The 56,749-nt window shown below is 38.0% G+C and carries 66 protein-coding genes, 7 tRNA genes, 1 rRNA gene and 1 other annotated feature (1 of these 75 running past the window's edge); of the genes, 58 read left to right on the top strand and 16 right to left on the bottom strand.

All coding sequences use genetic code 11. The annotated features are described in order from the left end of the window. Both F981_RS18045 and F981_RS18040 read right to left on the bottom strand, forming a co-directional pair. Nucleotides 1-494: the 5' portion of an L-threonylcarbamoyladenylate synthase gene (locus F981_RS18045; RefSeq protein WP_004723971.1), read on the bottom strand. The gene continues 124 nt to the left of window position 1, outside the view; the window shows 494 of its 618 coding nt (coding positions 1-494); its start codon is at nt 492-494; its stop codon lies beyond the left edge, outside the window. An 84-nt stretch (nt 495-578) separates the two neighbouring features. Next, nucleotides 579-1,241 carry an elongation factor P hydroxylase gene (locus F981_RS18040; RefSeq protein WP_004723969.1) on the bottom strand — a complete coding sequence of 221 codons (663 nt, stop codon included), beginning with the start codon at nt 1,239-1,241 and terminating at the stop codon, nt 579-581. A 97-nt stretch (nt 1,242-1,338) separates the two neighbouring features. Between F981_RS18040 and F981_RS18035 the strand changes: the two genes are divergently transcribed. From F981_RS18035 to lysM, 6 genes are all read left to right on the top strand, one after another. Continuing rightward, nucleotides 1,339-1,902: a YceD family protein gene (locus F981_RS18035; protein ID WP_004723966.1), complete on the top strand. Its 564-nt coding sequence runs from the start codon at nt 1,339-1,341 to the stop codon at nt 1,900-1,902. Between the two features lie 74 nt (nt 1,903-1,976). Then, complete coding sequence (rpmF, locus tag F981_RS18030) at nt 1,977-2,162, top strand: 50S ribosomal protein L32 (protein WP_004723964.1); 186 nt, start codon at nt 1,977-1,979, stop codon at nt 2,160-2,162. Between the two features lie 166 nt (nt 2,163-2,328). Next, nucleotides 2,329-3,315: an ACP S-malonyltransferase gene (fabD, locus tag F981_RS18025; protein ID WP_004723962.1), complete on the top strand. Its 987-nt coding sequence runs from the start codon at nt 2,329-2,331 to the stop codon at nt 3,313-3,315. Then, a complete protein-coding gene (fabG, locus tag F981_RS18020) occupies nt 3,312-4,046 on the top strand; it encodes a 3-oxoacyl-ACP reductase FabG (protein WP_004723960.1) in 735 nt (244 codons plus the stop codon). The genes fabD and fabG overlap by 4 nt, the downstream gene beginning before the upstream one ends. A gap of 86 nt (nt 4,047-4,132) precedes the next feature. Further along, nucleotides 4,133-4,369: an acyl carrier protein gene (gene acpP, locus F981_RS18015; protein ID WP_004723957.1), complete on the top strand. Its 237-nt coding sequence runs from the start codon at nt 4,133-4,135 to the stop codon at nt 4,367-4,369. Nucleotides 4,370-4,655: 286 nt separating this feature from the next. Next, the gene (lysM, locus tag F981_RS18010; RefSeq protein ID WP_004723955.1) at nt 4,656-5,129 is read left to right on the top strand and encodes a peptidoglycan-binding protein LysM; all 474 of its coding nucleotides are present in this window, start codon (nt 4,656-4,658) and stop codon (nt 5,127-5,129) included. Nucleotides 5,130-5,332: 203 nt separating this feature from the next. Here lysM and F981_RS18005 read toward each other — a convergent pair whose 3' ends face one another. After that, on the bottom strand, nt 5,333-5,971 hold the full coding sequence (locus F981_RS18005) for a peroxiredoxin (RefSeq protein ID WP_004723953.1): 639 nt from the start codon (nt 5,969-5,971) through the stop codon (nt 5,333-5,335). Nucleotides 5,972-6,307: 336 nt separating this feature from the next. Between F981_RS18005 and secA the strand changes: the two genes are divergently transcribed. From secA to F981_RS17960, 9 genes are all read left to right on the top strand, one after another. Further along, nucleotides 6,308-9,025 carry a preprotein translocase subunit SecA gene (gene secA, locus F981_RS18000; RefSeq protein ID WP_004723952.1) on the top strand — a complete coding sequence of 906 codons (2,718 nt, stop codon included), beginning with the start codon at nt 6,308-6,310 and terminating at the stop codon, nt 9,023-9,025. Nucleotides 9,026-9,174: 149 nt separating this feature from the next. Further along, nucleotides 9,175-9,537, top strand: coding sequence for a hypothetical protein (locus F981_RS17995; protein ID WP_004723950.1), 363 nt, complete (start codon nt 9,175-9,177; stop codon nt 9,535-9,537). 169 nt (nt 9,538-9,706) lie between these two features. Continuing rightward, the gene (gene argJ, locus F981_RS17990; RefSeq protein WP_004723948.1) at nt 9,707-10,927 is read left to right on the top strand and encodes a bifunctional glutamate N-acetyltransferase/amino-acid acetyltransferase ArgJ; all 1,221 of its coding nucleotides are present in this window, start codon (nt 9,707-9,709) and stop codon (nt 10,925-10,927) included. Between the two features lie 149 nt (nt 10,928-11,076). Next, nucleotides 11,077-12,144: a quinolinate synthase NadA gene (gene nadA, locus F981_RS17985; protein ID WP_004723946.1), complete on the top strand. Its 1,068-nt coding sequence runs from the start codon at nt 11,077-11,079 to the stop codon at nt 12,142-12,144. Nucleotides 12,145-12,296: 152 nt separating this feature from the next. Further along, nucleotides 12,297-12,373, top strand: a tRNA-Pro gene (locus tag F981_RS17980). 45 nt (nt 12,374-12,418) lie between these two features. After that, nucleotides 12,419-12,495, top strand: a tRNA-Arg gene (locus tag F981_RS17975). 41 nt (nt 12,496-12,536) lie between these two features. Further along, a tRNA-His gene (locus F981_RS17970) sits at nt 12,537-12,612 on the top strand. 23 nt (nt 12,613-12,635) lie between these two features. Next, nucleotides 12,636-12,712: transfer RNA gene (locus F981_RS17965), tRNA-Pro, on the top strand. 881 nt (nt 12,713-13,593) lie between these two features. Continuing rightward, on the top strand, nt 13,594-13,776 hold the full coding sequence (locus F981_RS17960) for a hypothetical protein (protein ID WP_004723944.1): 183 nt from the start codon (nt 13,594-13,596) through the stop codon (nt 13,774-13,776). 22 nt (nt 13,777-13,798) lie between these two features. Here the strand turns inward: F981_RS17960 and F981_RS17955 are convergent, their stop codons facing one another. Both F981_RS17955 and F981_RS17950 read right to left on the bottom strand, forming a co-directional pair. Then, nucleotides 13,799-14,863, bottom strand: coding sequence for a phage portal protein (locus F981_RS17955; RefSeq protein ID WP_004723942.1), 1,065 nt, complete (start codon nt 14,861-14,863; stop codon nt 13,799-13,801). Beyond that, complete coding sequence (locus tag F981_RS17950; protein WP_004723940.1) at nt 14,860-16,629, bottom strand: terminase large subunit domain-containing protein; 1,770 nt, start codon at nt 16,627-16,629, stop codon at nt 14,860-14,862. The genes F981_RS17955 and F981_RS17950 overlap by 4 nt, the downstream gene beginning before the upstream one ends. Nucleotides 16,630-16,816: 187 nt before the next feature. On the opposite strand from F981_RS17950, the gene F981_RS17945 reads away from it, so the two are divergent. From F981_RS17945 to F981_RS17830, 25 genes are all read left to right on the top strand, one after another. After that, nucleotides 16,817-17,659 carry a GPO family capsid scaffolding protein gene (locus tag F981_RS17945; protein WP_004723938.1) on the top strand — a complete coding sequence of 281 codons (843 nt, stop codon included), beginning with the start codon at nt 16,817-16,819 and terminating at the stop codon, nt 17,657-17,659. Nucleotides 17,660-17,691: 32 nt separating this feature from the next. Continuing rightward, nucleotides 17,692-18,696: a phage major capsid protein, P2 family gene (locus tag F981_RS17940; RefSeq protein WP_004723936.1), complete on the top strand. Its 1,005-nt coding sequence runs from the start codon at nt 17,692-17,694 to the stop codon at nt 18,694-18,696. 2 nt (nt 18,697-18,698) lie between these two features. Continuing rightward, entirely contained in the window at nt 18,699-19,505 is an 807-nt protein-coding gene (gene gpM / locus F981_RS17935) for a phage terminase small subunit (protein ID WP_004723934.1), read from the top strand. Between the two features lie 115 nt (nt 19,506-19,620). After that, on the top strand, nt 19,621-20,070 hold the full coding sequence (locus tag F981_RS17930) for a head completion/stabilization protein (RefSeq protein ID WP_004723932.1): 450 nt from the start codon (nt 19,621-19,623) through the stop codon (nt 20,068-20,070). Continuing rightward, nucleotides 20,067-20,300, top strand: a complete 234-nt coding sequence (locus tag F981_RS17925) for a hypothetical protein (protein WP_004723929.1) — start codon at nt 20,067-20,069, stop codon at nt 20,298-20,300. The genes F981_RS17930 and F981_RS17925 overlap by 4 nt, the downstream gene beginning before the upstream one ends. 3 nt (nt 20,301-20,303) lie before the next feature. Continuing rightward, the gene (locus tag F981_RS17920) at nt 20,304-20,516 is read left to right on the top strand and encodes a tail protein X (protein WP_004723928.1); all 213 of its coding nucleotides are present in this window, start codon (nt 20,304-20,306) and stop codon (nt 20,514-20,516) included. A 7-nt stretch (nt 20,517-20,523) separates the two neighbouring features. Then, complete coding sequence (locus tag F981_RS17915) at nt 20,524-20,883, top strand: putative holin (RefSeq protein WP_004723926.1); 360 nt, start codon at nt 20,524-20,526, stop codon at nt 20,881-20,883. After that, complete coding sequence (locus F981_RS17910; RefSeq protein WP_004723925.1) at nt 20,880-21,152, top strand: phage holin family protein; 273 nt, start codon at nt 20,880-20,882, stop codon at nt 21,150-21,152. The genes F981_RS17915 and F981_RS17910 overlap by 4 nt, the downstream gene beginning before the upstream one ends. After that, complete coding sequence (locus tag F981_RS17905; RefSeq protein WP_004723922.1) at nt 21,149-21,982, top strand: N-acetylmuramidase domain-containing protein; 834 nt, start codon at nt 21,149-21,151, stop codon at nt 21,980-21,982. Before F981_RS17910 ends, F981_RS17905 begins: the two co-directional genes overlap by 4 nt. Continuing rightward, nucleotides 21,979-22,395, top strand: a complete 417-nt coding sequence (locus F981_RS24255) for a hypothetical protein (protein WP_004723919.1) — start codon at nt 21,979-21,981, stop codon at nt 22,393-22,395. Before F981_RS17905 ends, F981_RS24255 begins: the two co-directional genes overlap by 4 nt. Beyond that, nucleotides 22,343-22,516 carry an Rz1-like lysis system protein LysC gene (lysC, locus tag F981_RS24445; RefSeq protein ID WP_151027096.1) on the top strand — a complete coding sequence of 58 codons (174 nt, stop codon included), beginning with the start codon at nt 22,343-22,345 and terminating at the stop codon, nt 22,514-22,516. Before F981_RS24255 ends, lysC begins: the two co-directional genes overlap by 53 nt. Next, a complete protein-coding gene (locus F981_RS17895) occupies nt 22,513-23,016 on the top strand; it encodes a phage tail protein (RefSeq protein ID WP_004723916.1) in 504 nt (167 codons plus the stop codon). The genes lysC and F981_RS17895 overlap by 4 nt, the downstream gene beginning before the upstream one ends. Next, nucleotides 23,016-23,462 (top strand): phage virion morphogenesis protein, encoded by a 447-nt coding sequence (locus F981_RS17890; RefSeq protein ID WP_004723913.1) that lies wholly within the window; start codon nt 23,016-23,018, stop codon nt 23,460-23,462. The genes F981_RS17895 and F981_RS17890 overlap by 1 nt, the downstream gene beginning before the upstream one ends. 68 nt (nt 23,463-23,530) lie before the next feature. Continuing rightward, the gene (locus F981_RS17885) at nt 23,531-24,211 is read left to right on the top strand and encodes a phage baseplate assembly protein V (protein WP_004723912.1); all 681 of its coding nucleotides are present in this window, start codon (nt 23,531-23,533) and stop codon (nt 24,209-24,211) included. Next, entirely contained in the window at nt 24,208-24,555 is a 348-nt protein-coding gene (locus tag F981_RS17880; protein ID WP_004723909.1) for a GPW/gp25 family protein, read from the top strand. The genes F981_RS17885 and F981_RS17880 overlap by 4 nt, the downstream gene beginning before the upstream one ends. Continuing rightward, nucleotides 24,552-25,457, top strand: coding sequence for a baseplate assembly protein (locus F981_RS17875; protein ID WP_004723907.1), 906 nt, complete (start codon nt 24,552-24,554; stop codon nt 25,455-25,457). Before F981_RS17880 ends, F981_RS17875 begins: the two co-directional genes overlap by 4 nt. Continuing rightward, nucleotides 25,454-26,065 (top strand): phage tail protein I, encoded by a 612-nt coding sequence (locus F981_RS17870; RefSeq protein WP_004723906.1) that lies wholly within the window; start codon nt 25,454-25,456, stop codon nt 26,063-26,065. Before F981_RS17875 ends, F981_RS17870 begins: the two co-directional genes overlap by 4 nt. Nucleotides 26,066-26,068: 3 nt before the next feature. After that, nucleotides 26,069-28,360 carry a phage tail protein gene (locus F981_RS17865; RefSeq protein ID WP_004723904.1) on the top strand — a complete coding sequence of 764 codons (2,292 nt, stop codon included), beginning with the start codon at nt 26,069-26,071 and terminating at the stop codon, nt 28,358-28,360. Nucleotides 28,361-28,464: 104 nt separating this feature from the next. After that, the gene (locus F981_RS17860; protein ID WP_004723903.1) at nt 28,465-29,637 is read left to right on the top strand and encodes a phage tail sheath protein; all 1,173 of its coding nucleotides are present in this window, start codon (nt 28,465-28,467) and stop codon (nt 29,635-29,637) included. Between the two features lie 27 nt (nt 29,638-29,664). Beyond that, the gene (locus tag F981_RS17855) at nt 29,665-30,180 is read left to right on the top strand and encodes a phage major tail tube protein (RefSeq protein WP_004723900.1); all 516 of its coding nucleotides are present in this window, start codon (nt 29,665-29,667) and stop codon (nt 30,178-30,180) included. 73 nt (nt 30,181-30,253) lie between these two features. Beyond that, nucleotides 30,254-30,595, top strand: a complete 342-nt coding sequence (locus F981_RS17850) for a phage tail assembly protein (protein ID WP_004723898.1) — start codon at nt 30,254-30,256, stop codon at nt 30,593-30,595. 8 nt (nt 30,596-30,603) lie between these two features. Continuing rightward, a complete protein-coding gene (locus F981_RS23420) occupies nt 30,604-30,723 on the top strand; it encodes a GpE family phage tail protein (protein WP_004723897.1) in 120 nt (39 codons plus the stop codon). After that, a complete protein-coding gene (locus F981_RS17840) occupies nt 30,720-33,593 on the top strand; it encodes a phage tail tape measure protein (protein WP_004723896.1) in 2,874 nt (957 codons plus the stop codon). Before F981_RS23420 ends, F981_RS17840 begins: the two co-directional genes overlap by 4 nt. A 5-nt stretch (nt 33,594-33,598) precedes the next feature. After that, nucleotides 33,599-34,024, top strand: coding sequence for a phage tail protein (locus tag F981_RS17835; protein WP_004723895.1), 426 nt, complete (start codon nt 33,599-33,601; stop codon nt 34,022-34,024). Beyond that, a complete protein-coding gene (locus tag F981_RS17830; protein WP_004723894.1) occupies nt 34,025-35,290 on the top strand; it encodes a contractile injection system protein, VgrG/Pvc8 family in 1,266 nt (421 codons plus the stop codon). A gap of 3 nt (nt 35,291-35,293) precedes the next feature. Here the strand turns inward: F981_RS17830 and F981_RS17825 are convergent, their stop codons facing one another. From F981_RS17825 to F981_RS23415, 3 genes are read right to left on the bottom strand one after another with little or no spacing between them, the layout of a single operon-like run. Beyond that, the gene (locus F981_RS17825; RefSeq protein ID WP_004723892.1) at nt 35,294-35,482 is read right to left on the bottom strand and encodes a hypothetical protein; all 189 of its coding nucleotides are present in this window, start codon (nt 35,480-35,482) and stop codon (nt 35,294-35,296) included. A gap of 44 nt (nt 35,483-35,526) precedes the next feature. Beyond that, nucleotides 35,527-36,333 (bottom strand): DNA adenine methylase, encoded by an 807-nt coding sequence (locus tag F981_RS17820; RefSeq protein ID WP_004723889.1) that lies wholly within the window; start codon nt 36,331-36,333, stop codon nt 35,527-35,529. Beyond that, nucleotides 36,296-36,502: a Com family DNA-binding transcriptional regulator gene (locus F981_RS23415; RefSeq protein ID WP_016539462.1), complete on the bottom strand. Its 207-nt coding sequence runs from the start codon at nt 36,500-36,502 to the stop codon at nt 36,296-36,298. The genes F981_RS17820 and F981_RS23415 overlap by 38 nt, the downstream gene beginning before the upstream one ends. An 82-nt stretch (nt 36,503-36,584) precedes the next feature. Between F981_RS23415 and F981_RS17815 the strand changes: the two genes are divergently transcribed. Both F981_RS17815 and F981_RS17810 read left to right on the top strand, forming a co-directional pair. Then, entirely contained in the window at nt 36,585-36,887 is a 303-nt protein-coding gene (locus tag F981_RS17815) for an Ogr/Delta-like zinc finger protein (protein ID WP_081401078.1), read from the top strand. A 210-nt stretch (nt 36,888-37,097) separates the two neighbouring features. Then, nucleotides 37,098-37,322 carry a hypothetical protein gene (locus F981_RS17810; RefSeq protein ID WP_004723883.1) on the top strand — a complete coding sequence of 75 codons (225 nt, stop codon included), beginning with the start codon at nt 37,098-37,100 and terminating at the stop codon, nt 37,320-37,322. A 283-nt stretch (nt 37,323-37,605) separates the two neighbouring features. Here the strand turns inward: F981_RS17810 and F981_RS17800 are convergent, their stop codons facing one another. The 4 genes from F981_RS17800 to F981_RS17785 form a co-directional block, all read right to left on the bottom strand. Beyond that, nucleotides 37,606-38,514, bottom strand: a complete 909-nt coding sequence (locus F981_RS17800) for a hypothetical protein (protein WP_004723880.1) — start codon at nt 38,512-38,514, stop codon at nt 37,606-37,608. A 99-nt stretch (nt 38,515-38,613) separates the two neighbouring features. After that, nucleotides 38,614-39,648, bottom strand: coding sequence for an HNH endonuclease (locus tag F981_RS17795; protein ID WP_004723878.1), 1,035 nt, complete (start codon nt 39,646-39,648; stop codon nt 38,614-38,616). Between the two features lie 50 nt (nt 39,649-39,698). Next, entirely contained in the window at nt 39,699-40,460 is a 762-nt protein-coding gene (locus tag F981_RS17790; protein ID WP_004723877.1) for a hypothetical protein, read from the bottom strand. A gap of 79 nt (nt 40,461-40,539) precedes the next feature. After that, nucleotides 40,540-42,006 carry a hypothetical protein gene (locus tag F981_RS17785; RefSeq protein ID WP_004723875.1) on the bottom strand — a complete coding sequence of 489 codons (1,467 nt, stop codon included), beginning with the start codon at nt 42,004-42,006 and terminating at the stop codon, nt 40,540-40,542. 331 nt (nt 42,007-42,337) lie between these two features. Here F981_RS17785 and F981_RS17780 point away from each other — a divergent pair, with 331 nt between their 5' ends. After that, nucleotides 42,338-42,541 carry a hypothetical protein gene (locus F981_RS17780; RefSeq protein WP_004723873.1) on the top strand — a complete coding sequence of 68 codons (204 nt, stop codon included), beginning with the start codon at nt 42,338-42,340 and terminating at the stop codon, nt 42,539-42,541. Nucleotides 42,542-42,543: 2 nt separating this feature from the next. After that, nucleotides 42,544-43,104 carry a hypothetical protein gene (locus tag F981_RS17775; protein WP_004723871.1) on the top strand — a complete coding sequence of 187 codons (561 nt, stop codon included), beginning with the start codon at nt 42,544-42,546 and terminating at the stop codon, nt 43,102-43,104. Between the two features lie 45 nt (nt 43,105-43,149). Here F981_RS17775 and F981_RS17770 read toward each other — a convergent pair whose 3' ends face one another. Then, nucleotides 43,150-43,500: a hypothetical protein gene (locus F981_RS17770; RefSeq protein ID WP_004723870.1), complete on the bottom strand. Its 351-nt coding sequence runs from the start codon at nt 43,498-43,500 to the stop codon at nt 43,150-43,152. A gap of 83 nt (nt 43,501-43,583) precedes the next feature. Here F981_RS17770 and F981_RS17765 point away from each other — a divergent pair, with 83 nt between their 5' ends. From F981_RS17765 to F981_RS17715, 11 genes are all read left to right on the top strand, one after another. Continuing rightward, nucleotides 43,584-43,796, top strand: a complete 213-nt coding sequence (locus F981_RS17765; protein ID WP_004723867.1) for a ribbon-helix-helix domain-containing protein — start codon at nt 43,584-43,586, stop codon at nt 43,794-43,796. A 5-nt stretch (nt 43,797-43,801) separates the two neighbouring features. Further along, nucleotides 43,802-44,035, top strand: a complete 234-nt coding sequence (locus F981_RS17760) for a hypothetical protein (protein WP_004723864.1) — start codon at nt 43,802-43,804, stop codon at nt 44,033-44,035. 4 nt (nt 44,036-44,039) lie between these two features. Further along, on the top strand, nt 44,040-44,219 hold the full coding sequence (locus tag F981_RS17755) for a hypothetical protein (RefSeq protein ID WP_004723863.1): 180 nt from the start codon (nt 44,040-44,042) through the stop codon (nt 44,217-44,219). Nucleotides 44,220-44,233: 14 nt separating this feature from the next. Next, complete coding sequence (locus tag F981_RS17750; protein WP_004723860.1) at nt 44,234-46,957, top strand: toprim domain-containing protein; 2,724 nt, start codon at nt 44,234-44,236, stop codon at nt 46,955-46,957. A 23-nt stretch (nt 46,958-46,980) separates the two neighbouring features. Next, on the top strand, nt 46,981-47,595 hold the full coding sequence (locus F981_RS17745; RefSeq protein WP_004723859.1) for a hypothetical protein: 615 nt from the start codon (nt 46,981-46,983) through the stop codon (nt 47,593-47,595). A 62-nt stretch (nt 47,596-47,657) separates the two neighbouring features. Continuing rightward, complete coding sequence (locus F981_RS17740) at nt 47,658-48,011, top strand: hypothetical protein (RefSeq protein ID WP_004723857.1); 354 nt, start codon at nt 47,658-47,660, stop codon at nt 48,009-48,011. Between the two features lie 3 nt (nt 48,012-48,014). Continuing rightward, on the top strand, nt 48,015-48,254 hold the full coding sequence (locus tag F981_RS17735; RefSeq protein WP_004723855.1) for a hypothetical protein: 240 nt from the start codon (nt 48,015-48,017) through the stop codon (nt 48,252-48,254). 117 nt (nt 48,255-48,371) lie between these two features. Next, nucleotides 48,372-48,614: a hypothetical protein gene (locus tag F981_RS17730; RefSeq protein WP_004723854.1), complete on the top strand. Its 243-nt coding sequence runs from the start codon at nt 48,372-48,374 to the stop codon at nt 48,612-48,614. Between the two features lie 9 nt (nt 48,615-48,623). Then, nucleotides 48,624-49,397, top strand: a complete 774-nt coding sequence (locus tag F981_RS17725) for a DNA polymerase III subunit epsilon (RefSeq protein ID WP_004723851.1) — start codon at nt 48,624-48,626, stop codon at nt 49,395-49,397. An 87-nt stretch (nt 49,398-49,484) separates the two neighbouring features. After that, entirely contained in the window at nt 49,485-50,645 is a 1,161-nt protein-coding gene (locus tag F981_RS17720) for a tyrosine-type recombinase/integrase (RefSeq protein WP_004723849.1), read from the top strand. Nucleotides 50,646-50,980: 335 nt separating this feature from the next. Continuing rightward, nucleotides 50,981-51,057, top strand: a tRNA-Pro gene (locus F981_RS17715). A 143-nt stretch (nt 51,058-51,200) separates the two neighbouring features. Here F981_RS17715 and F981_RS17710 read toward each other — a convergent pair. From F981_RS17710 to F981_RS17700, 3 genes are read right to left on the bottom strand one after another with little or no spacing between them, the layout of a single operon-like run. After that, entirely contained in the window at nt 51,201-51,680 is a 480-nt protein-coding gene (locus F981_RS17710; RefSeq protein WP_004723848.1) for an outer membrane lipoprotein YfiB, read from the bottom strand. Between the two features lie 15 nt (nt 51,681-51,695). After that, entirely contained in the window at nt 51,696-52,913 is a 1,218-nt protein-coding gene (locus tag F981_RS17705) for a diguanylate cyclase DgcN/YfiN (protein ID WP_004723846.1), read from the bottom strand. A gap of 4 nt (nt 52,914-52,917) precedes the next feature. After that, nucleotides 52,918-53,421 carry a regulatory sequestration protein YfiR gene (locus F981_RS17700; protein ID WP_004723844.1) on the bottom strand — a complete coding sequence of 168 codons (504 nt, stop codon included), beginning with the start codon at nt 53,419-53,421 and terminating at the stop codon, nt 52,918-52,920. Nucleotides 53,422-54,015: 594 nt separating this feature from the next. On the opposite strand from F981_RS17700, the gene F981_RS17695 reads away from it, so the two are divergent. From F981_RS17695 to F981_RS17685, 3 genes are all read left to right on the top strand, one after another. Beyond that, a 16S ribosomal RNA gene (locus tag F981_RS17695) occupies nt 54,016-55,554 on the top strand. 59 nt (nt 55,555-55,613) lie between these two features. Beyond that, nucleotides 55,614-55,690, top strand: a tRNA-Ile gene (locus F981_RS17690). Between the two features lie 44 nt (nt 55,691-55,734). After that, a tRNA-Ala gene (locus F981_RS17685) sits at nt 55,735-55,810 on the top strand. A 420-nt stretch (nt 55,811-56,230) separates the two neighbouring features. Continuing rightward, nucleotides 56,231-56,733 (top strand) — a sequence feature (23S ribosomal RNA rRNA prediction is too short). Nucleotides 56,734-56,749: the final 16 nt, after the last annotated feature.

Here is a 56,749-nt window from a genome sequence, read left to right as displayed (position 1 = left end):
TTTTCCAATAATTGTTCAATATCGTAGGGATCATCCATTGGTGCATCTTGACCAGGTAAAATCAAAGTACTGGTCAGTAAGGGTTCTCCCAACTCTTTTAATAGCATCTGACAGACGGGATTACTTGGAACACGTAAGCCGATGGTTTTTTTCTTGGGATGCATCAAGCGTCGCGGAACTTCACTGGTTGCGGGTAAAATATATGTGGTTACGGCTGGGGTATTGGCTTTAAGTAGACGATACATTGCATTGTCTACTTTGGCATAGGTTGCAATATCAGATAAATCTGCACAGATAATCGCGTATTGATGCTTTGCCCCTAGACCGCGGATCTGAGCAATACGCTCCATTGCACTTTTATTTCCAATCTGACAGCCGATTGCATAAGCCGCATCAGTTGGGTAAACCACAACATCACCTGCTCGAATTCTTTCAACTGCTTGGCTGATTAAACGTGGTTGAGGATTGTCAGGATGTACTCTTAAATGCAGCATATTTATTCTCCTGATTTATTGTTAATTCAATTATTACTTGGGAAAGTAAATCGTTGCAATCAATGTTTTAAAAAAATTACGGGTTTAATCAAGATCGTTACGATTAAATTCAGTGCTTTGTAATGTTTTGCCACCTCGAGTACATAGACAAATACACTGAATGAAGTGCTTTGCATCGCGTGGAAGTTTGGTTTTACCCGAAAAAAAATCCTGAACTTGTGCATAAACATTGTCTTTAAATGTCGAGCCGTCACCACCTTCACCAGTCAGATTATCCAGCGAAACTCGAAATTTTCGTCCAAATGCTTTGGAAAATAACCATTCAATGGCTTGAGGCTTGATTTCAACCTGCTCAAATAAGGCTTGTTGTTCAGCTGTACGACCATCGGGTGCATACCAATAACCGAGATCAGGCAATAAACGGCGCTGTTCTCCGGCAATGCTCCAATGACTAATTTCGTGCAGAGCGCTGTTGAAAAAACCATGCGCAAACTGAATACGGGCAGGGCTGTGTTCGCTAGCAGGGAAATACTCTGGTTCAAAATCACCACGAACAAGCGTCACATTTAAGTGGGAAAACCAGTGATTAAAGTGTAAGATAAGCCAATCAACGTGTTGCACTTCTGTTTGTAAGCCAGCCCATGATAAGCGTTGCACATCGGTGGCTTGCAATGTGTTTTCAGAAGTTAAATGCGTATTGAATTGTAATGAAGTAGTGACTTCAGGTTGCGGCTGCAACTGATGCATGGCTTGTATTACTCAAGAGATCTGTCTAAATAAGTACAAAATTGTATCTTAATCTTTGACAGAGTACCTATGAATTTGTAGAATTGCCGCCTTAATTATGTCAGCAAATACCTTTCCGGCACAGATAGAGCCGTTTAAATGGGCTGAACAAGGCTTTACATGGTCAGGTACCCTGCCATTGTCTCGCTTTGTTCGTATTTCCCGTGAAGCTGTTGGATCAATTGATGATCAATTGATCAATATAGACTGTAAGCTATCAATGGATGCGTATCATCGTATTGTTTGGCTAGATGGTCATGTAGATACTAAAGTTCCAATGGAATGTCAGCGTTGTCTGGATTCTGTTGAAATTACGTTAGTTTCTGACTTCCATTTGGCTTTAATAGATGATGAGTCACTGATAGAGCGCTTGGATGAGGATGCTGATTTCATCGTACTAGGTGAAAGTGAAGCAACAATTAAAGGGGATTATTTAACCAATACTCCTTCGACTGTTGATTTACTTGCACTTTTAGAAGATGAATTGTTATTGTTGATGCCTCTGTCTCCTAAGCATGACGCTTGTGAACATAAGCATCAACCAGCCGTTCAGGACACTGTTGAAGAAAAACGGGATAATCCGTTTGAAGTTTTGGCAGGTTTGAAGGGTAAACTTAACTAAATTTTGTGTTATACTGTTAAGTTAAGACAACCGAATTTGTTCTGATCCATTTTTTCGATTTGTAAGGAGCCATCATGGCCGTTCAGCAAAACCGTAAAAGTCGCTCTCGCCGTGACATGCGCCGTTCACATGACGCTTTAACCGAGAATGCATTAACTGTAGACCAAACTACTGGTGAAACTCACCGTCGTCACCACGTGACTAAAGATGGTTTCTACCGTGGTCGTCAATTATTCGCTAAAGCAGCTGATGCTGAATAATTGGTGAACTATTAAGCGCAAGCTTAGTAAAAAAATGGGAGCGAAAGCTCCCTTTTTTTGTTTTCAATGACTGGGGTTTTTGTTGTATTTCGCAATTAAATAAATTTTTTTTTAATGTAAAATTGCGCCATCGGAAACGATCAAGATTAAATAAGGGACTTTTTATATGTCTGCCAAACGACTCGAACAAGCAGCTCAAGCAACAAAAACTGCATTTTTGTTTCCAGGTCAAGGTTCACAAAAAGTGGGTATGCTTGCTGAACTTGCAGAACAGTTTAGTGGTGTACAAGAAACCTTTACTGAAGCATCAGATGCCATCGGTTTTGATTTATGGCACATTGCACAAAGCGGTGAAGGTTTAGATCAAACTGAAAATACTCAACCTGTTTTATTGACAGCAAGTATTGCTTTATGGCGTGTATGGTTAGATCTTGGTGGTGTTGTACCAAAATACCTCGCAGGTCATTCCTTAGGCGAATACAGTGCTTTAGTTGCTGCAGAGTCGATGACTTTGGCAGATGCAGTCAAGTTGGTAAATTTACGCGGTAAATTGATGCAAAGTGCTGTGCCTCAGGGGCAAGGCGCGATGGCGGCTATTCTCGGTCTAGATGACGCGAAAGTACTTGAACTGTGCGAGCAAGCCAATGTGCAAGGCCGTGGTTCTGTTGAAGCTGCAAACTATAATGCACAAGGCCAAGTTGTTATCGCAGGAGACAAAACTCTAGTCGAAGCTGTCATGACTGTTGCCAAAGAAAACGGCGGTAAAGCAATTGCATTACCTGTATCTGTACCATCACATTGTTCTCTAATGAAACCTGCTGCCGAACAGTTTGCAGAAGCTTTGGAACAAACTGCCATTGAGCTACCAAGTATTCCTGTAATACAAAATGTCAATGCTGGAATCGCGACAGATACAAGCCAATTACGCTTAGCATTAACGGCGCAACTGTATCAGTCAGTACAGTGGACTAAAACCATGCAATTCATCCAAGACCAAGGTATTCAGTATGTTGCTGAATGTGGTCCAGGTAATGTATTGGCGAATTTAGCAAAACGTTTACCAAATATTGAAAAAGCATTTCCACTCGATACACAAAGTCGTATGGAAGATGCACTGAATGCTATCTTAGTGGCTGAAGGGAAAATTGCATGACACAAGAACGCAAAGTCGCATTAGTGACAGGCGCGAGCCGAGGGATTGGTGCTGCCATCGCTCAGCAATTGATTCAAGACGGTTATTTTGTTGTAGGTACGGCAACATCAGCAGCGGGCGCAGAAAAACTTTCAACAGTTTTTGCTGAAAACGGTGCTGGTGCATTACTTGATGTACGTGATGGTGCTGCAATTGATGCATTGGTATCTGACATTGAACAAAAATATGGTTCAGTGATGATACTTGTGAACAATGCAGGGATTACCAAAGACAATTTATTGTTACGTATGTCTGAAGATGATTGGGACGATATTCTCAATATTCATCTTAAAGCTGTATTCCGCTTATCTAAACGTGTATTGAAAGGTATGACCAAAGCTCGCTTTGGACGCATTATCAATATCAGTTCTGTTGTTGCGCATTTTGCTAACCCAGGACAAGCCAACTATTCTGCTGCAAAAGCAGGGATTGAGGCTTTCAGTCGCAGTCTTGCAAAAGAAATGGGAAGCCGTCAGATTACAGTTAACTGTATTGCGCCTGGTTTTATCGCAACAGAAATGACTGAGCAGTTAAGTGAAGATATTCGCAAAAAAATGAGTGATCAAGTTGCGTTAAACCGATTTGGTCAACCAGAAGATATTGCAAATGCAGTAAGTTTTTTGGCTTCTGACAAAGCCAGTTACATTACAGGCACAGTATTACACGTAAATGGTGGTTTATACATGGCGTAATGCGATGTATAAACTTTGAAAAAAGTAAATATTCAATTAAACTATCAGGCAATTAAAAGCCGCCACAAGCAATGAGGAGAATTCCTGTGAGCGATATCGAACAACGCATTAAACAAGCTGTTGCAGAACAATTAGGTATCAAAGCTGAAGAAATCAAAAACGAAGCATCTTTCATGGATGATTTGGGTGCTGATTCTCTAGACCTAGTAGAACTTGTTATGTCTTTCGAAAATGACTTCGACATCACTATTCCAGATGAAGATTCTAACGAAATCACAACTGTTCAATCAGCTATCGACTATGTAACTAAAAAACTTGGTTAATGTGTTGATTGTATAGCACGTTGTTGTTATACGTAAAAAGACCACCTTTAGGTGGTTTTTTTATGCCTGAATATAGCTGTATTGAGTGAATGTTTGCTTGGCAATGTCTTAACCTAAAAAGCAACTAAATAAGTTTAAAATCAAAAACATTGGTTACATACCGTTACCTTTTTATCACCAATGACAACGCACACTCCGACGCTTTTTCGCTATAAAAATAGAGTTCTTAAATTTGTATAACAGTTCACAGTAAAACAACTTTCAATAATGATATGGAGTACGACATATGGGTCTTTTTGATTTTATTAAAGGAATTGGCAAGAAAAATACCGCACCAGCTGAGCCACAAGCAGCACCAGCAACGCCAGCAGAACCGTCTGCACAAGAAATTGCCAATAAGTTATTGGGGCACATTAAAGCGTTAGGCTTGCCAGTAACAGGGCTTTCGGTAAGTTATAATGGTACTTCTGATTTGGCCACGATTCACGGTCAGGTACAAACTCAGGCAGATAAAGAGAAAATCATTCTTGCTGTGGGAAATATTGACCATGTGGCGCAAGTTGATGATCAAATGACAGTTGCAACACCTGAGCCTGAAAGTAAGTTCTATACGGTTAAATCAGGCGATAATTTGTCTAAAATTTCAAAAGAATTTTATGGTGATGCCAACCAATATAATAAAATTTTTGAAGCGAACCGCCCATTGTTAAAAAATGCGGATGATATTTTCCCAGGACAAGTTTTACGTATTCCTGCATAACATTTGTTCGGTGATCTTTGATCATAAAAGGCACTTCGGTGCCTTTTTTTTAAATGATTTTGCTTTTATTTTAGTATTTGGTGTGTTTTGCAGAGGGAAAAGAGTTTCGTTGCAATCAGTAGATATTAAAAAAAGACCACATCAAGTTTGGATGTGATCTTTTGAAGTTAGTTAGCTCTAATCTAAAAAATCAATATTGCATATTATTTATTGGGTTGTGGGGTAAGACGAAGATAAGGCTTAACCGCCGTATAACCTTTTGGGAAGCGTTCTTTAAGCTCCGCTTCATCTTTGATCGACGGGACGATGACAACATCTTCACCATCTTGCCAGTTTGCAGGTGTGGCAACTTTATAATTGTCAGTCAGTTGTAATGAATCAATCACACGTAGAATTTCTTTAAAATTACGTCCAGTTGATGCAGGGTAAGTAATGATTAAGCGAACTTTCTTATTGGGATCAATAATAATTAAAGAACGTACGGTGAGCGTTTCACTGGCATTTGGATGAATGAAATCATACAGCGTTGACACCTTACGATCTTTGTCTGCAATGATTGGGAAGTTTACAGTAGTATTTTGCGTTTCATTGATGTCGTTGATCCAACCTTTATGTGATTCAACATCATCGACTGAAAGGGCAATGGCTTTTACCCCACGCTGTTCAAACTCATCTTTTAGTTTTGCGGTATAGCCCAGCTCAGTGGTACATACTGGCGTATAATCAGCAGGGTGTGAGAATAAAACACCCCAACTGTCGCCCAAGTAATCATAAAACTTAATTGGACCTTCACTAGATTCCTGAGTGAAATCTGGTGCAATGTCACCTAATCGTAAAGTCATTTTGAAACCTCAATATTTAAAAATGTTGTTTGTTATTTGGCTCGTCCAAACTACTATTACCCAGTTTTTTTATAATTAAAAATAGTGTTTTTGTATTTCTTTATGAAGAAAATAGATATTAATAAAAGAAGCATATGAAAAAAAACATATAATTGATCTCTACCTCACTGCAAATATCGGTTAAATTTGCTACATTAATGCGCCTTAGCTGATACGTGCTAGAACTAATCGTCAGATTTTTTTGATTGGATTTGTGCAAAACCCTTGTACTTCAAATTTCTACCACCATAATATCGTCTGAGAAAAATTTATTTCACAAAGATTTAGAGAGTTTATATGTTGGCAAGTCTGATCGGAGGAATCTTCGGTACTAAAAACGAGCGCGAACTAAAACGTATGCGTAAAATTGTCGATAAGATCAATGCGCTCGAGCCGACGACATCTGCACTCAGCGATGCAGACTTATCTGCAAAAACTGAAGAATTCAAACAAAGATATAAGAAAGGTGAAAGCCTAGATAAATTAATGCCAGAAGCGTTTGCGGTGTGTCGTGAAGCAGCAAAACGTGTCATGGGTATGCGTCATTATGATGTGCAGCTCATTGGTGGTATTACTTTGCATGAAGGAAAAATTGCAGAAATGCGTACAGGTGAAGGTAAAACCCTGATGGGTACTTTGGCTGTATATTTAAATGCAATTAGTGAGCAAGGTGTTCATGTCATCACGGTCAACGATTACTTGGCACAACGTGATGCTGAATTAAACCGTCCGCTTTATGAGTTCTTGGGCTTAAGCGTTGGTGTAATCTATTCGATGCAATCACCAATAGAGAAAGCTGAGGCATATCGTTCAGATATTACTTACGGTACCAATAATGAATTTGGTTTCGATTATCTGCGCGATAACATGGTTTTCTCTATGGCAGAGAAAAAGCAACGTGGTTTGATTTATGCGATTATCGATGAGGTCGATTCGATCTTGATCGATGAAGCACGTACACCGTTGATCATTTCTGGTCAAAGTGATGACTCATCACAGCTTTATGTTGCAATCAATAGTATTCCACCAAAGTTGCATGCTCAAAAAGAAGAAAAAGTCGCAGATGGCGGTCATTTCTGGATTGATGAAAAGCAACGTCAAGTTGAAATGACTGAAGTCGGTTATGAAACTGTTGAAGATGAATTGATTAAAATGGGTTTATTGGCTGAAGGCGAAAGCTTATATTCACCATCAAATCTAAACCTCGTTCATCACGTGTCTGCTGCAATTCGTGCACATTTCCTGTATCAACGTAATGTTCACTACATTGTACATGATGGTGAAGTAATCATTGTCGATGAGAATACTGGTCGTACTATGCCAGGTCGTCGTTGGTCTGAAGGTTTGCACCAAGCTGTTGAAGCCAAAGAAGCACTCGAAGTTCAACCTGAAAACCAAACTTTAGCAACAACCACATTCCAGAACTATTTCCGTTTATACAAAAAGCTTTCAGGTATGACAGGTACTGCTGATACTGAAGCTGCGGAAATGAAAGAAATTTATGGTTTGGATGTTGTGCTTATTCCAACCCATCGTCCGATGATTCGTAATGACCAAAACGATTTAATTTATTTAAACCGTAATGGTAAATACAACGCAATTATTGAAGAAATTCAGAAAATTCATGAAGCAGGTGTTGCGCCTATCTTGATTGGTACTGCAACCATTGAGGCTTCAGAAATTTTATCTGATAAGTTACGAGATGCGGGAATTACCCATGAAGTCTTGAACGCTAAACAACATGAGCGTGAAGCAGACATTATTGCCCAAGCGGGTTCACCGCGTGCAGTGACCATTGCAACCAATATGGCAGGTCGTGGTACCGATATTTTGCTTGGTGGTAACTGGAAAGCAAAACTTGCCAAAATTGAAAACCATACTGCGGAAGATGAAGCTCGTCTTAAAGCAGAATGGGAACAAAACAATGAAATGGTGTTGAGTTCAGGTGGTTTACACATCATCGGTTCTGAACGTCATGAATCACGTCGTATTGATAACCAGTTGCGTGGTCGTTCTGGTCGTCAAGGTGACCCAGGTGTTTCACGTTTCTTCTTGTCATTAGAAGATGATTTGATGCGTATCTTCGCAGGTGATCGTGTTGTTGCAATGATGCGTGCGATGGGACTACAAGAGAATGAAGCCATTGAACATAAAATGGTGTCGCGTTCTATTGAAAATGCACAGCGTAAAGTTGAAGCACGTAACTTCGATATTCGTAAAAACTTATTGAAATACGATGATGTAAATAACGAACAACGTAAAATTATTTACTCTCAACGTGATGAAATTTTAGAGGAAAGCTCACTTCAAGATTATATTGAAGAAATGCATCGTGAAGTCGTAAAAGGCTTAATCGAAACCTATATTCCACCTGAATCAATCCATGATCAATGGGATATTCAAGGGCTTGAAAATGCATTGAATGAAGACTTAGGCATTAATCTTCCTGTAAATCAATGGTTGGAAGAAGATCGTCGTCTAGATGAAGAAGCCTTGGTTGAACGTATTTCTGATGAGATCGTTACACGTTACCGTAATCGTCGTGAACAGATGGGTGATGATACTGCTGCGACACTTGAACGTCACTTCATGCTGGGTTCTTTAGACCGTCATTGGAAAGACCATTTGGCTGCGATGGATTATTTGCGTCAAGGGATTCACTTACGTGGTTATGCACAAAAGAACCCTGAACAAGAATATAAGAAGGAAGCCTTCAATTTATTCGTCAATATGTTGGGTGTGATTAAGTCAGACGTGGTTACTGATATTTCTCGTGTGCATATCCCAACACCTGAAGAGCTTGCTGAAATGGAAGCTCAACAACAGGCTCAAGCTGAATCTATGCGTCTTAACTTCGCACATGATGAAGTGGATGGCTTAAGCGGTACGGTAAGTAACGAAATTGTTGATGCACAATTCACTCATAGTGATGAGGTTGTAGCTCCAGAAAGCCGTAATGCACCTTGTCCTTGTGGTTCAGGTTTGAAATACAAACAATGTCACGGCAAAATCTAATTGAGTGAATAGACTCTGAAAGTGTTACAAAAAAGCAGAACAATTGTTCTGCTTTTTTTACAAGTTATTACCATGCGTTAATTTTTATTGCAGGAAATGTGATTAAGTGGTATTAAGTTGCTCAATTGGAAAAGATCTTTGGGAAGATAATGAAAAAATTATTAAAACCTTTATTTGTTGTAACTTTAGCAGTTCCAGCATTGGCATTTGCTGATACGGCACCACAAACGACGACAGTGGAAAAAGTACAAGCTGCTACAGGCGCAGTAACAGCCCAAGCAGAAGTAAAAAATGAAACCACGACTGTAATCAGTCCACGTACTGGTATTCGTTATACTTTAGGGAATACAGGCGGACGCCCAATTATTTTAAAAACTGCGGCGATTGCAGCAGTAACACCTGCTACGGTTAATCGCGTTGTTGCTTCAAATCCAGCGTTGTCAGTATCTAGTCAAGAAAAAGTAAAGCAAGCATTATTGGCTGCGGATACCACGACTGCTGTTCAACAGTAAGGTATTGATGATGTGATGAAAGCCAGTATATTTACTGGCTTTTTTATTTTATATTCAAATGAATAAGCTTTTCTTATAGTAAAAATAAATAAGCATTTTAATAAGCTCGATTTTTATAGAGAATTCTAATAAGCTGTGTTTTCATTCTAATTCATATGGACATTTGAAAATGGCTGTTGGTGACGTGTCTATGCCGCATATGCATGTGGTACAAGGTGTAAAAATTGGCTCTGCTGAGGCGTATGTCCGTTATCCAAATCGACGAGATTTAGTTATTTTTGAATTTGCACAAGGTACCAATGTTGCGGGGGTATTTACCCAAAATGCATTTTGTGCAGCGCCCGTTCATGTGTCCAAAGCACATTTAGCACAAGCCAATCCACGCTATTTGGTCATCAATACCGGGAATGCCAATGCGGGTACAGGCAAATTGGGCATGCAAAATGCACAATTGACCTGTTTAAAGCTTGCTGAGTTAGCGCAGGTAGAAGAATTTGAGGTATTGCCATTCTCTACAGGGGTCATTGGCGAACAGCTGCCGATTGAGCGTTTAACGAAAGGTTTACAGCCTGCACTAAATAGTTTGAATGACGCTTCATGGCCGGACGCTGCGACTGGGATCATGACCACAGATACCACACCAAAAGGTGCCTCAGAACAGTTCGAGCTTGATGGTATAACGTATACAATGACTGGGATTTCTAAAGGTGCAGGCATGATTCGCCCAAATATGGCGACCATGCTGAGTTTTGTTGCAACCGATGCGCCAATTGCACGAAATCTTGTGCAAAAAATGTTAAAAATTAGCGCAGACCAATCATTTAACCGAATTACTGTGGATGGTGATACTTCTACCAATGATTCATGCATCTTTGCTGCAACAGGCATGGCTGGTGGTGTAGAAATTAGCAGTGAAGATGATGCACGCTATACGGTGGTCTTGGATGTTTTATCGCGTGTGATGAAGCGTTTGGCACAACTGATTATTCGTGATGGAGAAGGGGCAACCAAATTCATTACTATCATGGTTGACGGTGGAAACGACACACAAGAATGTTGTGATATTGCTTATAGCATTGCCCATTCACCATTGGTCAAAACGGCAATTTTTGCGTCTGATCCAAACTGGGGGCGTATCCTTGCTGCGATTGGTTATGCTGGCGTGAAAGATTTGGATGTTGAAAAAATTCAAGTCTGGTTAGACGACGTGCAAATTTGTAAAGATGGTGGTGCTGCTGAAGACTATACCGAAGAAGCTGGTGCGCGTGTAATGTCACAGACAGAAATGACCATTCATGTAAACCTTGGTCGAGGGCAGGCCAAAGATACGGTCTATACTTGTGACCTATCATATGATTATGTGAAAATTAATGCGGACTATCGTTCTTAATTGCTGATTTTTTAAGGAGCCTCATTCGTGAGGCTTTTTTATAACAAAACATTTTTCGTGGTGAATTTATGTGCGCTAAACCGTACAATCAATTCACAAGTGTATAAACGCTAGCATGATGCCAGCGACAAGGAAAGAGAAGACCTCTTATGAATGATGCGAATAATTTAATTGCCAACGAAGCAAAATCGGTTGTGCAAGCGCATTTAGATCGTTTAGGTGAACCTAAGGACAATAGTCTGAGTTCAGCGGTAAAACAGCAGAAGTTTGCGCAAATTAAAGCTGAGTTGCAAAAAAACAATGCTGTTTTGGTGGCACATTATTATTGTGATCCAGATGTACAAGAACTTGCGGAAGCGACAGGTGGTTGTGTTTCTGATTCTTTGGAAATGGCACGTTTTGGACGTGATCATGAGGCATCTACTCTGGTGGTCGCTGGGGTTAAATTTATGGGAGAAACCTCAAAAATTCTTTCTCCTGAAAAAACAGTACTTATGCCAACTTTGGAAGCAACCTGTTCGCTTGATCTCGGTTGTCCTGTAGATGAATTTACCGCATTTTGTGATGCGCATCCTGAGCATACTGTTGTGGTCTATGCCAATACTTCAGCAGCAGTTAAAGCACGTGCAGATTGGGTGGTGACTTCAAGTTGTGCTGTAGAGATCATTGAACACTTAGACAGTTTGGGCGAGAAAATTATTTGGGCACCAGATCAACATTTAGGCCGTTATATTCAAAAGAAAACCGGTGCTGATATGTTGCTTTGGGATGGTGCTTGTATCGTGCATGAAGAGTTTCGTGCCCGTGGTATTGAAAAGATGAAAGCGCTGTATCCGAATGCAGCTGTATTGGTACATCCTGAGTCACCAGAATCCGTGATTGATATTGCGGATGCGGTGGGAAGCACCTCACAACTGATCAAAGCAGCTCAAACATTGCCACAAGACACTCTAATTGTGGCTACAGACCGTGGTATTTTCTATAAAATGCAACAAGCTGTACCGCATAAGACCTTGATTGAAGCACCTACAGCAGGTGAGGGTGCAACGTGTCGTTCTTGTGCGCATTGCCCGTGGATGGCAATGAATGAATTAGATGGTATTTTGTCAGTTTTGCAAAAGGCCGATCAAGAAATATTCGTAGATGCTGCTTTGGCTGAACGTGCTAAATTACCTTTAGATCGTATGTTGAACTTTAGTGCTCAATTAAAACGATAGAAATTGTATAAAAAACATCTGAAATGTTTGATTAATATACATTTGACGTGTTTTTTTAACTTTTTTTCAAGATAGGTGTTGACGTCTTGTGGCGTCACGCCTAGAATGCACACCGTACCGCACGATGTGCGATACATAAAAGCTGAGATGAACGGAGCATAGCACAGCCTGGTAGTGCACCTGGTTTGGGACCAGGGGGTCGTAGGTTCGAATCCTACTGCTCCGACCAATTCTTCAAGGCAAGTTAATCTGTGATATTAGTATCATTGGTCATGCGCCTGTAGCTCAGTTGGATAGAGCATCCGCCTTCTAAGCGGATGGTCACAGGTTCGAATCCTGTCAGGCGCACCATATGTTGCTTGATACTATAGATCCTAAAACTTAATGTGACGGTGGATGTAGCTCAGTTGGTAGAGCCCCGGATTGTGATTCCGGTTGTCGTGGGTTCGAGCCCCATCATTCACCCCAATTCCTTAAGTTTGTTGTAAATTCGGAGCATAGCACAGCCTGGTAGTGCACCTGGTTTGGGACCAGGGGGTCGTAGGTTCGAATCCTACTGCTCCGACCATTTATTTGATTTTATTAGAAAAATATCTATATATACAGTTTTATTCATTCTTTGATATCTGTTTACTCTTTTTATTACTTAGTTTGTATCAGTCATTTTGACTTACATTACCATTCCCATATCACTCCCATACTTAAAATTAAATTCGAGTGAAATATCAGCAAAACTCTGTATTCTTGATTATTGAAAATAAGTTGAGGGTAGTTAATTTTTGAAGTAATAAAGTAATATTTTTAAATAATTAATATATAATCAGTAGCTTATAAAGATTTCTAAAAGTAATTTTTAAGTAATAATGAGGTAATTTAATACTGTACAAAATAGTATTTTTTTATCAATTGCTGTTTCAATAAAATCAATGGTTTATAAAAAATTACTTCTGAAATTACAAAATATTACCTCAAGGTGTAATATATTTTATTTATATTTTTCAATTGTTTATATCTGATTATTACTTTATTACTTCAAATGTTTGTCAAAGCCGAGAAAGACTTAAATTTTGTTCCTTGTTTTACCAATCGGTGTTGTTTATGTCCGATAAATCTTGTCGGTGAAATTTTTGTTTAGCTGTCATTTATGCAAATTAATATTTTTGTATTTTGCAGTGAAATGCAGTATTCAAAAATTAGCCTAAGCACTGAGAAAGCCTAATAACAACGCATCATTCAAGACCATTACATTTTCCTTGCCTCTGTAGTAAATCAGCCATATTTAGTGTGGGCAGGTGGGGTGGGGCAACTGCGCGGCTGCGCCTACCCAAATAGAATAAATGATAATAATTCTTATTAAAAAATAATCCGATAAAAATCAACAAATTGCTTGATGTGTGTCCTAGTTCGAGCGAAAATATAATCATAACTTAATGATTTAAAAGGTTTTATATGTTAAATGAACGTCAAAGCGTAGTTAAAGAGAACATAACGAGAGCGCAGTTAAAGATTGTAAAGATCAATGAAGAATTAATGAAATTGAAGGAAGAGGATTGTAATAATCAATTTGCTGAAATAGCTATAAATCATGTTAATCAAGAATTGAAATCGATATTGGAATTTTTAAATCCATAAAAAAAAGCCCTTAGGGCTTTTTTTATTTTGTCGTTATTAATTCGAAATCTTTAAATCTAATTACTTCATCGCCAATCATTTCATTGAGCTGTAACATCTTGGCTTTCAATGGCCCACCTTCATTAAAATTATATGCTTCCGATGCAGATTTGATATCACCAAAGCCACCGGCATTTGATGGAATGATCCCTAAAAGCTGTGGGTAGACTCGCATCGATGCAAGCATGTCATCACGGCTAGTTCCTTTGATGCTAACAAAATCATCCTTTGCAGCAATCTCAGATGTGGGAATGACTTGAATACCATCCTTTTTACCATTCGGGCTGTAATAGAACAGGTTACGAAAGTTCCCTGGACCTTTACTTTCTTTCAGTGCTGTTCTGAGTGCAGTAATGTCATTTGGATCTGAAGCTGGGTCATTCACATAAAGAATAAATCCTGCATGTGATCCATTGTTATAGTATTTACGACGGAATAATGTAGCTGAGTCATTGAGCCAAGCACTTTGCAGAGCAGACAAATATTCAGGCACACCATAAATCTCTTGATCAATATCTGTTTCACGAACATGAAACACTCGACCATTCATGAATTCATGTTCAACATAACCATTGTGATCATTGGACAAATAAAAATATTGGCCAGGTAAATCACCAACTCGAGTATATTTTGATAAAGCAGCTTTAAGTTGAATACGATTATTCAAACGTGAACGAATATCTTCTAAGTAAAAGTTACCACTCCATAAAATATCCAAAGCGATTTGATCAAAATCCTTTTTACTCAAATGTGGATGTGGAATAAATAAATTAGATAAATAATTTTTCTTAAAATTGATTGCACTACTCAAATATGGTGTGCCTTTTACCGTTTTTGATAAGCCATGTAAATTGGCTTGTGGTTCATACCAACGGCCATTAAACCAACACTCCATATAATTTGATAAGTCATGGCCATCAGTTATTGGAGTTGCATCTCCAAATGTAAATGCCTCAGTTTTAGGATTTGAATGCATCGGAAAGTTAGGGTGAGGGCGTAAATTCAATGCATTACTTAAAATGTTTTTTGCAATAGAAAATGGTTTCATGAATAAATCTCGATCATTGAAGAATTGGTTTCTGTAATACCTGCGAGTGGTTCGTTATAAATTGCATGCATGAGTGCCCATGCGAGATCCGCATGACCTACTTCATCCGAACGCCCAGCTGTAAACGTGATTTGTTTTTGTGAAGCAGTTAGTGTTTTTTTAATGCTCATTAATGACTGAGTTAAATCTTTATTGCCTGAGTCATACTCAAGACGACCATTTCTGACGACATCTAATGTTTTATAAACAAGATTAGATTTAACTTCTGGCGAATAATTAAATGTAGTTAATGCAGGGAAAAACTGGCGTACAAGTTCTGCAACACCATAGCCCATACCAGTAGTATCAATTCCGATATAAACCACGTTATAACGTAGGGTTATATTTCTGATATGTTCTGCTTGTTGGGCAAAATCATCACCTTTAAATTGATGACACTCTAAAACACGAAATTTACCACCAGGAACAAGGGGTGGGGCAACAACGACTAAACCTGCATTGTCCCCCGTTCTTGCTGGGTCATAACCTACCCAGACTGGTTTATTAGCAAATGGCCTTGCATGATGTGGTTTAAAATCTTTCCAAATTTCCCAAGTATCAATCATGCATGATTGCATCATAGCCAATGGAAACATTGATTGACCATCATCAACAAATTCACACATGTAAAGATTTTGAAAAGCATCTGGAGACTTTTCAAATTTCAGACGTTCAATATCAAATAAATCACAACCGCCTGCTTGAGCATCTTCAACTGTGACTATTTGTCGCCACATCAAGTCTTCACAAACTCGACCATCTTTTAAAGCATCATGACTAACATCAATTTTTAAATGTTGATCTTTGGGTTTACCTTTATTAAAACGAGTTCCAGTCCAAAACTCATAGGCTTCATGTGTGATGGATGATGGTGTTGAGAAATAAGTCAAACGCCAGTTTTTATGAGTTGCCATACCTGAGGCAACTTCCTCAAGTTCTTGGAAACCATGGGTCCAAAATATTTCATCAAAATATAAATTTCCGTGATGACCCTGAGCTGTCCTGTAGTTTGTTCCTAAAAATCTGAGTTCAGCACCATTGGATAATAGAATTGGATCTCCAGTCAGTTCTACACCACAAATTTCCTGAGCATATTTTTTTATATAGTGTTTAAAAATATGTGCTTGGGCTTTAGATGCTGACAAGAAGATTTGATTTCGACCTGTTTTTAGTGCGTCGATCAGTGCTTCAAATGCAAAATAATAAGTTGCACCAATCTGACGACTTTTTAGGATCATTCTAGAACGTTGGTCCATTGCACGGTACCAAGTCCATTGGTACTCAAACAATCGTTCTTCAAATGCCAGTACCATTTCTTCGATTTGTTCTTCATCAAAATGGTTCGGTACTTTTTTACGGGGTGCTGAGTTACGTCTTTGAATATTAGGATTTAGATCAGCTTCAGATCCATCCAAGCGATATTTTTCTATTCGAGCGAATTCTTTATAAGTCCGCATTAACAAATCAATTTCTTTGATATCACCAGATGTTTTTTTATTTTTAAGAATAAGTTGCATCAGACGTACAGTCAGTGCACATTCAACACGATTTTCAGGCTTTTCTTTTTCCCATTCGTCCCGTGTTTTCCATGCCTGAACTGTCCGTTCTTTTTCTTCGAGTACTTCTGCTATATCGACAATTTTCCAACCAAGCCAATAAAGGAACTTTCCTTTCAGCTTGTTGTCCATGATCAAGTGCAGATTTGCGATGGGGGATAGGTCATTCATTACAATGTTTTGCTTATTTTCTATAAGCGAACATTGGCAGTAAGAAATCTAACAATCAGTTCATGTGAGTTGTAAAAAGGCTTAATACAAAAGGGTTTAATTGCTTGGTTAGCGCATAATTGCCCATCCTGCACCTATTCAAAAGCGTGATTTTTATCCGTCCATTTTTTTATGAATAGGTTTGCAAATGAGCAAAGAAGATAAGAAATATAAATCGAAGTGGTTTCGTATTGCCGTGGCAGGGGATACCACAGATGGTCGTGAAATTCAGCCAGAATGGATCGTCCAAATGGCGCAGAATTATGACCCAAATACCTACGGTGCTCGTATCAATATTGAACACTTTCGTTCAGTTTTTCCTGACGGTGTTTTTGGTGCTTATGGCGATGTCATTGCGTTAAAAACAGAAAAAGTCACAATCAGTGGTGAAGAAAAAGACGCACTTTTTGCCCAAATTGAACCGACTCAAAGTTTGATTGATCTCAATCAGAAAAAGCAAAAAGTCTATACATCCATTGAGGTAGACGAAAACTTTGCAGGTAAAGGTTCCGCATACTTAATCGGTTTGGCTGTGACAGACTCACCTGCATCATTGGGAACCGAATATTTGCAATTTGCTGCTACAGCAAAATCCAATCCTTTGGCAAGTAAAAAACAACGCCCTGAAAATCTGTTTACTGCTGCAGTAGAGACGGAATTCGAATTTGAAGAAGTCAAAACACAGCAATCATATTCCGCAGGCTTGGTACAAAAAGTAAAAGACCTGTTCTCAAAACAACAAAAGTCAGAACAGAAGTCTGCGGAATACTTTTCTGAGCAAGAACAAGCCATTGTTGAAATCGCAACTGAAACTGCAAATCAAGGTCAAACGGTTTCAAAACTTGAAAATGATTTCAATACTTTAAACACAGAACATGAGCAGCTGAAAAAAGATTTCAATGAATTTAAAACCAAGTTAGAAGGTGAGCCTGATCAACAGCCACGTCCAACTTCAGGAAATTCAAAATTCACTGAAACCGTTGATTGCTAAAACCATCACTATAAATATAAAGAGTATCTAACATGCGTCCAGAAACACGTTTTAAATTCAATGAGTCAATGACTCAATTAGCCAAGTTGAATGGTGTAAGCAAAGTATCTGAAAAGTTTAATGTTGCACCAACGATTCAACAGAAATTAGAAGATAAAATTCAGTTATCTTCTGCATTTTTACAGAAAATCAATATTTTCTTAGTTCAAGAACAGTCAGGTTCAGCAGTTGGATTGGGTATTTCACGTCCAATTGCCTCACGTACAAATACGGACACGACAGATCGCCAAGCCAAAGACCCAACATCGATGGATGAGCGTTTTTATATGTGTCGTAAAACTGATTTTGATACAGCAATCAAATATCAAAAACTAGATCAATGGGCAAAATTTAAAGATTTCTATGCTCGTTTCAGTGGTCAAATTCAAAAACGCCAAGGTCTAGACCGTATCATGATTGGCTTCAATGGTACTTCTATTGCGACGACAACTGACATTATTGCAAATCCAAAACTGCAAGATGTAAACAAAGGCTGGTTGCAGAAGATGCGTGAAGAAAATTCTGAACGTGTGATGTCATCAGGTAAAATTGTTGGAAAAATTACCGTCGGTGCAACGGGTGATTATCACAATGTCGATGCTTTGGTGATGGATCTGACCAATGAAATGATTGATGAAGTGCATCAGGACAATCCAGATTTAGTTGTACTGTGTAATCGTAAAACATTGGCAGATAAGTACTTTCCGATTGTTAACAAAGAACAAGAAAACACGGAAAAATTGGCAGCTGACATCATCATCAGCCAAAAGCGTATGGGTAATTTGCCTGTTTATGCAGTACCGTTCTTCCCAGAAGATGCCATTTTGGTGACAACTTTTGACAACCTTTCAATTTATGTTCAAGAAGGTGCTCGTCGTCGTACTGTCATCGACAATCCAAAACGTGACCAAATCGAAAACTATGAATCTTCAAACGAAGATTATTACATCGAAGATTTGGGTCTTGCTGCAATGGCTGAAAAAATCGAATTGGTGTAATTATGACCCTAGCACGTCAGCATTTCCAAAAACATCAAGCCAAAAAAGCAGCCGAAACGGCTGCTGAGTTTGGCGCGATGCAAGACATGACGGCTTATGAGTTGCAGATGGTGCAACTCAATAATGATCGTCAACGTCTCAAACAAATCCAAGCCACCGCAGCTAAAGTTGTTTTAAAAACAGCTTTACTTCCAAATTATTTACCATATATCGAAGGCATTCTTGAAGCTGATAAATCTATTCAAGATGAAGTCTTTATGACTATTTTGGTTTGGTGTATCGATGTGGGTGATTATGCAAAAGCATTGTTATTAGCAGAGTTTGCTTTACGTCATAACATGATCATGCCCGATTCATTTAAGCGCAATACAGCAACTTATGTGGTTGAAACCATTGCTGAAGCATTTTTAAAACAACTTAAAACTGATGCTGCAGTTGATATTTCAGTTTTAGAACAAGTTGAACGATTGATTCTAAATCCTGATCTAGATCCAAAAGTATTGGATATGCCGAACCAAGCTAAAGCCAAATTGTATTTAGCTTTGGGTAAAGCCACAGTCAAATTAATTCAGAGTAAAGATGAACCAAGTGATGCGGATCTGGCACATGCACAATCAGCAGAAGCATATTTAACGTCTGCTTTTGAATTAGATGAAAAGTCTGGTGCTTTCGGTGAAATGAAAGCAACAAAGAAGTTTCTTGATAAATTTGCAGATCGCTTACCAAAACAGCCTGAACCTTTACTGAATAGTGATGGTTCACAAGTCGTAAATGACCAAGGTTCCTTGGTTTTTAAAACGACTGAATAAGTGCCCACGCACCGCATGGGCGAACAATTTCAGTGTCATTACATCGTAATACACACTTAGAGAGTTGTTCCCACCCATGCACTAAATTCAACAAAAACAGACGGCAGGGGACAGCATGGGATTCGTCGCAAATGGCAATACAACACCAAGTCAAATCATCATCGAAAGTGACTCGTTTTATCCGAGTGTTGGTCTTGACCATATCCGAGAAATTGTCCGTATTGACGGAGCTGTCACCAACGAACGACTTAAACAAACCATCATTGAAGAAGTCATCGACCTGAATCGTTTGCTTATTTCATTGCAAACCAATGTTGCCAAATTATCCGATTTATCCAAAACCATCATCGATGGCAAACCCGATACCGATTATTTATATCTTTCCGCAATTGCCAATGGTGTCGCAGCCAAGGTCAATGAGAACTATCGCAATTATGACAGTTCCAATTCAGGTGCGAAAAAAGCAGAGCAAGCGGAATGTACTGTGGATGATTATCGACGCAATCGACAATGGGCAATTCAACAGTTGCTCGGTGAAAACCACACCGTAGTGGAGTTGATATGAAAATGAATATTTCATCAAAGGAAACACATCAACGGGTTCATTTCTATCGTTTTTCTCAGAAAGAGTTAGAACGACTTGCACTTGAAAGAATTGCTACTGAACTTGGTTTGGATTTGCAATCTAAAGCAATTCAACCTGAGGCACGTGTTCTTACTCAAAATAATGGGATTAATCCAACGATGTATGAATGTGAAATTCGAATTGTAGAAGTATTGGATTGTAAGGATTAGTTCATGGCTAAAACCATCACTGCTCTACAGAACGACACGGTCGATGCGATCTGTTGGCGCGAGTACGGTCGTAGCTCAGGCGTGGTCGAAATGGTTTTAACTGCCAATCCCAAACTTGCTGAATTTGGTCCATTTATTCCAATGGGGACACAAGTCACATTGCCTGAAATTGAAACACCGCAACAAACAAAACAAACCATAAACCTATGGGACTAATAACAAAATGCCAGAACCAACCACAACAGCAGCTGCAACAGCAATCACTTTAAGTGCAGCTTCACTTTTACCCTTTATCAACGGCAATGCGTTGTTGGGCGCAGTTTTTGGCGCAGCACTATTTGCTACGACTAAAAAAGATCTAAAACCCTTACAACGTATGCTGACTATGCTTTTAGCAACGGGCATTGGTTACTTGCTTACACCAGAGATTACAACTCGAACATTTATCACCAATGACGCAACAGCTGGCATGGTCGCAGCCATTTTCTCACTCCCAATCATTTTGAAAATCATGGTGTGGGTAGATCAGTCCAACTTAACAGACATCATCAATAAAATTTTTCGTGGTGGAGGATCATCATGATGGAACAATTATTTCAATTCATCGCACTGATTGCATACATGATCTGCGGTGCTCGTATCATTTGTTTTAATCCAACTGGCCTGCGACATCGTCGTGGTTATTCCATTCTTGCCACCATTTTGATTGGTGCTTTCATGGGACAAACCATCCATATTTTATTTTATAAAGATCCTGTAACCCTGTGGGATGCAATATTTGCAGTTTTGCTTTGTGTCTTGATTTTGCGCACAAAAGGTAATGTGGCCAAGCTGATCTGGAGTGCATCATGAGTTTAATTAAATTTGGTGCTCGAGGAGATGCTGTCGTTATTATCCAAAAGCAGCTTATAGCACTTGGTTTCATGGGATTAAATTCAAAACCACTTAATCCCGATGGTGACTTTGGTACAAATACCGAATATGCCGTGATTCAGTTTCAGCGAAAACATGGCTTAGTCGATGATGGTAAAGTGGGTGATAAAACCCGTACAGCCTTAATGGGTGGCAGTACTGATAAGTTTTTAAAAGGTGCAGACTATCTAAATGCTGCAGTTCGTCTCAATGTTCCAGAACTCAATATTCGTGCCTTTGGTGCAACTGAAGCTCGTGGTGTTGGTTTTCTAAAAAATGGTAAGGCCAAGATTCTATTTGAACGCCATAAAATGTATTCATACTTGGTTAAATTTAAAGGCAAAGCCTTTGCCAATGAACAAATGCGTTTATTTCCAAATCTGGTCAACACCGCAACTGGTGGGTACAAGGGCAATGAAGCTGAATATACCCGTTTATCACTTGCTAAAAATATCCACGAAGAAGCTGCACTTATGTCCTGTTCTTGGGGGCAGTTCCAAATCATGGGTGAAAACTGGCAAGACCTCGGCTACAAATCCGTATTTGATTTTGTTGAGCAAATGCAATCCAGTGAGTCTTTACAGTTAGAGGCTTTCATCCGTTTCATTGAGACTAAAAAGGGTTTACTGACAGCTTTACAAAAAGAAGATTGGGACACAGTCTTCCGTTTATACAACGGTCCTAACTATAAGAAACTCGGTTATGAAGCTAAATTCCTTACGGAACGAGCGCATCTTGAACCCATCTACGGAGTGCAAAAAGCATCATGATCGCTTTAACTGTGCTTCGCCCATTTGCAAAGCCAATATTGGCTTTGCTTTTATGTTTAATAGTATTTTTAATGTTTAAACATTACATCCATGTTCAGCAAAAAATTGGTCAGTTAGAACAACAACTTGTAGAAAAACAACAGCAGCTGCAAAGCCAAGATCAAACACTTGAAAAAATCCGTACCCAAGTACTTGAGCAAAGCCGATCCATTGCAGAATTACAAAAAGCACAAACAGAGATTCATAGTAATTATGAACAGCGCAAAGTTACGCTGAACGAGATATTTACCCATGATCAAGACAGTAAAAATTGGGCTATTCAGCCTGTGCCTGACGCAATTCGTGGCATGTTCAACAGCAATGCCAAATCACCAGGTGCAAAAACTCTATCCAATGCTCAGCCCATGCACTAAACCAATTTTTGTATTGAATACCAATCAAGACTTGGTTTTTGCGCTAGAACAAACCGAATTGGCACGTTCACTTTGTGCAGCACAAGTAGACGCGGTCATAAAAATTCAGGAACAACCATGAAAAAACTGGAAAGCCTACGCACTCACATGCTTAACGCAGTTAAAGAATTACAGCGTGATCCTGAACGAATGCTGATTTTTACTGAAAAAGGCAACGTCCGTTGTACTTTGGCCAACGGGCTTTCATTTGAATATGTCTATGATCTCAATTTGATTTTAACTGAATATGCTGGAGATATGGACGCAGTCATGATTCCATTGCTTGATTGGGTGCGTGTCAATCAGCATGAATTATTAGTCAACTTAGAAAAAAGCAAAGATGCATTTAAGTTTGAGACTGTGATTTTAGACAACGGTACCGTAGATTTAGCATTGACACTTCCACTCACAGAACGAGTCATTGTCAAACATAATGATGATGGCACTTTAAGTGTTTCATTTCCTGACGAGCCTCAGTATGACAAAGCATTACCATCGCAAATTTTTAAAATGATCGACAGTAAAACAGGACAAACATTAGCAGAGTGGATTTCAGCAGAACCAGAGGAACAATATTTCTAATGGCAGAACTCGAAGCACTTACAGAACATCTGGGTAGTATGCTGAATCAACTCAGTGATCAAGAGCGACGCAAATTAGAAATGCATATCGCTCGAAAGTTACGAGCATCACAAAAAAGTCGAATCACAAAACAACAAAATCCAGATGGTTCGACCTATGTTCCAAGAAAGTTTCGTCTCCGGGACAAGAAAAATAAAATCAAAAATAAAATGTTTAATCTGATTAAAAATGCCAAATACATGCGCTTTGAGCGCACAGCCCAAGGCATCGCCATTGGTTTTGCAGGTCGTGTGGCATTTATTGCCCGAGTTCATCAATACGGTTTACGCGACAAAGTCGAAAAAGATGGTCCAACTGTTCAATATGCCAGTCGAGAACTTTTAGGATTTACGACAGAAGAAATGGATATGATTGAAACAGAAGTATTTAAACTTATTTCAAAATGATTTGTAAAAAGCGTTAATACAACAGCCACCACATGCAATAAAAAAATGACTGCAACACGATTGCAGTCATGAGTGCAGACCTATTACGACGTCTTGAAAACCTGATTCGTTTAGGAAAAATCAAGACCGTAGAACCGACAAAACCCTTTCTGACAGTGACCGTCCAAATTGGCGAGATTACCACTGCAAAAATCCGTTATCTCAATTTACGTGCAGGCAATGACAAAACCTTTGACCCACCATCTATTGGTGAAGAGGTCATCGTTTTAAGTCCATGCGGTGTATTAGAGATAGGTATTGCAATTGGTGGCTTGAACAATGCAGATAATCCAGTGTTATCACAAGATTTAAATAAAAATATACGTCTATTTTCTGATGGTTGCATGATTTCTTATGACACCAAAACTCATGCATTAGAAGTGATTTTACCTAGCAACGGTACTGCTGTTTTAACTGCAAACAGTGGTGTAACTGTCAATGCCGATAGTGGCGTGACTGTCAATGCCAATTCAGGTGGGGCAACCATCAATGGTGATACCACCATCAATGGCAATGTCCAAGTCAATGGCAGTACAGCCATGACAGGAAACAATACAGTCGGTGGCAGTCAACTTGTACAGGGCAGTAGCCATTCAACAGGAAACTTCAGTACCGAGGCTGACGTAACTGCAGGTGCTATTTCATTGAAGTTGCATAAAACATCAGGTGTTAAATCAGGTGAGGAAACTTCGGGAGAACCCTTACCATGATTGATAAAAATACAGGTAGAAGCCTGGAAACAGAACAACAGTCTATCCAACAATCATTGCAAGACATCATCACTACACCCATTGGATCTCGTGTCATGCGACGCGAGTACGGATCTCTCATTTTTGAATTGCTCGATCAACCAATTAATGATGTCTTGGTTTTGAAATGTTATAGCGCAATTTATACAGCGGTTTCTCGTTGGGAAGATCGGATTAGTATCAGTCAACTTTATATGTCGAGTGTTGAGGGGAATGGATTGGTATTCGACATCGAAGGCTTATCCCAAATCACAGGTCAACAAATGAATCTTAGAATTCCATTAAATATGGGAGCAGGCGCATGAGTGTGGATTTTAGCCAACTGCCAAAGCCCAATTTTGTCGATGAAATCGATTACGAACAAATATTGGCAGAACGTAAAGCATTTTTGATCTCGCTGTATCCACCAGAGGAACAAGACGCGATCACGATTTTATTGGGCCGTGAATCAGATCCACTGCACAAATATCTACAAGAAAATGCTTATCGTGAAATGGTATTGCGGACGCATATTAATAAAAAAGCGCTGGCAACACAGTTGGCGTTCGCAGAAGGTGCAGATCTAGACGTTTGGGGTGCAAATTTTGATGTTTCACGTTTGCTTATTACTCCAGCAGATAATTCAGTCACACCACCTGCACCTGCAGTTTATGAAACCGATGAAAATTTCCGTTACCGCATTCAGAAAAAATTAGATGCTTTGAGTACTGCAGGACCAGAATCATCTTATGAATATCATACGCTGTCAGCAGATGGGCGTGTGGCGGATGTTAAATGTAGTTCACCATCACCAGCACATGCGCTATTGACCATTTTGCAGCATGACACAGCAAATAATGCATCTACACCAGAGTTGAATAATATCGTTTTAAATTCGGTTTCTGCTGAAAAGAAACGTCCTACAGGTGACCGTGTTCAAGTACAGTCCGCTGAAATTATAAACTACATTGTTGAAGCTGTTTTAGTCACCAAAAATGTCCCTGAAACTGACTCAGTCTTATCCGCTGCGACAGCCAATATTAACAATTATACCAAAACCCCAAAGCGCATCGGTAAAGGCGTGTTCTTCTCAGATATCTATTCAGCATTGAAAGTATCAGGTGTTGAACGTGTTGAGTTAGTCCATCCAATTGAAGAGGTTCATATCAATAACTTTCAGGCAGCCTTTTGTACTGAAATAAAACTTAGTGTGAGGAATGAGCCATGAACTTACTTCCTCCAAATGCCACAGATTTTGAGCATAAAATTGTCGAAACCTCAGCTCAAATGACAGAACTCAATGCGGATCTATCTCGCTTAATTCGGATTGATGATGCGCCCAGTGATTTTTTATCCATTTTGGCATGGCAATTTTCTGTAGACCGTTGGCAGGATGATTGGCCAGATGAAGTAAAACGCGCCCAAATCAAAAATTCGATCAAAGTACATCAACACAAAGGCACCAATTACGCCTTACGTCAAATCGTTGAAAGCTTCGGTTATTCACTCACTGTACATGAGTGGTGGCAAGAGTTACCAATGAGTGAACCTGGTACATTCCAATTGACTATTGATACAAATGGTAAGTCATTATCAGAAAAATCATATAACACATTGGTTGAACTTTTACATGATGCTAAGCCACTAACGAGAGAGCTTAAAGGTGTGGAAATTAATGTAATTGCAGTAAATGGTGACACCAATGTTGCTGTTGCAATGTATGACGGTGAAGACGTAACAATTTACCCAAAGCAAGACGAAACAACCCCAATCATTTATCCAATTTTTGCTCATTACGGGCATGACGAAACAACTATCTATCCAAAAAGAGCATAAATTATGGCTGGTGAACAATATTATTCAGTATTTACAGAACAAGGTTTAGCTTTACTTCGTGAAGCAATTCAGCATGGTACTAAATTAGGTATTACTGAAATGTCATTCGGAGATGGTAATGGTAGCCTGCCTGTTCCAAGTGCGAATTTTACTAAATTAGTGAATGAAGTGTATCGAACCCAATTAAACTCTCTCGCACCAGACCCAAACAATAAAAATTGGTTACGTGCTGAGGCTATAATTGCCAGTGCTATTGGAGGTTTTAACATTCGTGAATTAGGTTTGTGGGCCGGTAATGTTTTGGTTGCATACTCGAATTATCCGCCAACATATAAACCGAACCCTTCAGATGGTACAGCAAGAATCATGACATTCCGTATGATTCTTCAGATAGATAATACAGCCAATTTCGAATTAAAAATTGATGCTGATATTGTGATGGCGACAATCCGTACAGTTGAAGAAGCAAAACAAGAAGCAATAGATCATGCAGATAAAACAAAAGTCACACTTGTAAGTTCGATTCAAGAGCTACTCAATATCGAAGTATGGGAAGCAAGAACTGTTTATTTAAAATCTTATGAGGAAGGGCAAAATCTAGGTGGAGATACATTTGTATATAAAGCTACACGGCAACTTGAAAATGATGGTGTAAGTGTTTTTTACGGGTGGGAACGTCAAAAAAATTCAAATATATTTTTAATTGAAGATGCTGGTTATACCAATGCCACACAAGATTCATCTGAAATTATCAAAAGAATTATGAATTTATCTAAAGTTAAACATATTTCTATTGATTTTGGCTCAGACCGAGATTTTCTACTTGAAAACTCAATTTTAACTGAAAACTCAAAAGGCATTACTGCACTAGGTCGAAATGTAAAAATTAAGTTAAAAAATAATAGTGATACTTCTGGATATACTACATTCGATATAAAAACAATTGGTGAAGCTTTAGTTCTGTTTGATGGTATAAGTATTGATGGTTCAAATACGCCTCAAGATCTATTTGCTAACACTGAATATTATAAAACACCAAGAATGAATGGATTTGATATTTATGCAAAAAACATTATTTTAAGAAATATTAAGATGTCAAACTGGTATGGTTATGCAAGTCGTTACTTTGACTATAAAAATATTTTATTAGAAAATATTGATATTAATAATGTTGGTGGGCATTGGTATTTAAATAATGATTTTGATGCATTTGCCGATGCATTCTATTTTGGTAGACGTTCGGGCGATGCAAAAGTAATTATGAATAATATTCGCGCTGAAGCAAAAATGAAAGATACAACATTATCACGCTGTGGCATAACAATTGAAAATTTAAGTGATCAAATAGATGAGAAATTTTCACTTATTGGAAATAATGTCCTTCTAAAAAACTTTGATAGAGTTGTTCATATCGAATCAAACAAAGGCATCATTGATATATCTTTCAATACTTCTGAATTATTTGGGAATGTAATTTTTTTCTCTTTTGCCAATGTCTTAAAGCCTCAAATTTCAATCAATAATAAAACTAAAGTTTCATTTTTTGGACAAACGTATTCAGGTTCTGTCGGTTTGGCTAAAGAATGTAGCGTGGTTGTTAATAATTCAGAAATTGATTGTAAGAATTTACCCACGAGTGGATTACCATCAATTGCACAAGCAGCTTCTGATGTATCAATATTAAACAATTCAATTGTTAAAAATATTAGTGGTCTTATTTCTGAAAATTCTTCTGTTTTTGCTCAAAACTCTAGACTAGAGTTTACGGAATTAAACAATGATTACTACTTTTGGCAATCAAAAGCCGAATTTGATACTTGTAGCTTAGTCAATATCGATTCAACAAAAATAAAAAATATGTCTTCAGTTCAATCTCAACCTGTGATTAAAAACTGTGATGTAAAAAATCTAAGTTTCAACCAAAATTGTTATCATAAAAACAAATCTAGATTATATTTAGATTCTGCCTTAAATGGCTATTCACAAAATATTTTTGATTTATCGAGTGCCGATATTTATGTGGATGAAAAACTATTTTGTTTATCAAATGACTTAAATATAATTTCAGATAATTTAAAATTTTCTGATTTAGATCAAATTGTTCTAGAAGCTGATTATTATGTAAATAGTCCAATACCACTATTAAATGCACCAGTATCTTTTTCTGAATACCAAGTTCAAGTCAAAGTTTTAGATAAAATCACAAAAACTTTGATGCAGACAGTTGTAAATATTGTTGATTCCAACGTGAAGAAAAGAATTAGAAAAAATTTGACATGGACAAATTGGGTCTAGTTTAGTTGTAAAAAGCCTTAATACAACTGCATTTAACTGACAATATATAGTCAATTTGTAAGCCTGTGATCTGAAAACATAACAACAGATCACAGGCTTTTTATATGGCTACAGATTCATACCATCATGGTGTCCGAGTCCTTGAACTCAATGAAGGCACACGACCAATCCGTACAGTTTCCACTGCTGTGATCGGATTGGTTGCAACTGCAGAAGATGCAGATGCAGCAGCTTTACCTCTCAATACTCCAGTACTTGCTACAGATATCAAAACGGCTTTGGACAAAGCAGGTGAAAAGGGAACACTTGCACGTTCTTTACAAGCCATCGCAGACCAAACCAATGCGATTACTGTCATTGTGCGTGTAGACCAAAAAACCACAGAAGCTGAACAAAACTCAGCAATTATCGGTGGTGTTGAAAATGGTCGTTATACAGGCATGAAAGCCTTATTGGCAGCAGAACAAAATCTGAAAGTACGACCTCGTATTTTGGGTGTTCCTGGTCTAGATACTGCACCTGTGGCAACGGCTTTAAACTCAATTGCTGAAAAGCTTCGAGCATTTAACTACCTGTCTTGTTTTGGCTGTGAAACAAAAGAAGAAGCAGCTGCATATCGTGAAGCAATTGGTGCAAGAGAAACCATGCTGATTTATCCCGACTTTTTAGGATGGGACACAGCCACATCAAAAACCACGACATTTGATGCCACTGCTCGAGCATTAGGTTTACGTGCCAAAATTGATAATGAAACAGGTTGGCAGAAAACACTTTCCAACGTTCCCGTCAACGGTGTAACAGGTATTTCTCAAGATATTTTTTGGCAATTGCAGTCCATGGATACCGATGCTGGTTACCTCAATAGCAACGAAATCACCACATTGATCCAAAAAGATGGCTTCCGTTTTTGGGGTTCTCGTACATGTTCAGCAGATCCGCTTTTCGCCTTTGAAAACTACACCCGGACAGCACAAATTCTTGCCGACACCATGGCAGAAGGGCACATGTGGGCAGTAGATAAAGACCTTCATCCATCATTGGCTAAAGATATTGTCGACGGCATCAATGCCAAATTTCGTGATTTAAAAAATGGTGGCTACATCATTGATGGGGAATGTTGGTTTGATCCAGCTGTTAATTCTAAAGAGTCGCTAAAATCAGGACATTTACTGCTTGATTATGACTTTACGCCAGTACCACCACTGGAAGACCTTACTTTACGTCAGCGTATTACAGACCGTTATTTGGCTGACTTCGCTTCACGTATGACTGCGTAACAGAAGAATAAAAAAGGATAAAATGACATGGCTTTACCTAAAAAATTAAAAATGATGAATCTGTTTAATGAAGGTAATTCATACCTTGGCCAAACAGGTGAAGTCACTTTGCCAAAACTCGGACGTAAGTTGGAGGCTTGGCGTGGCGGTGGGATGGACGGCAGTATCAAGTGGGATGCAGGCATGTCAGATGACATGATCGAATTTGCTTGGAAACTTGGTGGTATAGACCCATTGGTGATCGGGCAATACGGTGCTGCAACTGTTGGAGCAATTGGTTTACGTTTCGCTGGATCCTATCAGCGTGACGACACCGGAGAAACTACGGCACTCGAAATGGTTGTACGTGGCCGTCATGAAGAAATTGATTTTGGTAATTCAAAACCCGGTGATGATACTGAACTTTCGATTAAAACGGTCTTGTCATATTACAAATTATCAATCGATGGCAAAGCCATGATTGAAATCGATATTCCAGGCATTGTATTCAAAGTCGATGGTGTCGATATGTATGAAAAACATCGCCAAAACATTGGTATCTAGTTTTCCTACCCTTCTGTAGTCCAGTGCTGCAGAAGGTTTTTTTACATCAACTTTTATATTTATGGAATTTGCCATGCAAACTCAAGAACAAATCGAAAACTTACAAGCAATTCAGCAAGATGTGGAAATCGTGGATTTAGATTCACCTATTAAAATTGGTGGGCAAGAAATTAAGTCAGTCGAAGTCCGTAAACCATCAGTTATTGCACTGCGAAAAGTCCGAATTGCCGACATTTTAAATGGTGATGTCAACTCCATTTGTACCTTATTGCCTTTGTGTACAACGAATCCAACATTGACCAAACAACAGCTCGATACACTTATAGATCCAGTTGACATCATTCAAATGGGTGGTGCAATTATCACTTTTTTGCAACCGAAATCAGTACGTGCGGAAATTGCACTCCAACAGTAGAAGATGCCATGGCAAATATTGCGGTGGTGTTTCACTGGTCACCGCAAGCCTATGAAGGTATGTCACTCAGTGAATTGATGGAATGGCATCAAAAAGCCATTGAACGAAATGGGTCAGATGCCGAATGAAACAATTAAGATTAGAAGTCATTTTTGGCTCAAAGAACAATACATTAAGTCCTGCACTTAGAGCGATCCTTGGTAGTAGTAATGCTGCTACCAAGGCGTTAAAAAAAACACGTGACGAGATTCGAAAGCTCAACGAACAACAAAAGAAAATAGACGGTTACCAAAAACAAAAAAAAGCCGTTCAAGATCAAGGCAAAGCCTTACAAGATTTACAGAACCATATTAAAAGCCTTCGACAGCAGATGAAAACCAATCCGTCTGCAGACTTAACACGTGACTTCGAAAAATCTGTTAAAAAAGCTAAAAAACTTAAACAAGAGTACGAACGCAATCGCATAGAACTTCAGCGAATGCGTACAGAAATGAATAATGCAGGTTTATCTACAAATCGGCTGTCGGAGCATCAGCAACGTCTGCGAAATGATTTAAATCGAGCGAATCAGTCTATGCGTGAGCAAGAACAACGCTTACAACGTATGACACAGATGCAACAGAATTATGAACGTCATGCAGGTCGGTTAAGAGCAACTGCTGGTTATGGCATGGGTGCAGCGATGACAGGTGCAGGCGCGCTATATACCATGCGTAAACCAATTGAAGAATCCAAACGTACAGATGTTGAGGAGCATCGCATTGCATCCCTCGGGTTAGGTAAAAAAGCGACTGAAGAAGCCATTTTGTATGCTAAAGCAATGAAAACTTATGGGACTTCAACCTTAGAAAACTTAACTTTAGTTCGTGATGGGATTACTGCTTTTGGTGATGTGCACCATGCGGAGATGGTTGCACCAACATTGGCAAAAATGAAATTTGCAAATGAAGCCATGTTTGGTAGTGAAGGTGGGGCTGAAAATGAAAAAAAATTCATGGACATGCTTAAAGTCATTGAATTACGTGGTGGCTTAAAAAGTGAAAAAGCCTTCAATGATCAAGCCAATATTATTCAACAAGTGATTACCGCAACAGGTGGACGTGTCCAAGGTGAAGAATGGCTGAATGTCATTAAAACAGGTGGTATTGCTGCAAAAGGCATAGATAACAAAGCTTTTTATTACAAGATGGAACCACTGGTACAAGAAATGGGTGGATTCCGTGTTGGTACGGCTATGATGTCGGCGTACCAAAACTTATATCAAGGTCGTACAACTCAACGTGCGATGGGTAATTTGGACAAATTTGGCTTGATTGGAGATCCGTCTAAAGTCAAACACAACAAAACAGGTGATTTGTCATATTTAGACATTGGGGCAATCAAGGGCGCAGACCTTTTCAAGAAAGATCAATTCGCTTGGATGGAACAAGTTCTTGTGCCTGCACTAAATGCTAAAGGCATCACTAAAGAGGGAGATGTGGTCGATGCGATCGGGAGTATTTTCTCAAATCGTACAGCATCAAACTTATTTGCACAGATGTATCAACAAAGAGATCAAATTCATAAAAATGCCAAGCTAAATGAAGGTGCAAATAACATTGACCAGTTATATGCGCAAGGTAAAGACACAACGACAGGTAAGGAACTGGAAGCCAAAGCCAAACTGCATGATGCTTATTTACGCTTTGGCCAAACCATCTTACCGATTTATACAAAAGCCATTGAAGTTGCAACATCTGCACTAGCAAATTTCACAGGGTGGATGGAGAGAAATCCAACTTTAGCAAAAGCACTGGGTGCAGGACTGGTATTCATTGCTGTAAGCCTTGTGGCCATTGGTGGTGCTTTAGCTGTTTTCTCACCTTTAATTTTAGGCATGCTCAGTCTACGGCTCATTTTAGCTTCGACTTCAACAGCTGCAGGTTTATTTTCACGGGTGTTTGCAGCAGCTCCAGTCGTACTCAATATTTTAAAGTCAGCCTTAATGGGTATCGGTCGAGTATTTTTATTTTTAGGCCGTGCATTACTCATGAACCCGATCGGCTTAGCAATCACCGCCATCGCTGTTGCAGCCTATCTTATTTATAAGAACTGGACACCGATAAAGGCATTCTTTATCAACTTATGGAGCGGTATTAAAACTGCATTTAATGCTGGCGTGTCGTTTATCAAAGGTATTCTTCAAAGTATTGATCAAACCTTTGCAGATAATCCAATTTTGAACTTTTTAATGCCCTTTATTGGCATACCACGCATGATCATTGCCAACTGGGAACCAATCAAAGCCTTTTTTGGTGGATTATGGACACATATTTCAACCATTTTTGCACCGATTGGCCAGTGGTTTAGTTCACGAATGACAGAGGTGAAAACGGCATTTTCAGGTGGAATCACAGGCATGAGTGCATTAATCATAAACTGGTCACCATTTGGGTTATTTTATGCTGCTTTCGCTAAAGTCTTGTCATGGTTTGGCATTGAACTACCTGCCAAATTCACAAGCTTCGGTAGCATGATCATTGACGGTTTGGTGAAAGGGATTCAAGCAGGCTTTGAAAAGCTCAAATCTTTATGGGCAACCATCAATAGTTGGATGCCAGACTTTATGAAAAAGACGATGGATATCCATAGTCCGTCACGTGTCATGGCTGGGCTTGGTGGACATATCATGTCGGGTTTACATGGTGGTATAGAAAAAGCCTTTCCAAATCTCAAAGCCAAGTTTGCAGAAGTAATCAGCGTATTTAATCCTAACTCTGAACTATTGCAAAAGATCAATGTCGTACCTGCATTGGATAAAATCCAAACTTCCCCACGATTAGCAACGACCAGTATAGGTGGTGGTATGACGATCCAAGGCGACACCATCACCATCCAAATCAACACAACACCGGGACAAAACATTCAACAGATTCAAAACATGATCGAAAACGTGCTTAACAAACGTGAACGCGAAAAAATGGCACGAGTGCGTAGCAGTTTTAAAGACCAGGAATAATAAAAATGATGATGATTTATGGCATGTTCGTATTTTCGATACCAACCGCCACTTACCAAAGCCTACAACGTAGCAATACTTGGAATCATGTCAGCAATAACCGTGTTGGTGACATGCCTGCATATCAGTATGCAGGCAAAGGTGAAGACAGTATTACACTTGAAGGTTCAATCGTACCCGAGTTTGGTTCACCCATGTCATTGACGGCAATGCGATTGATGGCAGACACAGGAAAATCATTTCCGCTTATCTCAGGGAGTGGCAAGATTTATGGCTTATGGGTGATTGAATCGCTAAATGAAACACAAACCTATTTCTTTAAAAATGGTAAACCACGGCTGGTGGAATTCAGCCTAACATTAAAGAAAACACAAACCGCAGGTGTACTCATTGGCAACGTATTGGGATCAATAGTGGGGAGTATTCTTTAAATGTCACTGCTTGGTATGGCTACTACTGCCATTAACTTTATCAGCAACAAACTTGATGCCAGTTACCCTCATGCTTTTTATAAAATCGTGGTCAATGGAGTAGACATCGGCGGTCTGGTTCAAACACGTTTAATGCGCCTAACTATTACGGACAATCGTGGTATCGAAGCAGACACAGTTGAGATAGAACTTTCCGATCACGATGGTTCACTGGGTATTCCGCCAAAAGGTGCGGATATGGAAATATGGATTGGTTGGAGCAATGAAGGCTTGGTCTACAAAGGCAAGTACGCCATCAAAGAGAGAGAGCACTCAGGTGTGCCCGACGTTCTTACTATTCGAGGCGCAGCTGCAGACCTAAAAGCCACATTTAAAAAGAAAAAAGAGCGCAGTTTTGACAACAAAACCATTGCAGATATTATCAATACCATTGCCAGTGAGCAAAACCTCAAAGCCATTATTCATGACAGCTTGGGGCAGATCACACTGGCACATATTGACCAAAACGAATCAGATGCCAACCTCATCACACGTATAGCAGACGAGCATGATGCGATGGCGACCGTAAAAAACGGCTATTTATTATTTATGCCAAAAGGTGAAAGTAAAACCATTTCAGGCTTAGATCTGCCCACATTTTTTATCACACGTAATATGGGCGACTCACATCGTTGGTCAGACACGGACGGTGCAGACGAAGTCAGTGGTGTCACGGTTTTTTATTATGATAATGACAAAGCCGAACGCCAAAAAGTTACAGTCGGTATGTCAGACGAAAACACCCGTGAACTTCGCAATATTCAACGAGATGAAAAATCCGCTAAACGTGTGGCACAGTCAGAGTTCAATCGGATTAAATCTAAGTCGGCAACATTCAGTTATAAACTAGCCTACGGTAAACCTGACCTCATTCCTGAAATGCAGGTACAGTTTATGGGCTTAAAGTCAGAAATAGACGATATTATTTGGCTCGGTTCTCGTGTTGTACATACATTATCTGCAGACAATGGTTTTGTGACGGACGTTGAAATTGAAGTCTATTTACCCGATTCAGATGATTTATCCGAACTGGTGGACGACGACTCAGGCAGTTACACAGGGATTTTGGCGTATTATAAAGACGGAAAAAACACAGGTAAGGTCACACAGGGCGATCAAACTACACCAAAGCGTTTAACCTATTTGTATAAAAACAAACAGACAGCAACGACTGCAGCAGCGAGAGAATTTAAAGCCATGCAAGCTGAAAAGAATACGACAAGCTAACCTTTAATAGTACCAATACTGACCATTGTAAAAAACGCTGCGAGCTTCAGCATTATGGCGAAGCTCAATACCATCCCAACCAAATACTTTGACAATCTTATCTTTATTATCTTTTAAGCAGGGTAAATCATTCATTCTTGAATCACTCTGCCTTACACGTACCCAACCATTTTTTAAATTTTCTTCAGCCATAAAAAATCCCTCATATTGAGGGATTAGTTTAAATCAGATTTAAATCAAAAATTGGTAATAATCAACTCATTCCCATTATGTTCTTCATGCGCTGCTTTATTATTTACAGACCAACGGATCTTCTTATGTTGGATTTTATAATCTTGAAACAGCTCCCGAACTTCAGGGGTATCGTTCAAACTGAGAATAAATTTACCTTGTATTTTGTCCAGGTAATCTTTCAAATCATAAAAGTCCTGTTTCGACCAAATTCCTTTGCCATACACATTTTCACAGTCCCAGTACGGTGGATCTAAGTAGAATAATGTATCAGGACCATCAACACGTTTAAGCACATAGTCATAACTGGCATTTTCAATCACCACATTTTGCAACCGGGTGTGAATCGACTGCAGATGTGCGCGCAGATCCTCACCGAGTTTCAAACGGCTTTTACGGTCACGACTATAACTGAATGAGCCATCCAACTGACATCCAAAAGCTGAACGTAATAAATAATAGAACTTGGCAGCACGTTGGATATCAGTTAAACCACGGTCATTTTTACGCATTTCATTAAAAACAGTTCGTGAAAATAATGTATTTTCAAACTCAGTCAAAAACGCATCAAAGTGATATTTCAGAACACGATATAAGTTAATCAAATCGTCATTGATGTCATTGATCACTTCAACAGGCGATTCAGTCTTTTTAAACAGTACCCATCCTGCACCACCAAACACTTCAACATACGTTTTATGTTCGGGCATGATGTCTATGATCGTTCTTGCCAGTTGAGATTTTCCACCAAGCCAACCTGAAAAGCTGTGACCCTTAGGATTGTATTGCGGTATTACAGAAGTGTTGCTCATCGATCTTACCTGTTTCGATGTGACGCTCATTTTGGCGTTCAGGTAAGGCACTCGGGGTGCTCTGGAAGTTATTTAACGTTTTACAACGTGGACATTTGATCTCGATATGATCAAATGTCCCTATTTTAGCGAGTAGCTTAAAACAGCACTTACATTTCACATTTTGCATGAAATTTTTCTACACAAGAAAAACCAAACAAATAGTATAAAAAATATATAAAAAGAACAAATATTTCACCGTATTATTTATAATGGTATTTAAATTTGTTCTGTATAGGCGATTCGTGAAAAGACCTAATTTTAAATGCCCACACTGCGGATCGTCTATGTATATCCGCAGTAGCCGACAACAACATCCTTTACTTCGTGCTTTGGGCTTGCAGTGTAGTAATTTTTGCTGTGGTTTTTCTGCAGGTGGAAACTTTGAGATTACACATCAAATCTCAGCCAGCGCCACGCCCAATCCAATTATCCAACTTCAAACACTCGATCAAATCAATGCAGAACGGAAAGCTGCTAATGATGAACACATGGAAGATCAAAAAGATGGCTGAGTTTTTACTTTTTTCTTTCGAGCTAAGAGCGCTTATCAACGTGTATTTATTTTTTAAATTTGTTAATGGCCTATAGGATTTAAAAATGATTTTTGACTATTCAATTAATTGGTTTGCATTTTTCGAATGGCTTATTCGAGGTTTTATATTTGGTGTTGGTTTCATGCTTGCTTTGATTATTTCTATTAAAGTGACTAAGGCAGATAAGAAATGATCAATGTCACTCCAGATCATCCGATCGCACATGAAGCCTATGAACAGGTAAAAAATTTACGCTGTGATTACGTCAATATCATTGCCCATACATTTAAAAAGTCCGACACAGAGCAGGGCTTTTTTATTGCAGGTATTTACCCAAATTCAAGCGAAGGTGGGTTTAACCGCTTGGACTGGTTAGCTGAGTTTGAACAACTCATTGGAATATCAGATACATAGTTTAAAAAATATGGCTCTATATATTAATGATCAGTATATCGACATACCAGTCAGCGTGGATATATCAATCGATCTAGCATCAGAGCCTGACTATTCTGTAAAAACATTAGTACACAAGCATGGTGGAACATTGAGCTTTATTCCACTGTCCAAAACACTCAGCACACTTGATCAGTTAAAACAGCATTTTGTACAGAAAACTCAAAAACAAAACCGCCAATTATTAGTCAGGACGCTTATTTCAAATTTAATGATATAAATTCATATCCTTACAAACATTGATTTATTTTTCATAATATACATAGGTCAACTCTTTAGCATAGAAATTAATAAATTTGCCATTTTTACTTAACTGAGGAGGGAGTTGGCTAAAAATATAGACTGTAATCGGCTTTGGTTTATTATTTTTAGTTTTCATTTCCGCAAGTTGTTTTAGCGTTTTTTCAGAAAAACGACCATTTTCTGCTTCATTTTGAATCTTATTTGAAAATAGCATCAAGCTTGGCTTTTGAATTAATTCATCAAGTTGGACTTTTTGACTGAAAGTAAATTTTATTCCATTAGGTTGAGGATTAACCCAAGCTGTTCCATAATATATTCTCGGCTCTTCCTCAAGTTCTTCGATATTTGTAACTTCATCCATATTCACAAATAGATCTCGGATATGGATTTCTTCATCATTATAAATCACTGAAATATCAGTATCATCGTTAAAAAGTTTAACCCAACTCGACAATGCTTTTTTAGATGGTCTTACACCAAATTGGCTTTGCCCATTTGTAGTGCTTGAACCATTGGATTTAGGGTCAGTTAAGGCAGATGTGCCTCGTGTAGTTGTTTCAGTTTTTTTAGTTGAAGGCTTATCTAAATTTAAAAAAGCAAATTTATCCGAAATATACCTCCTTGGTTTTGATTCTTGGCGTTCCTGTAGTTCACGTTCTATTATTTTAATTTTGTCTTTTTCTTTACAAGCAGCAGTGTGGTCACCTACATAAATATAGTAGGGTTCTTTTTTCCGCTTTGAAACTTCTTTTAATAAATTCGCACAAGTGATTTGAGCATCACAATTGTCATCTATGCATTCAAATTTGTGTTGTGACTTGATATGACCGAGCTCACGCTCACGATCTGCTTCGGCAGTCGTAATAATTCGACCAATTTCTAAAGACTTTGCGAGTACAATTGTTGTCATATATTTTCCATATTTTTTGACTATGAAGTGATTTTTTGTTTGTCTATTAAACAGATTAAATTCATGATTCAAATACCATTCTATTAACAGGCTTGAATCTTATTTGAGTAATTTTTCTCTCACCTCATATGTACAATCAACACTAAATACATCAGTAATTTTTTCTGAAATGGATAAATCAATTAATTTTGTTTGGATGGGCGTTCTAGGTTTGGGAAAAAGTTTTAAATTGAAATTAATTTTATGAGTCCTATCTTTGTTTACAAATTTGAAAAAATCATCAGAAATGATAGGCATTTCAAATACAACATTCCCTATAGAAATTAAGCCCATATAATCGAAGTTTTTTTCTACTTCAAGACAGTCTTTTTTACTGTTGTTAATTATAAAAATAGCTAAAGGTTTATGATCCATTCCAGGGATCCAACTTCTCATCACTGTTAAAGGTTTTACAAAAAGGCTATTTGGATTTTTATCCATTATCCAATCGCGCAGCATTGTAAATTTTCTGTGATGTTCTCGTGGAAGTAATCCATAGAAAATCTTCATAAATGCACGATAAACATCTAACGGTCGGTGTTTTTTTATTTCAAAATCAATTGTAAGTTTTCCATTTCCATCATCTTTAACATAATTTTCAAAATTCTCACCAAACATTTGATAAGTACCATTGTTTTTATTAAATTCATAAGTGAAGGATTGATCTATAGATTTATGTGTTACAACTTTATTTTGTTTATTTAAAGTTCTATTAAATGTGCGAAAAATTTCAGTATATTTGTCTAACGCATCTTCTAATGTAGAAGAAAAAATCTTATTACACTGGTCACATTCATCATATTGAAGAAGATACTTATTACCAAGGCATTCTGGAATGACATGTGCTCGAGTTTTAAATGTTACCGCAGGCTCTTTTTTTAAGCAAAAAATACATTCTGGGTTGGAGGTCTTAGGATAAATATAAGTATCTTTTTTATGATCGATAAAATCAAAATAAGAAAACAACACAGTATAACCTTGAAGGTTTATTTCATATTTTATAAGCTTCTTTTTTAAATCAAATTTTTCCTTAATTTCACTATTCTCAGAAAAGACAATTTTATTGAATATATAAGGATGTAGTAAATATTTCATAGCGTAACCTTTTGCAAAACTATTACTTCTTTATCTTGGGTAATTTTTCATTATCTCATCACCTGATAACGACAAATAGATGCACTACAACGTGCATTTTTGATTTCCGTTCCATCCTCCAGACTCAAAAAATCAATTTTTCCACCTTTAGAAATATTTTCATATAGTGCAGCACCATCTTTACCACCAAGCAACGCACGAGTAATTTGTTGACCAACTTCAAATGCTGCATTTGCTTTATTAGGATTTTGAGCATCATATTTCCAAGCGACATCGACAAACTCACGACTTAAACTGATTTCCAAACCATTCTGCAAATCATCACTAAAGTAATATGTTGTCATAGGCTCACCATTTTGGTTTGCACCTTTTTCTTTTTCTACCTCTGGTAAACCAACTGCAGCAATAATTTCTTGATCATTACTCAAATCAACTTTTGCCACTGGCGAAGTATAGTCCACACCAGGCACTTCAAATTGTGGACGATCTTCATTTCGTAGTGCTTCTAATTGCTTCTTATTTTCATCCTGAAATTCTAATCTTGCTTTGTCAGCTTCAGCAGTTTTTTGGGCCTCGCTTTTTTCTGATTTCGCAGGGGCTGTATGGTCAGGGAAGCTATCATCTGCAACTGGTTTCGGAGGTGTAGGTAATAGAGCAAATACAGCTATACCAAGAACCATCCATGAAAAACTAATGATTCGTACTGTTTTGCTATAACCTTGTTTTAAAGTAAACCATGCAAAAATTAAAGGTATTAAAATAATCCCGATAATGAGCCATACAGGGAGCTTTTTTCTTTCTAAATTATTCATAAAGTCAATTGTTTATAAAAAATAGTACATTACTATTTTGCATAGTAATGTACTCATCTTCAAGTTTAAAAAGATAAAATTATTTTTGGGTACCACTATCATTGTTATCATCATTAAATTGTTTCTTATTTCCAGGAACTAAATTCGAAACTTTATCAAGTATCGTATAAACAATTGACATATCCACTTCATCGCTTTTTGCTGCATATTTCCCATCATTGGCTTGATTAAAATAACTAGGGATCAGGTTTTTTCGTATTTCTTTTTGTTCTTCTGGTGTCATACGTGCCATAAAAGGTTCAAGTGCAGCCAATTGTAAGAAAGTACGATGATTTTCTTGGTAGCATTCATAGTGTTTAGCAGACAATTTCGAAGCATAGACTGCTAAGACAAAGAACATTAGTGAAATAGTTAATCTAGCTAAAATCGTGAAATAATTCGTATCTGGTTGTGGAACTACTTCCCAGAATTCATATATAGGCAATGCTATTATTATAATTGTAGTTAAAATTGCTAAAAATATCGAACCCATTGTTACCCAGCTGTAGAAATTATATGAAGTTTTTTCTTCATCTGATTTTTTTTTATAATTATCGGTTAGCACATGATTTCCAGACATTTCAACTAATTTAGTGAAATCTGCGAAGTTGGATTTTGCATTTTGATATGAATTATCAATTTCCTCAATTTTGGTGCTATTAATACCTTCGAGTTCTCTTAACTTTTCTTCTAGTAAAAATTGAATATCATTTGTTCTCGTATTAGTAATTTCTTTTATTCTATTATCAAAATGGGAGTATTCTAATTTTAAACTATCAGTTTGATTTTCAAAGTCTGTTATTGTTTTTTTAAACATTTCACATTCTGATTCTATTGCCTTAAATTCAGAATTTATTCTTTTAGATTCATGAACAAAACCACTTAAAATTTTGCTTGAAGATATTTTAAATTCTTTGAAAAGGATTTCAGATTCATTTTTGAATCTTTCTATGTATATGTTTTCTAGAACATCTTGATATTTATATTTTATAGAGTGAACTAATAATATTATTTTCTTTAAATTTTCACATATCTTTTCTAAAATAAATAATAATGCCTCAGATTGTTTTAATAATTCGCTAATACGATTATTTATATTGAAATTATAATTAATTGTAGAGTCGTTAGAATCTATTAATTCGGTGAATAAAATGGCTGAATTTTGAAATAAACTAATTGTATTGTTTAAATTGTTAAATTCAACTGATAAATATTTAAGAAATTCATTCAGCTCATTGTTGTCAAGATGCACATTATCAAAAAGATTATCATAAGATGTAAGAGAGATTATCTCTATATTCAAGTCTATAGCATTTTTAATTTTATCAAAAAATAGAAATATTACTTTTGCGTCTTCTGGGATGCGTTTATTAATTTTTTTCAGATCTAAATCATACTTTTTTTCTAATTCCGAAAGATGAATATTAACCTTCAGTCCTGAAAAAATTGTTTTGAAATTATCAAATTTTTCTATTAATTTAATATTTATGTTTGAAGTCTCAGCCATAACTTACTCAAGAATCAATATCTTATAAAAAATAGTACATCACTATCTTGACATATCACCGCACCATCGAGCAATATGTATTTACACAGCAAAATCTGTGTACAGATGTGGAAGTCTGTAATACTCACCAAAAGAGCAGAAAACATCCGCTCAGAAGCGGCTTTTTTTTGTCTAAAATGTCTAATCAGCTATACTTGTTATGGTAGATCGGGCAGGGCAGTCATTGACTGGCCGTTTCTTTTGGTACGGTACTTCCACCCCTGTTCGGTCTGCCACCATTCTGTGGAAGGAATGGAGGTAGGTTTCAAACTTACCAAAAGGAATTTTAGTCATGAAAAGACAAATTCAAGCCCGTGCATCTGCATATATTCAAAATTCTCACATCATCGAACACACACCTATTTACGACCTTGTTGCATACGAAAAACGTTCAAAACAAAGAAAAAAAGCACTTTTATTTCAAAAAATATTTAAAGCGATCTCACTGTTTTGCATGTTCTCAGTTACATTCTCCATATTATTTTTAGGGGAATAAAATTGAACGAAAGTATAGTTCCATACATTCCGATCGCAGACCGGGTAGAAGCCACGAACGAAAAGAGCATGCAGTTATGTCAGCAGTTATTTCGGCTGATAGATTCATGTGTTCGAGCGCAAATAGCCTTTAATCATGATACTGAACGAGGATATTTATCAATTTCACCAGATCAAATTAATGATTTGCTTCAAGAAATATCAAAAAATGATCGTTCAGTTAAACTTATCGATATAAATCTTTTAAAAGAATCGCTTAATAATCTTATTTATCCTAAATTTAATGGAGAGCTTACACTTACCAGCCCTATTTGGAACAATGAGCATGTGACGGTCTGGCAATTTCAATTAAATCAAATTGCCAATGGGGTGAGTATGCAACAAATAAATAATGATGCTGAATTATGCTTAGACATGGTTATGGGTTCTATTCGAGTTTGGAGAAATTCTTTAGAAGCATCTACTGGCGATAAAGATGTAATTTATAACAACCAAGATCTTATTTATAAGCTTCTTGATATAGAGGAAAAACTTAAGGTTGTTCAGACAACCTTTGAAGAGTAAATAAAAAAGCCCACTGTAAAGTGGGCTTTTTACGGATTGTACATTCTACTTCTCCGTTTCTTTGGCCATCACCTTCCCTAAACCAAGTAATGCAACTTGAGCATCTGGACTCAACTGTCTATAAGCTTTTAACAGTAAACTTTCTTCACTCGTTAAACCTGAGTAGTCTGGATCTATACCCAATAAAACATAACGAATATCAATACCTTGCTGGTGTAAGTTAGCCAAATACACCCATTGATCAGGTACTTTTTCACTGCGGATATAGTTACCTAGCGTATTTTCGTGCGCCCCAATTTCACGACTTATCGTTTTAGCTTTGAAATTATTCTTTTCCATTTCATTTTTAAATCTTTTAGCAATGACGGCTGAAAGCTCATCATGATTTTCGGACATATTTATCACCTTTAAGTGTTGAAAGACTAAATATTTATGCTATAGTGAATCGTAGCACATCGCTATAACCGCTAGGATAATCTATGAATACGAATATTTCACCTCCAAGTAGATCACGTTCAAAAAAAATTGAAGGTGGTCGTGTTCCATGCACTGTTTATTTGCCAAAAGATGAAGTCGATCAAATTGACAAAGTCGTTGATGCAACAGATTCAAGCCGTTCTCGTGTGATTGCTCAAACATATTTTCTAGGCAAAGGCAGTCAAAGCAAAAACAACAAACAGCAAGAGGGATAAATCATATGTCTTTCAAAAAGCAAAAACGAGATAACCGTTACAACCTCAACCTCAATGACGATGAAGCACAGTTAATTCAAAGCATATCTAAATTAACTGGAATTAATCCTGGTGTGATCATGAGACAGCTTGTAATGAAACAGGCACTAGCCACATTGATCGCAGAAGATATTCAACAAGACTTTAATTTAGACGAATTCTTAAAAAAAGGCGCATCGGATCACCTTTCAAGGAGCTGAAGCTATGCCCACACAAGAAATCGTACTCAGCGATAAAGAGAAAGAAATTATTAAGGAAGTGCAACAGTTACACGGTTTTGCAACTGAAGCAGAAACGATGGAATACCTAGCTAAACAAAGAATTAAAGAAGTTCTTTACAAATTAGCAGGGCAAGAAATCAAAAATTCACGGCATTTATTTTAGGTAGTTTATTCAAGATGATGTTTCCAGAAACACAAGCTTTAGTCGTTGAAAGACTTGAAAATCAATACAACTTTAAAGCTAAAGGTAACAATAAACTCCGTGGTAGATGCCCCGATTGCAACCATAAAGAAGCATCGGCTTGGACATTTGCAGATGAACCGTGGGTAATCTTCTGCCCACGTAAAAACGAATGTGGCCATGAAAACCACATTCGTGATTTATTCCCAGATCTATTTGAAAAATGGGAAAAACGCTTTGAACCTACTCCCCAAGATCCACACCGTACAGTTAACGCCTATTTAGTTGAAAGCCGTGGTTTTCCGCTCGATAAATTAAAGGGCTTGTATACACAAGAGCTTATTACTCGATATAAGCCAAAGAAAACAACATCAGTAACTTTACGTTTCCAAATTACAGATGAAGAAGGTAATCACGGTTGGTGGCAACGTGTATTAGATCAACAAGATGTATTACCTAAAACCACATTTAAAGAAGAATGGTTGTCAGGTGGACACGCATGGATGACACCAAATACGAACTATTTAGAATCCAAAGAAATATGGATCACTGAAGGCATATTTGACACGATTGCTTTATGGCTTTCAGGAATCACCAGTTTTTCAGCATTAAGTTGCAATAACTATCCATCGATTTTTCTAAATCATATTGCTCAAAAATGCGCTGAAGCTGGAAGTCCTATGCCTAAATTGGTATGGGCATTTGACAATGATAAAGCAGGGCATGATGGCATATTAAAAAATATTGCCTTAGCTGAAGCAGAAGGATTTGAATGTGAAGCTGCTCTCCCACCTTTTAGCCGTAAGAAACAAGATTGGAACGATCTTTACAAACTAGATCGCTTGAAATTCACAGAGCTAGAAACCTATAAATACTATGGCGCTCTGATTACAGCAAAGACTGCTGTGGATAAAGGGACACTTATCTACAAGCGCTATGGAACAAAATCTTTCCCTTTTGATTTTAACAACCAAGTGTATTGGTTCAAATTAGATATGGATAAGTATGAAGAATATAAAAAAGACATCGGCTTTGAGCCAAACGATAATGAAGATTGGGCAGAGGAAGAAAAAGAATTAGCAATTGCTCAACGCAAAGAAAAAGCCTTAGAACATGCTGCAGAAGCAAAACTAATTATGGACTGTCGACCACGTGGATTGTATTACCAGTATATGGAAGAAATCGACGAAGCTGACTATTTTTTCCAGATCGATTTCCCTCGAGGTGCAAAAACAATAAAAAATACATTCAGTGCTTCGCATATAGCATCTGCATCTGAGTTTAAAAAGCGACTACTGCATATTGCACCGGGTAAATTCTACAAAGGGAGTAGTACGCAACTAGATGCTTTTCTTGAACGTGAATTAACAGATATCAAACGAGTACAACTGATCAACTATTTAGGTTATCACGCTGACCAAAAAACTTATGTATTAGGCGATATTGCTTATCAAGCAGGGAAGCAATACAAAATTAACAAAGAGGAATATTTCGAGTTACCACGCCATATAAATTTAAAGTGTAACTCACCTTTTTCATTAAAGATAAATGCTCAACAGTCTGACTACGAGAAAAAATGGGTAGTCGATTTAATTGATGCTTATGGCGTCAAAGGCTTAATCGCATTAACTGCATTTTTTGGCAGCTTATATGCACAGCAGATCCGCAAGACACACAAGTCTTTTCCATTTTTAGAGTTAGTCGGTGAACCAGGCACAGGTAAATCAACACTGATTCAATTTTTATGGAAGCTATTTGGACGTATCAACTATGAAGGCATAGATCCAAACCCATCAAAGACATCGAAATCAGGTTTAACCCGAACATTACGACAAGTTTCTAATTTCCCAGTCGTGTTTATCGAATCAGATCGACAAGGTGAAAGTGCTGCAAAACAATTTAACTGGGATATGTGTAAAACCATGTATGACGGTGGCTCACTGGGTGCAATGGGGATTAAAACAGGTGGCAATGAAACCTATGAACCACCTTTTATGGGAACACTTATAATCAGCCAAAATGCCGAAGTACTTGCTTCAGAAGCGATTATGGGACGTATTGTTCACGTTAAATTTTTCAAAGATCAACTGACTAAATCTAGCCTATATGCTTCTCGTAATTTAACTAAATATGAACCAGAGAATGTCAGCCATTTTATTTTGGATTGTCTAAATAAAGAAAAAGATATTCTGGAAGCTTATAACATCTGCTATGAAGAATACGATGTGATGTTGCACCAGGAACAACACAATATTCAAAGCTCTCGTATTGTTCATAACCATGCCCAATTGATGGCGTTATTTGATGCAATGTGTCGTCATGTCATAGATGTTCCTGAGCTAGTTCAGAAACAGGTTCATGCAGAATTTTTAGTAATGGCACAAAGCCGAGACAAAGTACTTAAGTCAGATCCAGTCATTGTTCAGAACTTCTGGAACACCATTGAGGAAATGGAATCTTCAATAAATAAAATTGGGCATCACGAAAGCGTCATTAATCATTCAAATAAATCCGAATTATTAGCTATTAATTTTGCACATTTATACAGGGTCGCAGCAGATTACCATTATTCACTCCCTGAAATAACCGAATTACAAAATGCCTTACGTCACAGTATGCATTACCGCTTCATCGAAGCAAACAAAGCCATTCAAAGCAAATTAACCAATTCAACAAAACGCTGTTGGATATTTGAAAAACCAACTTCACAACGGGATTAATCCCATTTTTAAAGGAAAACACTATGTATAACCTAAAGATCACATCAAATTTTGGCATGCAAGCCATAGCTGTATTAGACAAATCTATCGTGGAGCAATTGCCAAGCAAGGCTTTCAGTAAAGAAAAAATTAAACGTGAAGAACTACTTAAAATTTTTGGATATCCAGTTGAAGTTGGAAATTCGAGAAGTAATTTAAATAATCTTTATGAATTCGTTGATAACGTATTAAAGGAATCAAGTTCAAATCATTTTAAAGTAAAGATTGAAGCGATCCCTGTAGAGCCAAAAATAAACCCAATATTCAAAGATTCATTTCAAATCCCTGAAGTGGATAGAGATGTGACAGTCATCTTTAAAGATAAAGAAATTATGTCTGGTGTGGAGTACTGCGCAAAATGTGAAGCATGGCATACAAGCCGTGGGGATATCAAAGTCCATAAGATCCACCAGTGGGCTTATTCGAATGAATTATATCCGCAATTAAATTTGCCAGAGATCACTGAAGAGCAAAAGACTGAAAAAGAAAGAAAAAAAGATGAAATGCCAAATGAACTTTTAAAAATGCTTCTTTTAGCAGCACTTTTTTCTGGGAAAAAATCAAATTCTGTTTTTTCCGACTTCCCATTTACACATTAAGTAAAGCACACATACAGAAGCGGTCACTTCTGTATGTGTCACACAATCAACGGAGAGCAATTATGCAAAACGATTCTAACGTACAAACTGCAGAAGCAGAAATTTCGAAATACCACTGTAAGTGTGGTGGTTTAATTCTTCCAGACTTTGAGTCTTTTAAAGTCGATGATGAAGTCAACTTTATGCAACAGCAAGTTAAGCAATTAGGGGGGGGATTAGTAAGTGTAAATCAAAAAGCTTACAGAGGAATTATCACCAAAATAACAGGTGATGATATTCAGGTGAAATCATGTAATAAGCTATATGACCTTTACCGTTTTGGAGTGACACCTATCGATGCACCAGGACCAATTGAATATTCTCGTATTGGGAAATGCCGTTGTGAATTAGATCAACAACCAAGGGTTGAGGGTTAAATCATGACTGAACAAACCAATTTATCAAAAGTTATGGCTATTCATACAGAAATGCTTCAAACAAATCATTACTGCTATTTTGAACTTGCGTTCACACGTTATACAGATTGGATGGTATGGATTTGCAGTAATCAACGTGAACAAGATCCAAATCGAAAAGTTTTATTACGTGGACAAGGTTCAACACCAGAAGAAGCATGTGCAGATGCTTTGGCGAGTTACGATCAGGAACAATCAGCATGAACTTTAATTTTAAAAACGCAATGTTCATCAACCTGATTGCTTCAATTTGTATGAGCTCATTTATTTATTTGATTGGAGAAAACCAATGAATGAAGCAGAGTTTAAGGATGCTGATAAATGAGAAAAAAATTTTTAATCATCGCAGTTTTACTAATTTCTGGCTGTTCATCCTCTACAGATGCAGAAAAGGCATTAAAAGCAGCAGGCTATACAGATATTCAAACTCATGGTCGAGCATTCTTTTCTTGTTCTGAAGACGATACTTTTGCAACCAAATTTTCTGCTACAAACCCAAAAGGTGAAAGAGTAAGTGGAGCTGTGTGTAGCAGTTGGCTTAAGGGCTCAACCATAAGATTTTGAGGCAATAAAATGACAGCGTTAATTTTTGATACGGAAACGCATAAATTACATGGTGACATCATTGAAGCTGCAGGCATTTCAATAGATATAAACTTTATAGAAAGAGCCAAGATTTCGCCAAGTTTTACAGTGTATCCCGAGTTATTAATCGGAAGATCATTTCAATTTGAAGATCGTTATAAGCCAAGTGAACCCATTAGTTTTGGTGCAATGGCAGTACATCATATTGTGGATGAAGATCTGGTTAAATGCCTGCCTTATACAGCATTTAAATTTCCAAAAAATTTAAATATTGAGTATTTGATTGGACATAATATTGATTACGATATTGCTGCAGTCAATCGAGCAGGGATAGCGACAGGTGAATTCAAAGCAGTTTGCACCTTAGCGATGGCTCGTTTTCTCTGGCCAAATTTAGATTCGCATACCCTTTCTGCAGTTGCACTTTATGTGAGTAAAAACCGTGGTAAGACAGCGCATGATTTACGGTTCGCTCATTCAGCTTTAAATGATTGCCGTACAACTATCTCTGTTCTTATTGCGATTATTCATGAAGCTGGGATTTCATCTTTTGAAGAGTTGTATGAATTTTCAGAGAAAGCAAGATATCCAACGCATATTTTTTATGGAAAGTATCGAGGGTGGGCGATTAAAGATCTAGACGATCGGGATTTACATTGGCTATTCAACAAAACTGAAGACGATTATCTTCGTATTTCATTAGAAAATGAAATACTTTCACGCAATAGCATAAACGAAGACCAAGAACTTCCATTCGTCTAATTGCACACCTCTAAAGCACCTCCACTCGGTGGTGCTTTCTTCTAAAATATTCCCAATACTTTAAAATACTTAAATGTAGGTCTGATTATGTCTGCAGGACTTGAAATCCGTGGTAAAAGCATGCGGATTTGGATGAAACCCATCGCAAATGAACCACCAATAAAAGAAACCTTAGAATGGCCATATACGCCTGAAAATGTTGATCGAGCAAAAAAGCTTGCTGATCTAATTAAGTTAGAGATCCAGTTAGACCAATTTAACCTAGTCAAACACTTTCCAAATTCAAAGCATTTAAAAAAGAATCAAATGTCATATTACATCGAGCAATATAAAGAACTTATTCGAAGAGAAGTTGCCCCGAGTACTTTCGATGGATATGAAAGCAATATAAAAACACATGTTTACCCACGTTGGTCGAAAGTAAATCCAAAAGAAATAGACACCACAAGCGTACGCAAATGGATAAATCAGCTCAAAGACCGGCTTGCACCTAAAACGATCCGTGAAATAGTCACCAGACTCGCATCGATCCATGAATTATGGCGACAAGAGAACCGTATTGCTTATAACCCTTTTGAAACGATCGTCATTCAGCAGTTAGACGGTATTGAGCCAGATCCATTTACAAAAACTGAAATTTCAATGATTTTAAATACAGAATCAGATTTTGACATTGGAAATTTATTACCCTGTCTATTCTGGACAGGCTTTTCAATTTCAGAACAGATCCCGATCGCATGGGAAGACATAGATCTTGAAAAAGGTACAATTACCATTAAAAGAAACTATGTAAAAGGTTTTTATAAAGTTACCAAGAACCGGAGAAGAAACAGGAAAATAAAGCTCCTCGATCCTGCGATCGCAGCACTTAGAAAACAATACGTCATAACAGGCAATCGCTATCCAAAAGTTGTAGATGTATTACAACGTGATAATCGTACTTACAAGCAAGAGAAATTACGTTTCGTGTGGATCAACGAAGAACAGAACAACATTTTTGAATACCATGAATTACGTTACAGATGGAATAAACATCTTAAAAAAGCAAAAGTAAGAGGGAGAGGAATCAACCACGGTCGACACACGTTTGCAAGTCAACTTTTATCATCTGGCCAAGTACCTCCAGAGTGGATTGCCGAACAACTTGGCCATAGTGATACGTCAATGATTTATAAGCATTATGGGAAATTGATTGCCGAAGATATTCCCGATTATTTGAGCAAAATTAATAACTACATTCGCCAGTAATAATATTTACTTGGACATTACTCTAAATATTACATCCAATTCACTATGTAAGTGCCTAATAAATCGGGCACTTTTTTTATTTATTACTCCATTACTCGATAAGCAAGAATAGGCTTAGTTTTGTCATTTTGGTCAATTTTGCCTAAATCCTAAAAGAAAATCATAAATAGTCATTTTTTGATCGTAACAAATAAGAAGAGTCTATAAATTCCCATATCTATTGATTTTAGAATAGTTAAATTACCTAAATTACTAATTATTATAAAAAAGTTCTAATAAAAATCTTGGGTTCGAGCCCCATCATTCACCCCAATTCCTTAAGTTTGTTGTAAATTCGGAGCATAGCACAGCCTGGTAGTGCACCTGGTTTGGGACCAGGGGGTCGTAGGTTCGAATCCTACTGCTCCGACCATTTAAGCATCAGCTTAAATATAAATTATCCGCTTAAAGGCGGTTTTTTTATGCCCGAAATTTGTGCTTGTCAACGAAGCGTCAAATTCTATAGACCTAAAAAAAGATCTCTGTAGAGATCTTTTTTTAATAAAGAGAAGATTATCAAGGAATAATAATCACCGCAACACGACGGTTTTCAGCTTTATTCTCTTCTGAATCATTTGATTTAAGTGGCTGGTCAGCCCCTTTTCCAATCACTTGGATATTTTGTGGATTAAATTTTTGCTCAATGAATATATTTGAAACATTTTGAGCACGTTCTTTGGATAATTTTAAATTGTATTCAGGATTTCCGATATTATCGGTATGACCTACAATTTTAAGCTTATCGAGATGATATTTATTTAATTGCGTGGCTAAACGAACCAATTCAGTTTGACGTTCGGTATTAATATTCGATTCATTAAAACCAAACAATAAACGTTCTGGTAGACCTAGACTCCAACCTTCATCCGTTAATACAAAACCTTCTTTCTTAAGTACACGAGCTTGTTTATAGCTCAACCCACCTAGATTCATACAACCTGTAAGTGCTAGGCAGAGTATTGCAAGAATAGAAAGTTGTACGTTTTTTAAAGTCATAAAAACCCCCTAATATTATGAATGGTAAATAAACCAATGATGCTGTAAAGATTTTGCTTTGTACATGGCTTGATCTGCTTGAGAAATTAAGTCTTCTGGGCTTGAGGCCTGGCTAGAGATAGCAATACCGATACTAAAGCTAAAAGAAATCGATTGTCCTTTATAGATTAAAGGATCGTCACAACATTTAATCAGATTTTCCGCAATAGAGATGAGGTGTTCAATTTTAGAAATGGAACGTAAAATAATTGCAAACTCATCTCCTGCAAGACGCGCGACAAAATCATCTTGGCGAATATGGCGTCTTAATCGCGAAGCCATTTCTTTTAAAACTTCATCACCGACCAAATGTCCATATTGATCATTAATAGCTTTAAAATTATTATTATCAATAAATAATAAAGCTAAATTTTCACGTTGATTGGTGTCTTCATATAAATTACATAACACTTGATAAAAATAATTACGATTAGGTAATTCGGTTAAATGATCATGTTGAACTTGATAAGAAAGTTCACTATTCTCATTTTGAAGATGGGTATGCCAAGATTGAATTTCATCTAAGAGTTGGTTGAACACACTGTTTAAGTCTTGAAATTCTTTTACATCACTTTTTGGAAACCTTAAGTTATACGCTTTTTGATTTCTTAATAGTTGTGCAATTTGTATAATCGGTAAAAAAGAACCCATAATATGGCGATAGGTTAAGTTTACTGACCACCATACAGCAAAAACCATAAAGAGCATGCCAAATGCTAAGCCGGTAAAAATTTTAAAAATAAACATTAAAATTTCATTGGAACTTCCATACAGCACAACTTGACCGACCAGCTTCCCTTGATGTTGGACGTTTAACTTGATGGAATCTTTTAAAAAGATATGATCAAAAAAGTTTTGAATATAAGAATAGTGTTCAACATTTTTTAGGCTTTCAGCAACTTTATGACCTTGATTATCATAAACCTCAATCAGGCGTACTGAATGTTGAAAGGTGTATTCATTGATAATCTGCGAAATCGCGATTCTATCAGAGAACACCAGTGCAGGTTGAACACGTTCAGACACGGTGCGGCTGATTAATAATAGGTTTTGTTTCGCATAAGATTCAACGGTAAATACTGAAATCGTGACAAAAGTAGACGTACTAATAAATAAAGTGATTGCAAAGGTCGTAAATTGAGATTTACGAAACAATGTTTGTAAGGAACTCGATTTAAAAAATTTATTCATCATTATTTTAATCCGAATTCTTTGCCAGCAATAAAACACGTGGGTCAACATGTATTTTAGACTGAGCTAAACTATCAAGATTCACTTTAAAAATAGTATTTCCTGTTTTGTTGGTGGATAAGCAAAAAACGCTGCCAATTTCACATTCAGAATTACTTGAGCTAAACGATAAAATAGATGAATTTAATGATTTCCCAATAAGGGCCTGTTCGGTTTGTGCTGAAGTATTGGAAAAAAATACCGCATCACAATGACGATTTTTTAGATCGGTGGAATGTATCGCACTTATATTAAAAGGAGACTTATTTGATTTGATATAAGCAGAAAATTGGTTTGCATAAGATGCATTATCAACGACGCATAATTCTGGATTCGGAGTGTTCCATTTTGCATAACTTAGTATAGATAATGTCATCATGAAAATATTATGTGACGAATTGGCTGAGGAATAGTTGCAGCAAAAGAGCAAAATTCCTAAACAGAAGCTTCTTCTATTTATAAAACGGGCCATATTCGACTTAATTTATTAAATGATAAAATTATTTCAAATAGTTTAAAGAAAAAAAACAAATATAAATAGCTTAAAATTTAAATAAAAACATGAGTTGCTTTATTGGTATGAGAAAAAATGGTGCAAAAAATAGCTAAAAATGGACTTTTTTTGCTATTTTGGTCGAAAAAATGTCCAGTTGATAAAAAAGTTTAACAAAAGGGGTTGTGTTGGTTTGTGAATGCTGTAGAATGCACATCCATCGGCGGTGATGTTAAATAAAACTTCTGATAAATCAGGCACTTGATTAAGTTGTTAAGATTTCGAATTGAGATTTTAAGATGAGGTTAGGGTTGGGTTTGTTAGAAAAAATAATTAACATTATTGATTGACTTTTTAGAGATAGAGAGTAGTATAGCCGACCTAGCTTGATGCTGACGAAGCATTGAGAAGATCATTAAGAGAATATGAAGAACAACTTGTGTGGATTTTTACTGATTGATTGATCGAAATATTATCATTGATTGATTGGTTTAAATTACTCGAAGTTTATTTGAGAGAATTTGTCAGTACATTGATGAGCCAGAATTGTGACCTTAAGTCACTAATGATTTTTAACTGAAGAGTTTGATCATGGCTCAGATTGAACGCTGGCGGCAGGCTTAACACATGCAAGTCGAGCGGGGGAGGTTGCTTCGGTAACTGACCTAGCGGCGGACGGGTGAGTAATACTTAGGAATCTGCCTATTAATGGGGGACAACATCTCGAAAGGGATGCTAATACCGCATACGCCCTACGGGGGAAAGCAGGGGATCACTTGTGACCTTGCGTTAATAGATGAGCCTAAGTCGGATTAGCTAGTTGGTGGGGTAAAGGCCTACCAAGGCGACGATCTGTAGCGGGTCTGAGAGGATGATCCGCCACACTGGGACTGAGACACGGCCCAGACTCCTACGGGAGGCAGCAGTGGGGAATATTGGACAATGGGGGGAACCCTGATCCAGCCATGCCGCGTGTGTGAAGAAGGCCTTATGGTTGTAAAGCACTTTAAGCGAGGAGGAGGCTCTCTTGGTTAATACCCAAGATGAGTGGACGTTACTCGCAGAATAAGCACCGGCTAACTCTGTGCCAGCAGCCGCGGTAATACAGAGGGTGCGAGCGTTAATCGGATTTACTGGGCGTAAAGCGTGCGTAGGCGGCTTTTTAAGTCGGATGTGAAATCCCCGAGCTTAACTTGGGAATTGCATTCGATACTGGGAAGCTAGAGTATGGGAGAGGATGGTAGAATTCCAGGTGTAGCGGTGAAATGCGTAGAGATCTGGAGGAATACCGATGGCGAAGGCAGCCATCTGGCCTAATACTGACGCTGAGGTACGAAAGCATGGGGAGCAAACAGGATTAGATACCCTGGTAGTCCATGCCGTAAACGATGTCTACTAGCCGTTGGGGCCTTTGAGGCTTTAGTGGCGCAGCTAACGCGATAAGTAGACCGCCTGGGGAGTACGGTCGCAAGACTAAAACTCAAATGAATTGACGGGGGCCCGCACAAGCGGTGGAGCATGTGGTTTAATTCGATGCAACGCGAAGAACCTTACCTGGTCTTGACATAGTAAGAACTTTCCAGAGATGGATTGGTGCCTTCGGGAACTTACATACAGGTGCTGCATGGCTGTCGTCAGCTCGTGTCGTGAGATGTTGGGTTAAGTCCCGCAACGAGCGCAACCCTTTTCCTTATTTGCCAGCACTTCGGGTGGGAACTTTAAGGATACTGCCAGTGACAAACTGGAGGAAGGCGGGGACGACGTCAAGTCATCATGGCCCTTACGACCAGGGCTACACACGTGCTACAATGGTCGGTACAAAGGGTTGCTACCTAGCGATAGGATGCTAATCTCAAAAAGCCGATCGTAGTCCGGATTGGAGTCTGCAACTCGACTCCATGAAGTCGGAATCGCTAGTAATCGCGGATCAGAATGCCGCGGTGAATACGTTCCCGGGCCTTGTACACACCGCCCGTCACACCATGGGAGTTTGTTGCACCAGAAGTAGGTAGTCTAACCGTAAGGAGGACGCTTACCACGGTGTGGCCGATGACTGGGGTGAAGTCGTAACAAGGTAGCCGTAGGGGAACCTGCGGCTGGATCACCTCCTTAACGAAAGATTGACGATTGGTAAGAATCCACAACAAGTTGTTCTTCATTGATGTATCTGAGGGTCTGTAGCTCAGTTGGTTAGAGCACACGCTTGATAAGCGTGGGGTCACAAGTTCAAGTCTTGTCAGACCCACCAAGTCTACTGAACACAGAAGAGCAGATATATTAAGATCTTAAGCTGGGGACTTAGCTTAGTTGGTAGAGCGCCTGCTTTGCACGCAGGAGGTCAACGGTTCGACTCCGTTAGTCTCCACCATCACTTACATTGAACTTAAAATGTTCAAATAGACGTAAGATAAGTTAAGAAATAAGCATATAGTTGATTAGATCCTAGAGATTAACAAATGGATGGCGTAGTATACGCACCAGTTGATAATCTCTGTGATTTATCACAGTTAACTACTCGCTGACGAGGCGGTAGTGAATCATTAACAGAATATATTTGAGTTGAAATAATTGTTTAAACTCGTTTTAGTTGATGTTAGCAAGCAATTGTTAATGTTGAGTGAAATGAGCACTAGCGATAAAACTGAATCAAGCGTTTTGGTATATGAATTAAATTGAAGCTGTATAGTGATTAAGTTCACAGGCAACAAATAGAAGTGATTAAGTTCACATTGTTGATCCTCCTTGTAGGGATTAACGACTGTTTGGGGTTGTATAGTCAAGTAATTAAGTGCATGTGGTGGATGCCTTGGCAGTCAGAGGCGATGAAAGACGTAATAGCCTGCGATAAGCTTCGGGGAGGCGGCAAATATCCTGTGATCCGGAGATTTCTGAATGGGGAAACCCACTTACCATAAGGTAGGTATCGCATGATGAATACATAGTCATGCGAGGCGAACGAGGGGAAGTGAAACATCTCAGTACCCTTAGGAAAAGAAATCAATTGAGATTCCCTCAGTAGCGGCGAGCGAACGGGGATCAGCCCATTAAGTTATATGTGTTTTAGCGGAAAGCTCTGGGAAGTGCTACCGTAGAGGGTGATAGTCCCGTACACGAAAGGGCACATATAATGATGACGAGTAGGGCGAGGCACGTGAAACCTTGTCTGAATATGGGGGGACCATCCTCCAAGGCTAAATACTCCTGACTGACCGATAGTGAACCAGTACCGTGAGGGAAAGGCGAAAAGAACCCCTGTGAGGGGAGTGAAATAGATCCTGAAACCGCATGCATACAAGCAGTGGGAGCC

It is taken from the genome of Acinetobacter guillouiae CIP 63.46 (genome assembly GCF_000368145.1).
GTDB lineage: Bacteria > Pseudomonadota > Gammaproteobacteria > Pseudomonadales > Moraxellaceae > Acinetobacter > Acinetobacter guillouiae.
This window is presented reverse-complemented; position numbering and strand designations above follow the sequence as displayed.

Coding starts and splice junctions, on each gene's coding strand:
- F981_RS17730 (WP_004723854.1), top strand. CDS start 48,372: ATGAGAAAAAAATTTTTAATCATCGCAGTTTTACTAATTTCTGGCTGT.
- F981_RS18035 (WP_004723966.1), top strand. CDS start 1,339: ATGTCAGCAAATACCTTTCCGGCACAGATAGAGCCGTTTAAATGGGCT.
- F981_RS17720 (WP_004723849.1), top strand. CDS start 49,485: ATGTCTGCAGGACTTGAAATCCGTGGTAAAAGCATGCGGATTTGGATG.
- F981_RS17795 (WP_004723878.1), bottom strand. CDS start 39,648: ATGAAATATTTACTACATCCTTATATATTCAATAAAATTGTCTTTTCT.
- F981_RS17840 (WP_004723896.1), top strand. CDS start 30,720: ATGAAACAATTAAGATTAGAAGTCATTTTTGGCTCAAAGAACAATACA.
- F981_RS17855 (WP_004723900.1), top strand. CDS start 29,665: ATGGCTTTACCTAAAAAATTAAAAATGATGAATCTGTTTAATGAAGGT.
- F981_RS17865 (WP_004723904.1), top strand. CDS start 26,069: ATGGCTGGTGAACAATATTATTCAGTATTTACAGAACAAGGTTTAGCT.
- F981_RS17810 (WP_004723883.1), top strand. CDS start 37,098: ATGATCAATGTCACTCCAGATCATCCGATCGCACATGAAGCCTATGAA.
- F981_RS17760 (WP_004723864.1), top strand. CDS start 43,802: ATGTCTTTCAAAAAGCAAAAACGAGATAACCGTTACAACCTCAACCTC.
- F981_RS18040 (WP_004723969.1), bottom strand. CDS start 1,241: ATGCATCAGTTGCAGCCGCAACCTGAAGTCACTACTTCATTACAATTC.
- F981_RS17770 (WP_004723870.1), bottom strand. CDS start 43,500: ATGTCCGAAAATCATGATGAGCTTTCAGCCGTCATTGCTAAAAGATTT.
- F981_RS17710 (WP_004723848.1), bottom strand. CDS start 51,680: ATGACTTTAAAAAACGTACAACTTTCTATTCTTGCAATACTCTGCCTA.
- F981_RS23415 (WP_016539462.1), bottom strand. CDS start 36,502: ATGCAAAATGTGAAATGTAAGTGCTGTTTTAAGCTACTCGCTAAAATA.
- F981_RS17785 (WP_004723875.1), bottom strand. CDS start 42,006: ATGGCTGAGACTTCAAACATAAATATTAAATTAATAGAAAAATTTGAT.
- fabD (WP_004723962.1), top strand. CDS start 2,329: ATGTCTGCCAAACGACTCGAACAAGCAGCTCAAGCAACAAAAACTGCA.
- F981_RS17820 (WP_004723889.1), bottom strand. CDS start 36,333: ATGAGCAACACTTCTGTAATACCGCAATACAATCCTAAGGGTCACAGC.
- F981_RS17920 (WP_004723928.1), top strand. CDS start 20,304: ATGGCTAAAACCATCACTGCTCTACAGAACGACACGGTCGATGCGATC.
- F981_RS17995 (WP_004723950.1), top strand. CDS start 9,175: ATGAAAAAATTATTAAAACCTTTATTTGTTGTAACTTTAGCAGTTCCA.
- F981_RS17815 (WP_081401078.1), top strand. CDS start 36,585: ATGGTATTTAAATTTGTTCTGTATAGGCGATTCGTGAAAAGACCTAAT.
- rpmF (WP_004723964.1), top strand. CDS start 1,977: ATGGCCGTTCAGCAAAACCGTAAAAGTCGCTCTCGCCGTGACATGCGC.
- F981_RS17825 (WP_004723892.1), bottom strand. CDS start 35,482: ATGGCTGAAGAAAATTTAAAAAATGGTTGGGTACGTGTAAGGCAGAGT.
- F981_RS17755 (WP_004723863.1), top strand. CDS start 44,040: ATGCCCACACAAGAAATCGTACTCAGCGATAAAGAGAAAGAAATTATT.
- argJ (WP_004723948.1), top strand. CDS start 9,707: ATGGCTGTTGGTGACGTGTCTATGCCGCATATGCATGTGGTACAAGGT.
- F981_RS17875 (WP_004723907.1), top strand. CDS start 24,552: ATGAGTGTGGATTTTAGCCAACTGCCAAAGCCCAATTTTGTCGATGAA.
- F981_RS17930 (WP_004723932.1), top strand. CDS start 19,621: ATGGGATTCGTCGCAAATGGCAATACAACACCAAGTCAAATCATCATC.
- F981_RS23420 (WP_004723897.1), top strand. CDS start 30,604: ATGGCAAATATTGCGGTGGTGTTTCACTGGTCACCGCAAGCCTATGAA.
- F981_RS17745 (WP_004723859.1), top strand. CDS start 46,981: ATGTATAACCTAAAGATCACATCAAATTTTGGCATGCAAGCCATAGCT.
- F981_RS17960 (WP_004723944.1), top strand. CDS start 13,594: ATGTTAAATGAACGTCAAAGCGTAGTTAAAGAGAACATAACGAGAGCG.
- F981_RS17950 (WP_004723940.1), bottom strand. CDS start 16,629: ATGAATGACCTATCCCCCATCGCAAATCTGCACTTGATCATGGACAAC.
- F981_RS17925 (WP_004723929.1), top strand. CDS start 20,067: ATGAAAATGAATATTTCATCAAAGGAAACACATCAACGGGTTCATTTC.
- lysM (WP_004723955.1), top strand. CDS start 4,656: ATGGGTCTTTTTGATTTTATTAAAGGAATTGGCAAGAAAAATACCGCA.
- F981_RS17915 (WP_004723926.1), top strand. CDS start 20,524: ATGCCAGAACCAACCACAACAGCAGCTGCAACAGCAATCACTTTAAGT.
- F981_RS17735 (WP_004723855.1), top strand. CDS start 48,015: ATGACTGAACAAACCAATTTATCAAAAGTTATGGCTATTCATACAGAA.
- F981_RS17705 (WP_004723846.1), bottom strand. CDS start 52,913: ATGATGAATAAATTTTTTAAATCGAGTTCCTTACAAACATTGTTTCGT.
- F981_RS17725 (WP_004723851.1), top strand. CDS start 48,624: ATGACAGCGTTAATTTTTGATACGGAAACGCATAAATTACATGGTGAC.
- F981_RS17890 (WP_004723913.1), top strand. CDS start 23,016: ATGGCAGAACTCGAAGCACTTACAGAACATCTGGGTAGTATGCTGAAT.
- fabG (WP_004723960.1), top strand. CDS start 3,312: ATGACACAAGAACGCAAAGTCGCATTAGTGACAGGCGCGAGCCGAGGG.
- F981_RS17910 (WP_004723925.1), top strand. CDS start 20,880: ATGATGGAACAATTATTTCAATTCATCGCACTGATTGCATACATGATC.
- F981_RS17955 (WP_004723942.1), bottom strand. CDS start 14,863: ATGAAACCATTTTCTATTGCAAAAAACATTTTAAGTAATGCATTGAAT.
- gpM (WP_004723934.1), top strand. CDS start 18,699: ATGACCCTAGCACGTCAGCATTTCCAAAAACATCAAGCCAAAAAAGCA.
- F981_RS17740 (WP_004723857.1), top strand. CDS start 47,658: ATGCAAAACGATTCTAACGTACAAACTGCAGAAGCAGAAATTTCGAAA.
- nadA (WP_004723946.1), top strand. CDS start 11,077: ATGAATGATGCGAATAATTTAATTGCCAACGAAGCAAAATCGGTTGTG.
- F981_RS17945 (WP_004723938.1), top strand. CDS start 16,817: ATGAGCAAAGAAGATAAGAAATATAAATCGAAGTGGTTTCGTATTGCC.
- F981_RS17860 (WP_004723903.1), top strand. CDS start 28,465: ATGGCTACAGATTCATACCATCATGGTGTCCGAGTCCTTGAACTCAAT.
- F981_RS17850 (WP_004723898.1), top strand. CDS start 30,254: ATGCAAACTCAAGAACAAATCGAAAACTTACAAGCAATTCAGCAAGAT.
- F981_RS17870 (WP_004723906.1), top strand. CDS start 25,454: ATGAACTTACTTCCTCCAAATGCCACAGATTTTGAGCATAAAATTGTC.
- F981_RS17780 (WP_004723873.1), top strand. CDS start 42,338: ATGAAAAGACAAATTCAAGCCCGTGCATCTGCATATATTCAAAATTCT.
- F981_RS17765 (WP_004723867.1), top strand. CDS start 43,584: ATGAATACGAATATTTCACCTCCAAGTAGATCACGTTCAAAAAAAATT.
- secA (WP_004723952.1), top strand. CDS start 6,308: ATGTTGGCAAGTCTGATCGGAGGAATCTTCGGTACTAAAAACGAGCGC.
- F981_RS17700 (WP_004723844.1), bottom strand. CDS start 53,421: ATGGCCCGTTTTATAAATAGAAGAAGCTTCTGTTTAGGAATTTTGCTC.
- F981_RS24255 (WP_004723919.1), top strand. CDS start 21,979: ATGATCGCTTTAACTGTGCTTCGCCCATTTGCAAAGCCAATATTGGCT.
- F981_RS17895 (WP_004723916.1), top strand. CDS start 22,513: ATGAAAAAACTGGAAAGCCTACGCACTCACATGCTTAACGCAGTTAAA.
- F981_RS17750 (WP_004723860.1), top strand. CDS start 44,234: ATGATGTTTCCAGAAACACAAGCTTTAGTCGTTGAAAGACTTGAAAAT.
- F981_RS18005 (WP_004723953.1), bottom strand. CDS start 5,971: ATGACTTTACGATTAGGTGACATTGCACCAGATTTCACTCAGGAATCT.
- F981_RS17940 (WP_004723936.1), top strand. CDS start 17,692: ATGCGTCCAGAAACACGTTTTAAATTCAATGAGTCAATGACTCAATTA.
- F981_RS17835 (WP_004723895.1), top strand. CDS start 33,599: ATGATGATGATTTATGGCATGTTCGTATTTTCGATACCAACCGCCACT.
- F981_RS17885 (WP_004723912.1), top strand. CDS start 23,531: ATGAGTGCAGACCTATTACGACGTCTTGAAAACCTGATTCGTTTAGGA.
- lysC (WP_151027096.1), top strand. CDS start 22,343: ATGCCAAATCACCAGGTGCAAAAACTCTATCCAATGCTCAGCCCATGC.
- F981_RS17905 (WP_004723922.1), top strand. CDS start 21,149: ATGAGTTTAATTAAATTTGGTGCTCGAGGAGATGCTGTCGTTATTATC.
- F981_RS17790 (WP_004723877.1), bottom strand. CDS start 40,460: ATGAATAATTTAGAAAGAAAAAAGCTCCCTGTATGGCTCATTATCGGG.
- F981_RS17800 (WP_004723880.1), bottom strand. CDS start 38,514: ATGACAACAATTGTACTCGCAAAGTCTTTAGAAATTGGTCGAATTATT.
- F981_RS17830 (WP_004723894.1), top strand. CDS start 34,025: ATGTCACTGCTTGGTATGGCTACTACTGCCATTAACTTTATCAGCAAC.
- F981_RS17880 (WP_004723909.1), top strand. CDS start 24,208: ATGATTGATAAAAATACAGGTAGAAGCCTGGAAACAGAACAACAGTCT.